The 42,420-nt window shown below is 44.5% G+C and carries 31 protein-coding genes and 1 pseudogene; 14 read left to right on the top strand and 18 right to left on the bottom strand.

Annotated elements, in window-relative coordinates:
• Window positions 1–427 precede the first annotated feature (427 nt).
• The 3 genes from ACBR23_RS14905 to ACBR23_RS14895 all read right to left on the bottom strand — a co-directional run bounded on the left by ACBR23_RS14905 (window position 428) and on the right by ACBR23_RS14895 (window position 7,045).
• Entirely contained in the window at window positions 428–2,215 is a 1,788-nt protein-coding gene (locus tag ACBR23_RS14905) for an ATP-binding protein (RefSeq protein ID WP_371113982.1), read from the bottom strand.
• Window positions 2,216–2,275: 60 nt separating this feature from the next.
• Complete coding sequence (locus ACBR23_RS14900) at window positions 2,276–5,284, bottom strand: MASE1 domain-containing protein (RefSeq protein ID WP_371113983.1); 3,009 nt, start codon at window positions 5,282–5,284, stop codon at window positions 2,276–2,278.
• A gap of 126 nt (window positions 5,285–5,410) precedes the next feature.
• Entirely contained in the window at window positions 5,411–7,045 is a 1,635-nt protein-coding gene (locus ACBR23_RS14895; RefSeq protein ID WP_371113984.1) for a pentapeptide repeat-containing protein, read from the bottom strand.
• Between the two features lie 810 nt (window positions 7,046–7,855).
• Here ACBR23_RS14895 and pheT point away from each other — a divergent pair.
• On the top strand, window positions 7,856–10,303 hold the full coding sequence (gene pheT, locus ACBR23_RS14890) for a phenylalanine--tRNA ligase subunit beta (RefSeq protein WP_371113985.1): 2,448 nt from the start codon (window positions 7,856–7,858) through the stop codon (window positions 10,301–10,303).
• A 289-nt stretch (window positions 10,304–10,592) separates the two neighbouring features.
• Here the strand turns inward: pheT and ACBR23_RS14885 are convergent, their stop codons facing one another.
• Complete coding sequence (locus ACBR23_RS14885; protein ID WP_371119644.1) at window positions 10,593–11,294, bottom strand: Uma2 family endonuclease; 702 nt, start codon at window positions 11,292–11,294, stop codon at window positions 10,593–10,595.
• Window positions 11,295–11,342: 48 nt separating this feature from the next.
• On the opposite strand from ACBR23_RS14885, the gene ACBR23_RS14880 reads away from it, so the two are divergent.
• The 5 genes from ACBR23_RS14880 to ACBR23_RS14860 all read left to right on the top strand — a co-directional run bounded on the left by ACBR23_RS14880 (window position 11,343) and on the right by ACBR23_RS14860 (window position 19,438).
• Entirely contained in the window at window positions 11,343–11,780 is a 438-nt protein-coding gene (locus ACBR23_RS14880; RefSeq protein WP_371113987.1) for a DUF29 family protein, read from the top strand.
• A 22-nt stretch (window positions 11,781–11,802) separates the two neighbouring features.
• Entirely contained in the window at window positions 11,803–12,072 is a 270-nt protein-coding gene (locus tag ACBR23_RS14875) for a YciI family protein (RefSeq protein WP_371113988.1), read from the top strand.
• A 13-nt stretch (window positions 12,073–12,085) separates the two neighbouring features.
• Entirely contained in the window at window positions 12,086–15,130 is a 3,045-nt protein-coding gene (locus ACBR23_RS14870; protein ID WP_371119645.1) for a hypothetical protein, read from the top strand.
• Window positions 15,127–18,792, top strand: coding sequence for a helicase-related protein (locus ACBR23_RS14865; RefSeq protein WP_371119646.1), 3,666 nt, complete (start codon window positions 15,127–15,129; stop codon window positions 18,790–18,792). The genes ACBR23_RS14870 and ACBR23_RS14865 overlap by 4 nt, the downstream gene beginning before the upstream one ends.
• A 187-nt stretch (window positions 18,793–18,979) precedes the next feature.
• Complete coding sequence (locus ACBR23_RS14860) at window positions 18,980–19,438, top strand: peroxiredoxin (RefSeq protein ID WP_371113991.1); 459 nt, start codon at window positions 18,980–18,982, stop codon at window positions 19,436–19,438.
• A gap of 115 nt (window positions 19,439–19,553) precedes the next feature.
• On the opposite strand, the gene hpf is transcribed toward ACBR23_RS14860, so the two are convergent.
• Entirely contained in the window at window positions 19,554–20,207 is a 654-nt protein-coding gene (gene hpf, locus ACBR23_RS14855) for a ribosome hibernation-promoting factor, HPF/YfiA family (RefSeq protein WP_371113992.1), read from the bottom strand.
• A gap of 150 nt (window positions 20,208–20,357) precedes the next feature.
• On the opposite strand from hpf, the gene lipB reads away from it, so the two are divergent.
• From lipB to ACBR23_RS14840, 3 genes are all read left to right on the top strand, one after another.
• A complete protein-coding gene (lipB, locus tag ACBR23_RS14850) occupies window positions 20,358–21,032 on the top strand; it encodes a lipoyl(octanoyl) transferase LipB (RefSeq protein ID WP_341736278.1) in 675 nt (224 codons plus the stop codon).
• A gap of 83 nt (window positions 21,033–21,115) precedes the next feature.
• Window positions 21,116–22,516, top strand: a complete 1,401-nt coding sequence (locus tag ACBR23_RS14845) for an FAD-dependent oxidoreductase (RefSeq protein WP_371119647.1) — start codon at window positions 21,116–21,118, stop codon at window positions 22,514–22,516.
• Window positions 22,517–22,858: 342 nt separating this feature from the next.
• The gene (locus tag ACBR23_RS14840) at window positions 22,859–23,203 is read left to right on the top strand and encodes a hypothetical protein (RefSeq protein ID WP_371119648.1); all 345 of its coding nucleotides are present in this window, start codon (window positions 22,859–22,861) and stop codon (window positions 23,201–23,203) included.
• A gap of 278 nt (window positions 23,204–23,481) precedes the next feature.
• Here the strand turns inward: ACBR23_RS14840 and ACBR23_RS14835 are convergent, their stop codons facing one another.
• From ACBR23_RS14835 to ACBR23_RS14825, 3 genes and pseudogenes are all read right to left on the bottom strand, one after another.
• Window positions 23,482–24,039: a single-stranded DNA-binding protein gene (locus ACBR23_RS14835; protein ID WP_371113993.1), complete on the bottom strand. Its 558-nt coding sequence runs from the start codon at window positions 24,037–24,039 to the stop codon at window positions 23,482–23,484.
• 179 nt (window positions 24,040–24,218) lie between these two features.
• Window positions 24,219–26,762, bottom strand: coding sequence for a mannose-1-phosphate guanyltransferase (locus tag ACBR23_RS14830; RefSeq protein WP_341736280.1), 2,544 nt, complete (start codon window positions 26,760–26,762; stop codon window positions 24,219–24,221).
• A gap of 481 nt (window positions 26,763–27,243) precedes the next feature.
• Window positions 27,244–27,381, bottom strand: a pseudogene (locus ACBR23_RS14825) (helix-turn-helix domain-containing protein); the annotation flags it as partial.
• A gap of 54 nt (window positions 27,382–27,435) precedes the next feature.
• On the opposite strand from ACBR23_RS14825, the gene ACBR23_RS14820 reads away from it, so the two are divergent.
• Complete coding sequence (locus ACBR23_RS14820; RefSeq protein ID WP_371113994.1) at window positions 27,436–27,690, top strand: hypothetical protein; 255 nt, start codon at window positions 27,436–27,438, stop codon at window positions 27,688–27,690.
• 95 nt (window positions 27,691–27,785) lie between these two features.
• Window positions 27,786–28,523 carry a class I SAM-dependent methyltransferase gene (locus ACBR23_RS14815; protein ID WP_371113995.1) on the top strand — a complete coding sequence of 246 codons (738 nt, stop codon included), beginning with the start codon at window positions 27,786–27,788 and terminating at the stop codon, window positions 28,521–28,523.
• 97 nt (window positions 28,524–28,620) lie between these two features.
• Here the strand turns inward: ACBR23_RS14815 and ACBR23_RS14810 are convergent, their stop codons facing one another.
• The 3 genes from ACBR23_RS14810 to ACBR23_RS14800 all read right to left on the bottom strand — a co-directional run bounded on the left by ACBR23_RS14810 (window position 28,621) and on the right by ACBR23_RS14800 (window position 33,574).
• Window positions 28,621–30,336: a hypothetical protein gene (locus ACBR23_RS14810; RefSeq protein WP_371119649.1), complete on the bottom strand. Its 1,716-nt coding sequence runs from the start codon at window positions 30,334–30,336 to the stop codon at window positions 28,621–28,623.
• A gap of 409 nt (window positions 30,337–30,745) precedes the next feature.
• The gene (locus ACBR23_RS14805) at window positions 30,746–31,225 is read right to left on the bottom strand and encodes an NUDIX domain-containing protein (RefSeq protein WP_341736283.1); all 480 of its coding nucleotides are present in this window, start codon (window positions 31,223–31,225) and stop codon (window positions 30,746–30,748) included.
• Window positions 31,226–31,615: 390 nt separating this feature from the next.
• Entirely contained in the window at window positions 31,616–33,574 is a 1,959-nt protein-coding gene (locus ACBR23_RS14800; protein ID WP_341736284.1) for a cation:proton antiporter, read from the bottom strand.
• Window positions 33,575–34,003: 429 nt separating this feature from the next.
• On the opposite strand from ACBR23_RS14800, the gene ACBR23_RS14795 reads away from it, so the two are divergent.
• Complete coding sequence (locus ACBR23_RS14795) at window positions 34,004–34,498, top strand: DUF427 domain-containing protein (protein WP_371113998.1); 495 nt, start codon at window positions 34,004–34,006, stop codon at window positions 34,496–34,498.
• 127 nt (window positions 34,499–34,625) lie between these two features.
• Here ACBR23_RS14795 and ACBR23_RS14790 read toward each other — a convergent pair whose 3' ends face one another.
• On the bottom strand, window positions 34,626–35,291 hold the full coding sequence (locus ACBR23_RS14790) for a class I SAM-dependent methyltransferase (RefSeq protein WP_341736336.1): 666 nt from the start codon (window positions 35,289–35,291) through the stop codon (window positions 34,626–34,628).
• Between the two features lie 5 nt (window positions 35,292–35,296).
• The gene (locus ACBR23_RS14785; RefSeq protein WP_371119650.1) at window positions 35,297–37,291 is read right to left on the bottom strand and encodes a DUF1565 domain-containing protein; all 1,995 of its coding nucleotides are present in this window, start codon (window positions 37,289–37,291) and stop codon (window positions 35,297–35,299) included.
• 154 nt (window positions 37,292–37,445) lie between these two features.
• Between ACBR23_RS14785 and ACBR23_RS14780 the strand changes: the two genes are divergently transcribed.
• Together ACBR23_RS14780 and thiS are read left to right on the top strand one after the other, a co-directional pair.
• Entirely contained in the window at window positions 37,446–38,528 is a 1,083-nt protein-coding gene (locus tag ACBR23_RS14780; protein ID WP_340550759.1) for a thiamine phosphate synthase, read from the top strand.
• Window positions 38,529–38,666: 138 nt separating this feature from the next.
• Window positions 38,667–38,879, top strand: a complete 213-nt coding sequence (gene thiS / locus ACBR23_RS14775; protein ID WP_341736288.1) for a sulfur carrier protein ThiS — start codon at window positions 38,667–38,669, stop codon at window positions 38,877–38,879.
• Window positions 38,880–39,114: 235 nt separating this feature from the next.
• Here thiS and ACBR23_RS14770 read toward each other — a convergent pair whose 3' ends face one another.
• From ACBR23_RS14770 to ACBR23_RS14750, 5 genes are all read right to left on the bottom strand, one after another.
• A complete protein-coding gene (locus tag ACBR23_RS14770) occupies window positions 39,115–39,780 on the bottom strand; it encodes a hypothetical protein (protein WP_371114001.1) in 666 nt (221 codons plus the stop codon).
• A gap of 2 nt (window positions 39,781–39,782) precedes the next feature.
• Window positions 39,783–40,775 carry an ImmA/IrrE family metallo-endopeptidase gene (locus ACBR23_RS14765; RefSeq protein WP_341736290.1) on the bottom strand — a complete coding sequence of 331 codons (993 nt, stop codon included), beginning with the start codon at window positions 40,773–40,775 and terminating at the stop codon, window positions 39,783–39,785.
• Between the two features lie 266 nt (window positions 40,776–41,041).
• Window positions 41,042–41,332 (bottom strand): 50S ribosomal protein L27, encoded by a 291-nt coding sequence (rpmA, locus tag ACBR23_RS14760; protein ID WP_341733420.1) that lies wholly within the window; start codon window positions 41,330–41,332, stop codon window positions 41,042–41,044.
• Window positions 41,333–41,364: 32 nt separating this feature from the next.
• Window positions 41,365–41,757 carry a 50S ribosomal protein L21 gene (gene rplU / locus ACBR23_RS14755; RefSeq protein WP_371119651.1) on the bottom strand — a complete coding sequence of 131 codons (393 nt, stop codon included), beginning with the start codon at window positions 41,755–41,757 and terminating at the stop codon, window positions 41,365–41,367.
• 472 nt (window positions 41,758–42,229) lie between these two features.
• The coding region (locus tag ACBR23_RS14750) for a hypothetical protein (RefSeq protein WP_371119652.1) at window positions 42,230–42,420 on the bottom strand (191 nt) is incomplete at its 5' end.

Here is a 42,420-nt window from a genome sequence, read left to right as displayed (position 1 = left end):
AGCTACAAGCTGGAAAGCACCCGTAGGTGTCATCACCCTCAAAACGTAGTATTCAAGATACTTAGGCTGGCTATTTGTCCAGTTTATGAACTAGCTGTCAAGTCTTGTCCACTGTTTGGTCAATAGCTTTCATCTCTGGGGAAAATCCCAAATTCTCAATCTAGAATCCCAAATCTAAAGCTCTCTCCACCATGGTGGATACACAGGGTTTTCAGGATATTTGAGATAAAATAGATGATTTTTCTAAAGAAAATATGAAGTTGAGAATTATTTTATTTAAAATATTCTTGTTCGGTATTATATCACTATTCGATACCAATGGCAATAGTCCGAAGGCATAAATTTGGTTGATACTGGAAAATTTACCGGAGTGGGTAAAATGTCAGAATGAAATGTAGTGAAGGAAACAAAAATTCCCTTGATAGTCTTAAGCTAGCGACAAAGTAAACCAAAAAATTGCCCCAGCACCCGGAGTGCTAATCACCCCTATTTTCCCGCCATGAGCCCCAATAATTTGCCGACAAAGATAGAGCCCTAAACCTAAACCAACAGATTGTCGGGAGCGTGAGCCTCTAACATAAAGTTCAAAAAGATGTTCGCACTGCTCCGGCGATATTCCCACCCCATCATCTTGAACAACACATAAAATCATCTTCATGGGGGAAGTCAAAAGTGACAATTGGGAATTTAGGGTAAAAATTTGGGAATCATTAATGGCAAATTTATCAGTATCCGATGGCACATCCCCCGGATATTTAGTGAGCTTTGCTCCCTCTATCACCTTAGCTGAAATAGTCACATTTAGCCCAGATAAATTATGTTTTAAAGCGTTAGAAATTAAATTAGAAAAAACCCGCCATAACTGAGTGGGATCGCCATAAACGGCCGGCAAATCATCGGGGACTAAATTTTTAAAATTAGCTTGACTCTCATGAATTAACGGCTCCAAATCTGCGGCTGCATCTTCAATTAGCTGCTTCAAATTTACCCGATCGCAGTGCAAAACTAAACCGCGCAATTCGCTAGCATGAACTTCCAATAAAGAATCGATTAACCGCAATTGCTGCTCGCTACCTTTAATCATCCGCTCCAAAACTGAACGAGGAATTTCTATAGATTTATCAGATTTTTTTTCCCAATTTTTCAAAACCATTAACATTCCTGCAACAGGGTTGCGCAAATCGTGAGAAAGAGCGTGAACAAATAGCCTCAGAGCTGATTGTGCCTGTTTTCGCTGGGTGATATCCTGAATGGAACCTTCATAATAAACCACAGAGCCACTGCTATCTAACACCGCCCTAGCATTCTCAGAAATCCAGACAATGCTCCCATCTGAGCGATAAATTTGAGACTCAAAATCCGACACTCTGCCGTTTTCCTCGATCGCTCGCACAAACTGACTCCTGCGATCGCGATCGAGATACAACTGATGCCCGATATCAGTAAATTTTGCCGTCACCTCCGATGGCGAATCGCACCCATAAATCTTCGCCAAAGCTGGATTAGCAGTAATATAGCGGCCATCGGGAGTGCTTTGAAAAATACCCTCACCAGCATTTTCAAAAATACTGCGATACTTCGCTTCCGCCACCTCTAATTGTTGATAAGCAGATTGCAATTCTCGGCGAGTGCTAAACTCAGTTTTTTGGAGAATTTCGTACCAGTAAACTGACAAGTCACAAATAAAACAAAACCAAAATAAATACAAGTAAAAGCCGCTCATCCGAAACGGAGTATACCGAGCAAAACTCAGGTTTAAAACCAAATTTATCGCGATGTGGCACAACAAAACACCAAGTTGAGAAATCAGGTGCAGAGGCCAACGTACAGGCATGAGCGTAGCCTGGGTCAGAAATGCTAAACTCCAGGTTAAAATCGGCAAGTCTCCGACTCTGGCTAAAGCTAATCCAAGCTGTACAACTACAGTCAAGGACCAGGAAAAACCCAAAAATAGCAAACCAGGGTAACGCTGTCCGATCGCAGTTTTTTGCAAAACCAAGCTGGTGATTAAACCTAACTCTACAGCAAAACTCGTGTACAGGTAAACAGCTTTAAACTCCTGGGGAGCAAAGAGGGCTTCACCGATAAAATAGATAATAATTGTTAAAACAAAAAAAATAGCAATCTGCACAGTAGGGCGTAGCCTGTCTCGAAGAAAGCGATCGCGCCACACCTCATAAACCGTTAGTCCTGGAACTGATTTAGCATTGGCCATTTGTGATTTGTTATTTGTGATTTGTTGTTTGTTAAAGAACCCACCACTAACAAATAACTACTAACTACTGACAACTTCCACAACAGGCAAAGAAAACCAGAAAGTCGAGCCACCTCCAGGAGTGTTTTCCATGCCCATTTCACCGCCGTGAGCTTTGATAATTTGCTTGGAAAGGTACAGTCCCAAACCCAGCCCGGTTAGTTGTCGGTTATTGGGGTCTTGAACGCAGAGTTCAAACAAAGAGTCACACTGTTGTGGGCTGATTCCTACTCCATTATCCACTACAACAGTGCGAACCATTTTTACGGTCGATCGCGGTAATTGGTAGCTCAGATTGCCAATTTCACCTTGATAGCGAGGGAATTGGTAACTGCCATCGCAGTAACTTTTGCTATGTATATCACGATATTTCATGCTGATTTCTAGCGGTTGTGTCGCAGATTCCCCACCTATTTTAAAGATTTGACTTTCAGCATCCGAGGAATATCTCACCTGATCTATACATTTATATAATATACCATTTTGCGCTATTAGATTATTTTTATTACTTTGATTAAGTAGGAAATTATCTACTTCTATCACCTCTAATTTACAATTTATTGTTACTCCGGGAGGATTGTGTTTGATAGCATTAATCAGTAGATTTTCTAAGACCCGCTGTAACTGTTGGACATCGGCAAATACCAGAGGCAAATTCGCAGGTATTTCCTGAATTAAAGTTGCTTGATTTTTAGCCAGCAGCGGTTCTAATTTGGCAATGACTGCGGAAGTTAAAGATGGTAATTGCAGTGGTAAGGTGTTAAGGCAAACACCTTTGACCCCGGTGGCGTGAGCGTCTAGTAGGGCATTAACCATACCCAACTGGTGTTCGCTGCCCTCAACTATCCGCTCCAAAATCGAGCGAGAAATCGGAACAGTTTGTTGAGAGTCAGCAGATGCTTTATTTAGTAAATTTTTCATCAGGATTAACATTCCCATAACAGGGGTGCGGAGATGGTGGGAAACTGCGTGTAAAAACAAGTCTTTGAGTCGATTGCTTTCTTGCAATTCTTGCATTTTTTGTTGTAGTTGTGTGGTGCGTTCCTCCACTTGAAATTCTAGGTTGGTATTGAGGTCTTTTACCTGCTGCAAAAGTTGGGCTTGCTGAAGGGCGATCGCCACTTGGGTAGCAAGTTTTTCTAATAAATCAATCTCAAATTCCTGCCACTGGCGCGGCCCAGAACACTGATTGACTGCCAGGGTTCCGAACAACTCACCGCCCAAGACGATCGGCACATTTAAGGTGGCGCGAATTTGATACTCATTGTAGTATTTGGTAAATCCATCCATGACTTCCACGCTAGCAGTATCGGAGAGTGCTCTGGCGCGGTTGGTGGCATAAAAGGTTTTCAAGTATTCAAAATGGCTCTCGTTAGCCAGCACACAGCCCAAAATAGAACGGTATTCGGTACCGACAGACTCAGCGACAATCTGACCGTAGACTGGCGAATCGGGCATTGTCTCCAGCGCCGATTTTATGCCGATGAAAGCGCGGTCTGCTTTGAAAAATTGCCGCACTTCGGCGACAGTAGTATTGAGAATTTCTTGGAGGTCTAGGGAATGGCGAATCCGCAGTGCCATTTCTGAGAGGAGGCGATCGCGATCGACTGATGCTCGCAAGGCTTTGGTAGCAAGGTAGCGATCGGTAACGTCCTGAACTGTTGCAGAAATCACGTTTGAGTGAATTTCCGACTGTTCGCACACAGTGCGTTCGGAGCCATTGCCAAGCACAATCCGGTAATTAATGCAATAGGATTTTCGATCTAATATGGCTTGGCGCTGCGATCGCGCCACCAATTCTCGGTCTTCTGGGTGTACCGCTTGCAGAAACAACCAGGGCGCGGGTTTGATTGTTCCGGGAGTTAAACCCAAGAGCCGATAAAGTTGGTCGGACCACCGCAATTCGAGGTTGGATGTATGATGTTCGGGCGATTGCTCCCAGTCGTCAGGTGGTTCTAGGGTGGCGCAATCTAAATCCCAATGGCCTAACTGAGCAATACGTTGAGCGTTGGCCAAACTAGCTTCACGATCGCGCAACATGGCTGCTGTGCGGCGCACCTCCACCAGAGCTTGCTCGCGTTCGGCGACGGCGGCGGCTAACATCAAGGCCACAATGGCCATCGTCGCCATAAAAGCCTGTAAAAATAAAACCGGCATCCACGTAAGTCGGTCACTGAGGGTAGCCGAAGAGTTAACTAAAAACGGGCCGCCACCCTGGACAGTTCCCAAAATCGCGATGTAAGAAACGATCGAATAAGCAAAAATCGCTCCCCCAGGACTCCATCGCAGGGCCGCCCAGACTACCAGAGGAAAGGGCAAATATTCTAGGGGATAGATAGCGCTAGCAGCATCTGTTTTTGAACCAAACACCAGCCAGCTAACGCTCACTAGCAGAGTTAGCAAAATCAACGGTTCTGAATAATTAACAATTAAATTTGGTAATCGGTAATTGGTAATTAATTTTTTGCCAACTCTATTCCGTAATAAGTGGGTCAAAGTCAGCAAGACTGGGGTAAATAGCAAAATCCCAATACCATCACCCAGCCACATTGTCCACCAATTTCTCCAAAAATTGCTCCACGGAATCCAACCAAAAATGCAGCCGCTCAGATTGCTGATGGTAGAACCAATCAAAGTAGACCCAATGACAGCGCAGGCTACTAACCCCAGAACATCTCCCAGGCGATCGAGTTTGGTCGAAAAACCCCAGCGCCTGAGCAAAGCCTCACCAAGGAGAGCTTGCAGGGTGACGCTAAAGGCTGAAGAGAGCATGACGATGGAGGGTATACCGACGGCGAAGGTAGAACTCAACAGCAGGGAACCGACGGTAATTCCGGGCCACATCCGCCGTCCTTGGAGTAGGAGTGCGGCGAGGGCGATGCCGGCGGGTGGCCACACCGGGGAAGCATCGGCTTTCACGAATCCGAGCCAGGAGGCTGCGAGTTTTCCAGTCACATAGTAGGTGAGGGCCAGGATGCCACTAAGTGTCAAGAATAATAGGGGTTGAGTGCGACGGTTGAGCATTTTCATGGGGTTAGGTGCGATCGAGTCTGACCTTACTGAATGTTCAATTTAGGTGGCAAACGGGTGATCGGGCTTCCTCCAAGAGAATTACCTGATTAGGGGAATGGTTCATGGTTCATGGGGAATGACTTCTTAAAATCCAAAACCTCGCTTACCATCGGGTTTAATAGTCATCCAATTCGTCTTTGCCATGGCCAATTGTTCTTCACTAACTGTAGCGTTAGTCAGATTCGCCCCCGACAAATTTGCCCCCCGCAAATTCGCCTTGCTCAAATAAGCCCCCGTCAAGTCCGCACCTCGGAAATCAGCCCCTTCAAAATTAGCCGTACTGCAATAAGCTTCAGTCAAATTAGCATCTCGCAAATTCGCCCCGATCAATCTCGCATGACCCAAATTTGCCCCCGACAAATCTGCTGCTTGCAAATTCGTTTTCACCAGCTTTGCCTGATAAAAATTTCCCCCCGCCAACTGCGCTTTTTGTAGTTGCAGACCAGACAGTTCGCTGTCGGCAAAATCGCGCTTGCCTTTAAAATATGCCGATCGCACGCTGTTACTATCCCACTTGGGAGTGACTTTCGGTAACTTTGGCGCTGCTAAATTGCCACTAGAATGTCCCACTGTGCCGAAGGTTCTGCCGGACTCAGCCAGAGTGCGCGAAACTCTCGGCTGCATCCCCGTGTTCCCGGATGGATTTAGGGAACTTCTACCGGCGGGCCCCGGCTTCGATCCCCGATTAATTTTAGTCTTGTTAGTCTTGGAGGAAGGCCAGGAAGAACCCTCATCATTAAATATGGTCGGTTCTTCAACAGTGCCATTATTGCCGTTGAATTGAGTCGCTAAGCCATCGAGAAGGGTTGGGTCTTCAAATTGACCATTCAGAGCTCTGAGGACATCGGCTGCTGATTGGAAGCGGTGTCCCACCATCGGTTTCAGCATTTTTTCCAGAATCCGCGCGAAACTGGCACTGAGGTGAACGTGATGCTGCCACACAATTTCGCCGGTGACTCCATCGAAATCTAAATCTTTGGGCGATTTTGCTGTCAGCAAATACAGACAAGTCATGCCCAAGGCATAGATATCACTGGCAAATACTGGTCGCATTGCCATTTGTTCCGGCGGGGCAAAACTAAAGGTCCCCACGGAAAATTTGGTGTTGGCGCTTTGGTCGGTGGGGTCTAATAATAATGTTTGGCTGACTTGATCTTTGACTGCTCCGAAATCAATTAACACCAAGTGGTTGTCTTGAACTCGGCGAATAATATTCGCGGGTTTTATGTCCCGGTGAATTACTCCTTGGCTGTGGATATATTGCACTACTGGCAGAATTTCCAAGAGAAAATTTTTAACATCTGATTCATTTAAACGACCCGATTGTTTGACTTCTTGTTTTAAAGTCGAGCCTTTAACATACTCTTGAACCAAAAAAAATTGTTGTTCTGCCTCAAAGTAATCTAGCAGCCTGGGTACTTGGGGGTGATCCCCCAGTTTGCCTAGGGTTTTTGCCTCTCGCTTAAATAATTCCCGCGCCATTTCTAGAACTCGTGGCGACGTACTGCTTGGTCGCAGTTGCTTGACTACGCAACTCGGCTGACCGGGCAAAGATATATCTTTGGCCAGAAATGTTGCCCCAAATCCTCCTTGTCCTAACGGTTGAATTACTTGATACCGAGCACGCAGCAGCAATCGCGCACCGCAGGCCTGACACTGAACGATCGAGTCAGGTGGATTTTGAGGATGTGGACAGCCGGGATTTACGCAGTAGCTCATGTTGATTGACAGTGCCTATGTTTTTCTCATCTATTGACATACTCCCTGGCGTAAACGCGCGGGGATTCTTTACGCTTCATCGACTGATGCTACCTTTGATAGTCTTACTCTGTCTCACCGTACATTTAAGGTCGTGCCGATGCCCCATGCCGACCATTTCTATTGGTTTTCGTTGACTATTTTGGTTGAAAATTTGTGCAGTTCGTCTTTGCGAGTATCGGCGAATTAGAATTGCACCTAAGTCTTTTAGGCTGCTATCTTTTCCCTTTTTTTACCATCTCGCTGCTGTGAGTTTTTTCAGTTGATTATCCGGGAAGATAGTTTAAAGGCTTGCTAAAGCTATCCTTTTTTGTTTGACACTCCCCGACATACAGGTACGGGGATTCTGGGTTCAACCAGTCAACTTGCCCGGTAAAGTCTTTCTAAACTTAGGTGCTGTTTGCACTTTTCGATATCTCTAGCATACCTCATTCTCTCGCATGAGAATGTTACTCATCCGCCAAGATCCATCTCCCTTTGGGGAAAATTATCGTTTTTTCTGATAAATCGCTCAAACATCTTGACAATATTTACTAAATATGATATCGAGTCCTGGATTGATTCTGGGGCTAGATAGTTATAACAAATGGTATTCGCCAGAAGGTAGAATGCAGAAGGCATTAGTCATCAGACATCTCCTATAATTATTGTGGAACAGGCATCCTGTCTGTTCAACACTGGCTTTTTGCCAGATGTCTATTAGGTATGCGTCAGAAATTTTGATAATTCCTAGGGACTAATGACTAATAACTAATGACTACTAACTAAACTATGCGTATTTCTCTAAATTGGCTGCGGGAATTGGTGGATGTGGCGATCGCCCCGGAAGAACTAGCCGAAACTCTGACCATGGCAGGATTTGAAGTAGAAGAGATCGAAGACCGACGTACTTGGGCCGACGGCGTGGTTTTGGGTAAAATAGTGGCGATCGAACAACATCCCAATGCAGACAAGTTGAGAGTTTGTCAAGTAGATGTCGGCCAACCAGAAGCTTTAAATATTGTTTGTGGCGCACCCAACGCTAGGGCAGACATTTACGTGCCCGTCGCGGTAGTCGGGACTTTTTTATCTCAGATAGATTTAAAAATTAAACCCGCGAAATTGCGGGGCGTTCCCTCTGCCGGCATGATTTGTTCTCTAGCAGAATTGGGACTATCCAAAGAATCGGCAGGAATTCACATATTTGACTTAGAAAACCCGGAATTGGGCAGTGATATTCGCCCGCTTTTAGGTTTAGATGATGTCATTTTAGACTTGACAGCAACGGCGAATCGTGCTGATGCTTTGAGTATGGTTGGTGTGGCGCGGGAAGTGGCGGCGCTGACAGGGGCAAAGTTGAGAATTCCCGCAGCAGCGGATGTGGCAATTCAGGGGGAAAACAGTCCTAATTTAACAGTAGAAATATTCGAGTCTGAAGGATGCCCGATTTACACGGGGACAACCATTGAAGGAGTTAAAATCGCCCCGTCTCCGGCTTGGTTACAGCAGCGTTTGCAGGCGGCAGGAGTGCGACCAATTAATAATGTAGTTGACGTGACTAATTACATTTTACTGGAATGGGGCCAGCCGCTGCACGCTTTCGATCGCGATCGCCTGCAATCCTTCACCGGCAATCCAGATATCAACATCGGTGTTCGGTTTGCCAAAACAGGCGAATCCTTCAAAACCTTGGACGGACAAAACCGCAATTTGCGATCGCAAAATTTGCTAATTACTGCTAGCGACAAACCCGTAGCTTTGGCTGGTGTCATGGGTGGCGAAGAAACAGAAGTGCACGACGGCACCCAAAACTTAATCTTAGAAGCAGCAATTTTTGACCAAGCCACAATTCGCCGTTCAGCGCGCGCTCAAGGCCTGCGAAGTGAGTCTTCGATCCGCTACGAACGGGGAGTGAATCAAGCAGCCTTGGCGACAGCTTGCAACCGCGCCCTATCCCTAATTTTGGAGTTGGCGGGAGGCGCTGTGACGGTGCAGAAAACTGCCAGTTCTGGTGGGGATGATTTGACTTTTTCGCGATCGCTCCAATTGCGTCTCGATCGCATAAATCTAGTTTTAGGCAAATTAAAAAGAGGCCAAACAGGTGGTTCTGAATATTTGGAACCGCAAGAAGTAAAAAACATTCTCACAGCTTTGGGCTGTGAAGTAGTTCCGGCACAGAAAGAACGGGTATTTGCAGTTGTAGTTCCACCTTACCGCTACCGGGATTTAGAAAGGGAAATTGATTTAATTGAAGAAGTTGCCAGACTTCACGGTTATGACAATTTCTGCGAGACTTTACCCAGCAAAACGGAACCAGGTTATCTGTCACCAGAATACGCGGCAATTCGGAATGTGCGATCGGCTTTTCGGGCGGCCGGTTTGACAGAATTGATGCACTATTCTTTAGTGAAAACTGAGGGAGAAGATCAGGTGGTTTTAGCAAATCCCCTGTTTGTCGAGTATTCAGCTTTACGGACGGAAATGCTGTCGGGTTTGATAGATGCTTTCGCCTACAATTTGGAGCAAGGAAACGGCGCGCTCAACGGTTTTGAAGTCGGCCGCATTTTCTGGAAAGAAGGGGATGCCATGAAGGAAGCAGACGCAGTTGCGGGGATTATTGGAGGCGACCCGACTGTGTGGAAATGGCAACAATCTGGGCGCGATCGCCCTTTGACTTGGTTTGAGGCTAAAGGTATTTTGGAAAGTGCCTTTCAACAATTGGGTTTGGTAGTCGAATATGCGAGTGATTCCTCTAATTCGCGCTTGCATCCAGGGCGCACGGCTGCATTATCCTTAAACGGGAAACCTTTGGGGATTTTTGGACAGTTACACCCGCAATTGCAGCAAGAAAAAGATTTGCCAGAGCAGGTTTATGTGTTTCAATTAGATTTAGCAGTGCTAGTAGCTAATTTGGAGCGATCGCACAATGCCCCTAGCAAATTCACCAGTTATTCGAGTTTCCCCGCTTCTGACAGAGACATTGCATTTTTCGCACCCATTGAAGTTCCCGTTGTCGATATGCAAAGCGCCATGAAAAAAGCCGCCGGTAACTTACTAGATTCGGTGGAATTGTTCGACGAATATCGTGGCGACAACGTGCCGGCGGGCCAACGCAGTTTAGCTTTTAGGTTAGTATATCGTGCAGGCGATCGAACATTAAGCGACACCGATGTCGAACCAGCCCAACAAAAAGTGCGCGATGTTTTAGTCGAGAAATTCGGCGTTAGTTTGAGAAGCTAAAATAGGTCATCAGTCACCAATGAGGCCGCCGGGGAATCAATTCCCCGGCTAATAGCTAAAGTCCTCTAAAGAGGACTAACAGAACTTACACGTTACAAGGTAAATTTGTCATTCTGAGCGAAGTTAAGAATCTCAAATCCTTGCAACAAAGTCGTCGAGATTGCATAAGCCCTAACTAATAAACTATTCAGTCCTCTTGAGAGGACTTCAGCTTTGAGACAGGGGTTTCAACCCCTGTCGGACTGTCGGACTGCGGGGCTGCCGGATTACCGGACTCAGGGAAAGAGCGTTAAACTGTAATTAAAGGCCGCAACATATCTCGCACATCGAAAGAAATATCAGGAAATTGCAGAGGAGAAATACTCGCATCATCCCCAAGAACTGCTATACTTTGATAACCATCCTGACTCGGTTCTCGCAATACGTGAAGTTGGCGATTATTAACATCTAATACCCAATAATCTGCAATTCCTGACTGAGCATAAAGATTTGCTTTAATCCCCAAATCTGTCCTCAGCGTAGTATCAGCAACCTCAATAATCAGATAAATTTCAGAAGGAGTTGGATGATGGTCTTCATAGTAAAGTGGATCTGGTATAACCACAGCAATATCAGGTTCCGGTTCCGAGTAATTATTTAACCGAACAGGATCTTGTAATCGCACCAAAACTCGATTTCCCAAACGATTTTCCAGTAACTTCTCTGTGCGTTTTACTCCTGCACCGTGTGCGGTTCCTTTTGCGGCCATTTTAACTATCTGTCCTCCCAGTAACTCTACTCGTTCATCTTCATCAAGAATCCCAATTTCTGCCATTAGGTGATATTCTTGAACCGTCAACAGGCGAATGTCTAATAAAGTCATAGCTTGCTCCTCTATGAATTTAGTAATATTATAACCCACGGAGGTGGGTTTTGTTTGTGTAGTTTGACCTCGAATTCGGATGACGGGCGCTTCGCCACATCCGAATTTGAGGTCAAAAGCGGTTTCCAACCGCCGGACTTTAGTATAATATATTAAATGATAACAACATAAAATTTTATGGAAGAATTAATGGAATTAAAGGAGTTACTACACCAAGGTAAGGTTACAGAGGCTTTAGTGTTAGTCGCAGAATTAGAAGAAATGAGCAAGTCCGACAAACTTAACAAAATTTTCAGTTATGGTATCATTCTGCTATTACATCTGATTAAAAAAGTTGCTGAAAACCGCACTACTAAGTCTTGGGAAACTTCGATATTTAATTCAGTCAAGCAAATTCAACGCACCAACAAGCGGCATAAAACTAAAGGCACTTATCTCACGGAAGAGGAATTAGTCGAGACTTTGGAGGATGCCTATGAATCTGGGTTGAAGTCGGCGGCTTTAGAAGCTTTTGAAGGAATCTATGATGTTGAAGAAATTGCCAAGATGGTGAACCGAGATGATATTATGAAAATGGCGATCGCATTGATTGTGGATAAACAGCCTGAAATTTAGATTGTTCAAGAGGTTGACAAATATGACTAAATATGTGATGTGGGGAAGTTACTGCGAAGATGTCCTAGAAAAACGTGCTCCGTTTCGAGAGGCTCATTTAGCAGGATTGGCTAAGCAGAAGGAATCGGGAGTGTTAATTGCGATCGGACCTACCAAAGATTTAACCAAAGTTTTTGCAATTTACGAAGCCGAAAACGAGGCGACTGTGCGACAATTGGTTGAAGCCGATCCTTATTGGGTAAATGGGGTTTGGACTGAATACGATGTGAAAGAGTGGATTCAAGCTTTTTGAAGGGGATAACAGGGTGAACATCTTAAGATTGGACGACAGCGATTTAGTTCCAGTGGACTATGGCGATTTGCTGGACAAGATTTTAGAAGTTTTGCGGGGGAAAAATCCGTTTAGTCTTTCGGATGATCGTCGTCGTCTGATTGTCGATATCGATGCCATTGCTGCTGACGTTGCCAAAATAGAAGTGCGGAAACCCTTGGGTTCCTTTGAACGTCAAGCACATTCTGCTACAGTCAATTTTCCCCAGGAAGTTGAGGAGCATTTTGGCGACAGAATCAAGCAGATCAAAGAGTATTTACGACAACACTTAGAATCTAAGTTGCCACAAAATGTTTCAATAGAAAAGTTTGTCACTAGCTTAATTACTCCTTTAAATTCACCATCTTTTCGGGGAAACGGTCAAGAGTTAGGTTTTAAATACGATTTTGGCAAACGCCACCCTTCTTTAGAAAAAGAAAAGCTAACTTTGCAACCCCTCGATTCTGGTAGCCACGCTACTTTAAAGCTACATAAATTGACGATTGCGGTGCGAAATACTGATGTTTTTCAACAACAGCTAAAAGAGGGTTTGGAAAACTACATTAATGAAAAAGCCGATACTAACGACGACAGACAAGAACTTCATCATCGTCTTGATGAGATGGTTAAAAATCAAGACTCAGATTTTCATAAATTGATCCGACTGGTAGACAAAGAAACTCTGGGAAAACTGAATAAAGAAGCAAAAATTACTTATCTGGAGTATCTACTAGAACACATCAGCGCTAGCAGCACAGATACTGTAGGTATCATCTATTTAGAAGACTTGATTCGTCGCCTCAGATTGCTCGAAAAGTATATCAATGACAGCAGTAAAGCCGATGGCGAATACGAAGTGAATTATGCAGAATTCCGATTTAATTACAGAGAAATTTTTGCCAGAGCGGAAGCTTTAGATGCACTGCCAATTATCCCAATTGTAGCAGGTTACTTGGGAGAAAGCACCGACACTCCTCAAAGCGAACGTAAATTTATCTTTGGTCTCAAAATCAAATTTAACAACCCAGTTCAAGCGCGCGGCGGAAAAGAAGCATTTGAATATTATCTGAATCTACTCAATCCAGATAGTGAAGAACACCAAGCAGCAATTGGGGAAGATTCCATAGATTCAATTACCGAAACCTTCGCCCGTAAGGTGTTAAGAATCGCATTACTGTACTATTTTGTGTTTGCTTCTCGCCATAACCCACTAGCACAAAACTACGACGCTGAAGCTGAACTCAATCATCACCCGATCGCAATTTTTGAACAAAGAGTATTACCAGTCCTACAAGGTTCTGATGACGAGGCGAAAAGAGAGCTATTTCGCAACTTCATCGAAGGGTTTAAGAAGTTTAATATTAAGCACAAAATCAGCCATCTTAAAAAAATGCTGAAAGGCTTTCTGGAACGGCAGACAATTTTGCCCAGTCGAACAGAAACAAGACACGTAAACCTCAAAATGGGTCTGTTAGAAGACATTGACAATATTTTGACGACTGGTAAATTTTTCAATGACATTATGGAGCGAAAATACAAGCAGACACTCCATTATATTGCAGTCGAACAGCCTACTGTCAGCGAAACAGCAATCTGTCAGCTACCAGTTAATATTACCATAGAAGATGTCCGCTATTTCCCTACTGATGAACGTCAAACTTTCAGCATGGAATATAATATAGAAGGTGTCGATGTTTTGCCGATACTTTCTGCACCTAAAGCCCAGCGTTCTAGAGACATCTACAAATACCATTTTAATACCAAATTAGTCCTGTTTCCCTATGACGACAGACGACTAGATAGTGGCGAAAAAGGTTTACAACCTGCGGCGGCTTTTGTCTATAAGTTTACCATGTTACTGCTGTCTTATATCTGTATGAGAATACTGCTAGAAAATAAAGCGGAAAACTTATTTATTCCGATGGCGAGACTTCACGAAGGCGTCCATAAACACCCTTCACCGTCAGAAGAATTTATGGCTAACGTTTCCAAAACATTGTCTCACATTTTGAGTGAAAAACACCGCTCAACTTCTCAAGGATTTCGGATTAGAGAAAAAGTTGATGGTTTCCATGTCCGTAACGGTTTGAGTTCCATGTATTCCATCCTTCCTAAAAAGTTTCGCTTCGACAATGTGCAGCTATCTCCAGAGTTGGATAAGTTAGCAATTATTGTCGTCTCCAGTCGGGATAGCGATGCGAAAAGAGGTAATCAAAACCGCTTCCAAAGACAAGCCAGCTTAATCGGAGAAGTTGTCGGAATCAATCAGCTAAACGACAGCACAATTCAAGTCGAAATGCTGAAAACCTTTTCCGAGAATTACAGTGTCAGCCGCCTTTATACTGAACCTGTAATTCTTGAAGATGTCATGAGTCAGCTTTATCAACAAGGATATCGGAATTTTGCATATATTTCCCAAGCACCTTACATGAGTACGCTGCATATTACCAAGACTGAGGAAGATGAGGAAATGTCTTTCATGTCAAAAAAATTGCTCCGAACTTTGAAGGGAGAGCGCCGAGATATCAAAATTTATCCGATGTTTTTTGATAAATACTTTGTCCGCAGTTTTCTAGGCGACAAAGGCAAATCTTTTTACATTCAAGATGCAATGGAACTTGAAAGCTTGTCTGCAAAAGGTAATCAGCAAGCTGTAATGTTTTTCAACTTGTTTAACGGGATTAAAGTCAAGCAGCCGGGAGAAAAAAACTTTTACAACGGTGTGATTTCCTACTCGACGTTATTGCATATATACGATGGGATTCTGGATGACCAAGACCTTCATCAAGGTTTGATTTATGATGGTGAAATCAAAGATACTTTGCTGCATTATCTCACACTCTTCCACTTTTCCAGGTATGAAGCTCGCCACAATATTAGTTTAAAACTTGACCCCTACGAGCGGATTATTGGCGATGATTCTGTTGGTGCTTTATCTATATTTAATCATGCGGGTGGGAATGCAGAATTTAACTCGCTGGCATTTTTGAATAAGGTAAGAGAAGTCTTGAATGTCGGTGATGGAGGTACGCAATCATGATCAGTGCAGATTTTGGACGACTGTTTGAGGTTGGATTCAATATTGGGATTTTGGCATATATTCAAAAGGAAAAGCTAGCTCATAATTTTGGTGATTCCTACCGTTTGGATTTGCAGCAACTCAAATTGCCAAACATGATGGCGGAAATGATTAGAGAAGCTAATCTGCTGGCTAGTTTAAATACTGAAATCGCGGAAAAATGGAGTTTGTTTTTTGTCCAAAAAGGCTTTCTTGGTGGGTTGAATTTTTTTCGGGAGTACGTCAAATCTACTGGCTGGAATTTGCACAGGTTGGAAATTGTCTATTGTCAGTGCAATTTTAGTAATGATAACAGTATCAGAACCTATGAAAGGGATGAGAAAAAAGTATTTAAACAGCTATTATCTCAGTTCAAAACTGCAAAACGTAGTTTATCTGATGATGAAATTAACTCCTACATCCGGCGCTACAACAAGAAAACGGGTGAGTTTTTGCAAGCTGATACTCTGATGTTGTTACAGTATGAGAATGATTTTAGAATTCTGTGCGTTGATTTATCTGCGTTTACTCCTCCGTTGACTTCGGAAAAAGTCGATAATCTCAACGAAATAGAGGTGATGCGGAAATATTTGCTCAGAGAAATTAGCTATTTGCGCTCCAAAAGTGTGTTTTCTAATCTGCGGATGGATACTAGCACTTTGGGTGTGGATTTTTCGGAGGATTTAAAAGGCTATTTCACAGCTTTTAAGTATAAGGATAAGGAAAGCGTTAAGTTGATTCAGGCTGGTAGCTATGCTCACAGTTTCTATGGATTTCTGCAACAAACTGGTATCCTTGGACAAGATGCTGAGGTTTTGTTTAATGTGGTGGGTTATGGCGATCGCAATATTAGCACAATTTCCCTACGCAAGGACAAACTTAAGCTGTTAGCCACCTGTGCCAAAATTTATCAGAATGAACCGAAAGGTAAAGAAATTAGCGACGCTCGTAGCGAAGTTTTAGATGTTATTCAACTTAACGCAGCTCGCAGTTTTAAAGACGGCAAAAAATTGGTCAATTCTCTGTTAAAAATTGGCAAAACTATTGAACCTGTATGTCATTCTGAAAAAATAGACAATTTTGTTAATTCCATTGATATTATATCAGATGAACTGGCAGATAAATTGCAAATTGAGCGTGGCTTGCATTTGAGAAATGCTCATGCTAAATTAATTGTAAAAGCGCTTCAATCTGATGAAACTTATATCTTTTTGACTGGTAATCCGGGAATTGGGAAAACAACTGCGATCGCAAATTTCCTAAAAACACATATCGACGACGGTTTCTTATTCTTATATGTCAGTCCCCGCAAACAAGTAAACTTGGATATTATCGAGAAATTCAAAGATAAGAATACTGGTTTGCTGTGCGACAATCGGCTATTCTGTATTAACACAAACTCCGACATTATTGCCAGCCATTCGGGAAAACGTACAGTCAAGTATAGCTCAAATAGCCGCAGCGAAAACTTTACAGAAAAAACGGTTCATTTTCTTAAAGATAATCCCGAACTTCAGGTAAGAGAAAACTACCAGCGACAAATTGCTAGAAAGAATGAAACCGTAATTGAAGCAGCTAGCCTCAAAACTATGGGAGTGCTAAATAGTATTTGTAATGGGATTTATAGCCTAATCAACTGTAGAACTTCTAACAATATTGTAGCTACGGTTTCTATCCAATCTTTGAGGATGAAAGAAAATCGACAAAGTACCCTTGATTATTTAGAACAGATATTTCAAGATACTTATAACAAACGGGATAAACAAGTCATCCCCGCTAAGATGCAAGAAATATCCAGCCGCATCAAACACATCTTCATTATGATAGATGAAATTACTGGAGATGACGGCGGCGTTGAGTTTTTAGCTGGAATTGCCAAGATGGTTAAAAAGCATGAGTTGCATAAGCCACAACACGGTTTTAATACTAAAATTATTGTAGCAGATGCTTCGATTGTTGACCCCGATGTGATTAAACAACACCTGGAAAATACCTCCCATGAACCGGATAAAATCTATTTTAAAAAGTTAGCTAAAAATTCGGATGCAATTGAACCTTTACAAGTCACTCCTTTTAAATTTAATCATCTAGCCGCAACGGTAATCAATGCCAATTCTTATCCAGCCCGCAGTTTGCAGATAACTTACAAAGTATTTGTAGAAGCTGTTAAATACAATGAAGATGCGTCTTTAAAGGAGAATAATAATTTAGTAAGCCGGGTACAATCTGAAATAATTCAGGATATCAATCAGCGATTGGCGCAACCTGGTGTCGAACAAATTATAGTCTATATTCAAAGCAAGCAAAGATTGGCAGAATTGATTGAGAAAATTCAAAAAGAACGAGAATTTAATCAGTTTACTGATTATCTAGAAATTCATGCGAATATCTCGGAAGAGGAGAAAGCAAAAATACAAGAGTGCAAAGATACAGCTAAAGTAATCTTTATGACAGCATCGGGAAGTCGTGGCTTATCTTTCCCGAAAACTAAGCACATTTTAGTTGATATTGCTCACTTCCAAATTGAGAAAAATCTGATGGAAGTGATACAGGTGATTTATCGGGGGCGCGGCGAAGATAAATATGGTAAAACCCTTGATGGTGAAGACAAAGAATTGCTTTTTTACGTGTCTTATACAGCGGTTTATTACGCTGATGATGCAGATGCAGAACTTTCCTTACAAGAAAGTAAGTTGAGTTTGTTGAATTTACTGCTAATTCTGAAGACTGCGGTGATGACGCGAATTTCGGGATATGGTTATTTAGGTAGGGAAAAGTTTGTGATGATTCCGATTGGCGGTAAGTCGGTTTCCGCAGTGGGAGATACTTTTAGTAACAAGATGGCTTCTCTGATTAAAACGCTAAAGAGCGAAAGCATCCGAGGAAATATGTTGTTAAAGGAGGTTTATACGAGCCTGGAACAGCTTTTGGGGCGTGGGGAGTTTCTTTTGATAAATTCTGATAACTCGCGTCACAAGGGCGATTCTTACCTGGAAATGCGAGATGATTTTAACAAGAAGTTTTTGGAAAAGTGCAATCCTCTTGCAGGTTTGCTGAGTTATGATAATTTAGAGATTGGTCATGTTTGTGGTAGTTTGTTGGTAGTGCCTCTGGCTAATAAAAATTTGCTGGAAAAATACCAGATGCGGCTACGCGAGCAAATTCAGAAATGTGTAGATAATCGGTTGTTGCACAAAATGTATCAAATTAGGGATAGCGAGTCGTCCCCGGAGAATGTACGATCTGCTATAAGAGGAGGTGCGATCGAGCTTTTGCAATTTCTCAACAGCGATGTCGAGAAAACTCAGTATTTTGAACAGCTTAGTCAACAGTTCGATCGCTATTATGCCATACCGCTGTTTGCCTTCGTTAGCGGGGAGGAAATGCAGGAGTATTTTGCTGACAGCGGGCTGGAAGAACCGGAAGACAGGCGGTTTCGGGATATCTTGTCGGCTTATATGCGAGCAATGTATCCTGTAGATAGTGTAATGCCGATCGGACACAATTACAAAGACTTCCCATTTATCGTGTTTAGAAGCTACAGTTTAGAACAAAGTCGAGCCAAGATGTTCACAGATAAGTACCTGTTGAGCTCTAACGAGTTAAATGTGCTCAACTTGATTTTATCAAAAGATCCAAATTAACTCATCTGCGTTAATATGCGGTTGAAAATCCTCTGCCACTAACTAATGTATGTAGCAATCTTAAATTAGTGGTAAATATTTTCACCCCACCCCAACCCTCCCCTTACTAAGGGGAGGGAGTAAGAAATTCACAAATGATTTAGGATTGCTATAATAATCAACAAACGAAAAACTCACTTAAACAAATATGACAGTCAAAGTAGGAGACATCGCACCGGATTTCACCTTAACTTCGCAAACTGGCTCATCAGTCAGCCTCAAAGATTTTCGGGGTCAAAAAAATGTTATCGTTTACTTCTATCCCAAAGACGACACACCCGGATGTACAGCGGAAGCTTGTGCTTTTCGTGATAGTTATGAAGTTTTCAAAGACGCAGGTGCAGAAGTAATTGGGATTAGCGATGATTCCCAGCAGTCTCACCAGAAATTCGCTACTAAATATCAGTTACCTTTTACGTTGTTGAGCGATACTGGTAACAAAGTTCGGCAATTATATGGCGTTCCTGCTACACTATGGATTATGCCCGGTCGAGTAACTTATGTGATTGATAAACAAGGTGTTGTCAAGCATATTTTTGACTCGATGTTGGATTTTAAGGCCCACGTTGCAGAGTCTCTCAAAACTTTGGAAGGTATTAAAAGTTAGATATGATTGGATCGGAATGATTTAACCGCAGAGAGCGCAGAGAACACAGAGGAAGAGAAGAGGTAGAGTAAGACAAAGAGAGGAGTTGAGTCCTCTCTTTGGTGATAGCAATTATCTAACCTTTCGCAGCGCCTGACTTTTCCGGTGCAGCGTTGTGGGCAGTTTTGCCATTTTTACCATTAGTATGACCGTTGGCATTCCGAGGCTGGATTACTCCATAGCCACCGTGACTCTTGCGTTCGTAGAGCACGTTGATTTCGTTAGTTTCGGCATTGCGGAACATATAAAAATCGTGGTCGATAATCTGCAATTGTTCTAAAGCTTCTTGCACAGTCATCGGAGGCATGGCAAAATACTTAGTCCGTACCACCTCGGCTGGAAGTTCGGGAGTGCGATCGCCTATCAAATCCACAACCACAGGAAGTTCATCGACCACAGCCACGGTTTTAGCATTGGTAGTGGTTTTGTTGTCCTGACGTTTTTCCTTAAATTTCCGCAGTTGGCGAGCTATTTTGTCGGCAACTAAATCTATACTGGCATAAAGGCTTTCCGTACTTTCTTCAGCCCGAATTACGCTTCCATTAGCATAAATTGTCACCTCAGCAGTCTGCTTAGGATTAATCCTGGGGTTACGAGCCACCGACAGATGTATGTCCACTTCTGTAGTCAAACTTTGAAAATGGCTAACCGCCTTTTCCACTTTTTGATTGACGTACTCGCGAATCGCATCGGTGATTTCTATATTTTTACCCTGGATAACAAGCTTCATAGAGCTCCCTCCCTTCTCTAACGTGGGTATAGTTTATACAATAGCACTTTGTATTCTACAAAACACTCATCTTGAAAATCTTTTTAATCTGTTGACAATTCTTAATTTTAACTAGGTAAATTTTCAGTAAAAACACTCTTGATTTTTTTCATGATTTTCCCTTCTTTTCCTCAACATCTACATTCTCAATCCTGCTTGCTCCTTGACTGGGGACAAGTACCCTACTCCCAAGCTTGGGAAGCTCAGCAACAACTGGTGCAAGAGCGTCGCGATAATCCAGATTTGCCGGATGTGCTGATTTTGCTGGAACATCCGCCTGTGTACACCTTGGGACAGGGGGCGAAATTGGAATTTCTGAAATTTGACGGCGAAACTGCGCCGGAATTGCACCGAGTCGAGCGAGGCGGTGAGGTGACTTACCATTGTCCAGGTCAGTTGGTGGGCTATCCGATTTTGAATTTGCGCCGTCACCAGCAGGATTTGCACTGGTATTTGCGACAGTTGGAGGAGGTGCTGCTGAGGGTGCTGGCTGTTTTGGGGCTTTCGGGGGCGCGGGTGCCGGGGATGACTGGGGTTTGGGTTGATGGGTGCAAAGTAGCTGCGATCGGGATTAAGGTTAGTCGCTGGATTACTATGCACGGTTTTGCTTTAAATGTTTGCCCGGATTTGGCTGGTTTTGGGCAAATTGTACCTTGCGGGATTCCCGATCGACCTGTGGGGAGTTTGGAGCAGTTTATTCCTGGAATTGAGGTCGATCGCGTTCGGGCGATCGTGGTGGCGGAGTTTGCAGAAGTATTTGGGGTGGAATTTATGCCAGATGTCTAATATATTTAAATCAAAAACCCTCGTCAGTCTCAACTTGAGACACTGAGTTACGCCTTGTTCTTAAGGATGAAAAAATAGAAATCATGGCAAATTGCGCTTTGGGTCGTCATGCGGTAGTCATTGGCGGAAGCATAGCCGGACTCCTAACAGCTAGGGTTTTGACTGATTATTTTGAACAGGTGACAATCATTGAACGAGACCGCTTCCCTCTTCAACCAGAACCTCGCAGGGGCATTCCTCAAGGCACTCAACTTCATCTGTTGCTAAGCCGAGGTCGTCAAATCATCGAAGATTTGTTTCCAGGCTTAGAAGCAGAATTAATCGCTCAAGGAGCCGTAACGCTGGATATGGGAAGCGATGTGAAATGGCTCAACCCTTTTGGCTGGAATACTCGTTTCCCCTCTGGATTTACAGTGCTGTCTTTTAGCCGCCACATTTTGGATTGGTTAATTTACCGTAGATTAGCACGAGTAAGTCACCTTCATTTCCAGGAGGAAGCTTATGTAACTCAACTCATTTCCACTCCTGATGGAACTAGCATTGCAGGAGTGAGATTCCGCCAACGTCAGCAAAACGGAGAGACTCAAGAGCAAACCTTGCTCGCTGATTTTGTGGTGGATGCCAGTGGCTATAGTTCACAAGCCCCCAAATGGTTGAAAGCATTGGGCTATGAGGTGCCAAAGGAAACAGTGATTACAGCGGGCATGGGATATACCGGTCGCACATATGAGATTCCCGCAGGATTTCAATCCGATTGGAAAGCCGTTTATCTGCAAGCCTCTCCACCCGAACGCACTTCGATGGCTGTCCTGTTCCCCATTGAAAATAACTGTTGGATTCTGGGGTTCTGTGGCACTTTACCCCACCGCCCCTCAAAAGATGAAGCTGCCCTTTTGGATGCGATCGATCACTTACCCAGCCCGATGATTTACAACGCTATTAAGCACGCAAAACCTTCTACACCGATTGAAATTTACCATTCTCCAGGCAATCGGTTATGCCACTACGAAACTCTGAAGCGACAGCCCGAACGCTTTGTGGTTTTAGGAGATGCTGTTTGTTCCTTCACACCCATTTATGCTCAAGGCATGACTGTAGTCGCATTGGGAGTCAAGGCCTTAGAGGCGTGCTTGGCAAAAATTGCCCGACAGCCCTCACCTAGCCTCACTGGATTAGCAAAAACATTTCAGAAACAACTGGCAAAAATTAATGCTGAACCTTGGATTACCGCTACGAGTCAAGATGCTAAATACCCTACCATTCAAGGTATCACCAAGGCTCATAGTGTCCCGGAAAAGTTGATGGGATGGTACATGAACCAAGTCATTCATTTAACTGTGCGCGATCCTCAAACTACACTCAGTTTTTTTCAAGTTTTGCATATGCTCAAATCTACTACCACACTATTTCAACCTCGCATTCTGTTGCAGGTATTAAAGCAGGTACTGGCGAATCAATCGAAACCACATCAACCAAAGACGTGATTGATTGCGCTAGGAACCTGGAATATCCTGTATTGGTCAATTCTGCGTAAAAGTTTGCAGTTGAAGCCAAAGGTTTGATATCAAGTTCGGTAGCATCTGAATTATTAAGACCTCTATTTTATCCCTCTGTGTCCTCTGTGTTCTCTGCGGTTAAATCATTCCGATGCAACCAGAAACGATATAACTGAGAGAATTAGCGATCTAATACCGGATCGGGGGCTTCTCTAACCTGAGACAGAAGCAAGACAGATGTAGAAATACGTCCTAAGAGTTTTGCGATCGCCCTTAGTGTTAGGTAGGATTCTTGTTAGTTAATCGCACTCCTCTCAGGAGAAAAAATTTATGGCAGATATGTCCGGTCAAGACCCCTCGGAAATTAAAATGGCGACGGTTGATGAAGAACAAAAAGGCGCCACGTTTAGCGGTACGGTCATCCTTGCTATCGATGTCGAGGGTGGGGAAGTCGTTTTCTTCAGAGACTTTTTGATTGAAGATTATCAAGGCGAACTGACCGCTTATCTCGCAACAGATGGCAATATATCGAAAAGCATTGATTTAGGCGAACTTAAGCATAAAAGCCACACCTTTAAGCTGCCAATTCCGCTGGGGACAGATACATCACCCTACAATACAGTCGTGCTGCGCGACGAAAAAAGCAAGAAAAAAGTTCTGACTATCAAGCTGTAAAAATTGTATATCTACCAGTAGACTCTATAGGTCTGGATTAAGGGATATCCGTTTCGCTACCGCAGTCTAACCTGGGTGCATCCCAATGTTGGAGGGGCTCTCGCATTACGGCAGATAGTTTATTGGTTATAAGCAGAGACTTACTGCCGTAATGCTTCTCCCCTACGGATATATTTGCAAAAATGGGATGCTCCTTCTAACCTGAAGTCCGATCGCCCTTAAATTAAAATGCGTCACTGGATCTATCGGCCGATAGATCCAGTGACGCACTTTATTTCTTAAAACGGAATTGGATCGTAATCGGGATTGTCAGCTTCGTTAGAGGAACCCGACGAGCGATCGGACTCAGAATTTGGAGACTGATGGGAGTTCCAATCAGAGCTAGAAGTGCGATTAGCAGGTCCAGGAGCGTTGCTAGAACTGCGGTTTCGCGAGCCTAAAGGTACCACATTGCTAGGCACGGTCTGAGGCGCGCTGTCACGAATTTGAGCTGGTTCCGGGGCGGTTCTAGGGGCGAGATCCGAGTTCATCGCATTCGCACCGAGACTGTAAATTTTTTGAGCTGTCAGTTCGGCTCGCTTTTCTTTGATACCATCTCTTTCCATTGTGTTCATGTTGAGTCGGCCTTCAATAATCACGCGATCGCCTTCATGATATTTTTCATGGATTTCCACGGCAAAATTTCCCCATCCTATCACCTTCAAACGTTCGGGCGGATCTTCAGGTTTTGGACCTGGAAACTCCACTAGCATTTCAGCGATCTGAAGTTGATTTTCAGCAGTAAAACGGAGTTGTGGTTCTTGAATTATTTCCACCAACAAAATGCAGCTATTCATAACTTAATTGGGAATTGGGAATTGGGAATTGGGAATTGGGGATTGGGCATTGGGAATTGGGCATTGGGCATTGGGCATTGGGAATTGACTTTCAAGTAAAAAGGTAAAACTTAAAATAACGCATTTTATCTTTTCACTTTTGCATTACCAATTCCCAATTACCAATTCCCCCTTACCAATTACCCATTACCAAATTTATCTTTGCGAACAGCCGCCTCAGTTTGGCTAACAAAATCCTGAACTAGGCTGCGGTACTCCTTCAAAGTTTCAGATACCCAATCTCGGTCTTCACTGTTAGCAAAAATATGGACTGTCGGTTCGCTAGCATCGGGCAAAACTAATACCCAATTGTCATCGCTGGAGTTAAATATTTTCACTCCATCTACTAATTCTAAACTATCTGGGGAATGAGTTTCTACTAAATATCGCATCAGAGAACCCTTGACAGTCCAAGGACAGCGGACGCTGTAACTACGATGAGTGACGCGAGGAAGTTCTGCCTTAATCTGTCCTAGCGATCGCTCCTGAATCGTCATCATTTCTATCACTTTAGCAATACAGAACATTCCGTCAAATCCAGGATGCAATTGGGGGAAAATAAAACCCATATTTCCACTGCCACCCAAAACCACGTTGGGATTCCTGTTAGCAGCTTCCATCAAAGCAGTGGGATTCGCTTTAGTGCGGATTACTTTACTTTGATAGCGACGGGCGATCGCCTCTACCGCAGAAGAAGCATTGACCGGTACTACCACTGTACCTTTTGGATGCGAAGTCAGCATCAAATTTACCATCAACGCCGTCAACATTTCCCCACGAATCGCTATCCCAGACTCATCTACCAAAATTAACTGTTCGCCATTGGCCGAAACCTGCACCCCAAAATTAGCACTGAGTGCTTTCACCACCCGACCGAGTTGGTCAAGCAAATATTCCCGTTCGCCATTGCTCAGAGAACTTTGTTTAAGACTGGCATTAAGTACCACCGCATCGCAACCAAATTTGGCGAGCATTTGTGGCAAAATTGCCCCCGAAACTGCATAGACGTAATCGATAACTACCTTAGAATTACTGTAGCGAATGGCTTCTACATTCATTTGCCGCTCAAAGGTGCGGGAGTAAACCTCCAGAGATTGGTTAAAGTACGACATCTCCCCAATTTCCGGAATCAGAGCCCGCCGTAAATCTTCTTTAAAGTAAGCGCCCTCGATTTTCTTCTCCGCCGCTTTGGTAATATTGATACCTTTGGTATCGAAAAATTCAATTAAAATGTGGTCCGATCGATCGGGCGAAATCCGAACGTGAATCCCACCAGCTACTGACAGAGTACAGGAAACCGTGCGCGCGATCGGAATTGCTGTGGATTCCAAATTGACCACACTAATTCCCACCGACATTAAACCAGCAATCAAAGACCTCGAAACCATCCGGGAAATGCTCCGCTGATCCCTAGACACCGATACCGAAGAACCTGGTTTCAAAGTAGAACCATAAGCAGCGCCCAATTTCACCGCAAATTCCGGGGTAATATCTACATTGGCTAGTCCTTGAACCCCCCGTTGACCAAATAAATTCCGCTTAGCTTGTTCTCCCCAAATTAAATTGCTATTTAACAAAGCGCCGGATTCAATATTTTTACTAGGCCAGACGCGAACGCTCGGTCCCACTTGGGCTTCTTCTCCGACTATGGACATGGAACCGACCACAGCCCCTTCTAATACGTGAGCCCGCCTGTCTACGCGAGTGCTCCTGCAAATCACACAGGCCCTGAGATGAGCATCTTCGCCGATAATTGCTCCGTTCCACACGATGGGACGCTTGAGGTTGGCATCGGCCCCCACAGTTACGTTATCTCCAATCACCGAACCGGCTTCGATTTTGACTCTAGCTCCGATGCGACAATTGTTGCCGATCATCGCGGGTACTTCCACGATCGCACTATCGTCAATAAAAGTATTCTGACCTACCCACAATCCCGATCGCACTTGGTCGTAGTAGCTCAAATCCAATTTCACCTTTCCCCGCAGCGCGTCATACTGAGCTTCCCGGTAGACATCTAACTGGCCGACATCGCACCAGTAACCCTCAGCGATGTAACCGTACATCGGCTCACCTTTTTCTAGCAACAGCGGAAACAAGTCTTTCGAGAAATCAGATTCCACATCCAGCGGCAGGTAATCCAAGACTTCCGGCTCTAAAATGTAAGTGCCGGTATTCACAGTATCGGAGAAAATTTCGCTACTAGAAGGTTTTTCCAGAAAGCGATTGATCCGGTGATTTTCGTCAGTAATCACCACTCCGAATTCCATGGGGTTGGGAACGCGAGTTAAAATTAACGTAGCTTTGGATTTCTGGCTGCGGTGAAATTGCACAGCAGCCGTCAAGTCTAAATCTGTGATACTATCGCCACTAATCACGATAAAAGTGCGATCGAGCAATTCGGCAATATTTTTGACACACCCTGCGGTACCCAGGGGCTGGTCTTCTTCCACAGCGTAAGTCATTTGTACGCCAAATTCACTGCCGTCTCCAAAGTATTCGCGCATGACATCAGGAAGATAGTGCAGCGTCGCAATAATTTCCCTAATCTGATGTCTTTTTAGCAAATTGATAATGTGTTGTGCGATCGGGCGATTAAGAATAGGCACCATCGGTTTTGGCAAATCGCACGTCAGAGGTCTGAGCCTCGTTCCCGACCCCCCAGCCATCAGCACTGCACGCATAAAATCCTCCTTGCTTAAAAAGCACTCCTAGTCATTTTTAACTCAAAAATCTCAAACTTAAAATTGTTTGGTCAGCCCTCAGCTATCACGTCTTAATTAATTATCCGTGAGTCTGCTACATAAGATTGACATCAACTTGATTTCTGTACGGATATTGGAAACTTTAGCGTGTACCTTCCCCAGCCTTTTAACCCCTTTGGTAGGATTATATAACATTTAACCTTTTCACGAGCTTTTAAAACCTCCCTCATTACAGTATTCAACCAGTTAGAGGTCAGCCGTACTGTACCAGAAGCTTTACAAAAAGCTATGAGTTGTTTGTGAATTGTAAATCAAACAATTTGGCAACTTAGTAGTATTATATACTCATTAAAATTTTTAATTATTATTTTGATAATTGATGATCGATCGGATTTTTTTGATATCTACAAGATAGAAGCGCCTAGGAGGAATTCGAGTTCCGGGTTCTGATTCCAAAGAGTCAATATAGCTGAAATATCGTTGTAGCCACTCGTTGCTTGTCTTTGTACCAAGCCTCTGTCGGAACTCTCCAGCCACCGTTGTAGACCAGGCGAGTACAGCCTATCATCGGGGCGATCGAGGTTTCTGGTTCGGGAGTCCGATAGAATCGCTACTTAAAGGCTGGTTAACTCATATACCGATCTCGTGAGATGTGTTAAATTGTGGAAAAGCCGTCCTCACAGGACGGGGTTTCAAACCCATTTTGTTGATGAGTAACTTAATTAGCTTGGCATTACTGATCGCTTACGGTGCAGGTATTTGGAAATTTTGGAAGGGTTTCGATCGCACTAACTTCGACAGAAGTTTTTCCAATCGCCTGAAGCTAGCCCTGCTATGGCCAGCATTAATTTTTAATAAGCCCTATCGCCAAAACTTTACAAAGGCCCTCAAAGCCTCCAAAAGGTGAGAGACAGCCCGACATGAAGGTAGGGGGAATCTAATTCATGATTAATCGCGACCTTTGTATCGCGACAAATCTCTATCCAAGAGTGTAATTCAAGAATGTCTAAAAAGTCCGATCGCCTTGCCACCAGTCCAGAGCCAACTTGGTTTGCTAAGGACAAATCAGATAGCTGGCAACCTTTACTCTCGCCAGTTGCTTCCCGGTTCGATCACGAATACCGAGGAGAACCCTTCCCTTTCCCCGAAGAAGTCGAAGCCATGCCGATTTTTCGGGAATCCATCGCCGGCACCCTCCAAGCCAAAACAGTTTCTCCCTTTTGGCAAATTGCCAAACCCCAAAAAAATCAGCGCTGTTTAGACATTGGCTGCGGAGTCAGCTTTCTAATCTACCCTTGGCGCGATTGGGAAGCCTTTTTTTACGGCCAAGAAATCAGCAGCGCCGCACGAGACGCCTTAAACGCCCGCGGTCCTCAACTCAATTCTAAACTATTTAAAGGCGTAGAACTTGCCCCCGCTCATCGCCTAAATTACGAAGAGGATCAATTCGATTTGTGCATCGCCACCGGCTTTAGTTGCTATTTTCCCAAAGATTATTGGGCTATTGTCATGGGAGAAGTTAAGCGAGTATTAAAGCCGGGAGGTCACTTCGTGTTTGATGTCCTCAACCCTAATGCTCCCTTAGCAGAAGATTGGGCAATTTTGGAAACCTATCGAGCAGGGGAAGTATTTTTAGAAGGAATTGAAGATTGGGAAAAACTGATTAAAACTGCCGGTGCAAAGATAGTAAAAAAACAAAGTGGCGATTTATTTCAAATGTATAAAGTGCAATACAATTGAGCCATTACAGGAGGCAAATGCCGATCGGTAATAGTCAAAAAAAGCGATTGCCATCACCCATGTTTAGGATGAGAAACTAACCATCCCCGCCCCGCAACTAAGGAGAAGCAGCAGGAGATGGAGATGCTGTCGGCGACGCTTCCGTAGTCGGCGACGGTGCAGCCCCAGGAGAAGCAGCAGGAGAAGCAGCAGGAGAAGCAGCAGGAGATGGAGATGCTGTCGGCGACGCTTCCGTAGTCGGAGAAACAACAGGTTTAGGAGTCGGTGACTCTGTAGGCACTGGCTGCGGTTCAGGAATCGGTGACTCTGTAGGCAATGGCTCAGGTTCAGGTAACACTAAGTCTCTAGCCCCTGGTTTCAGTTGAGAAGAAGGAGAGGGAGATGCCGATGGCTTCGCTTCTGGTTTAGGTTGAGCTGAAGGCGATGGTTTAGCCGTTGACTGGGGTTGAGGTAAAGGCGATGGCTTGACTCCTGGTTTGGGTTTGCTGGAGTCCCGTGGAGGCTTCTCAAACTGCGGCTTCACTCCCCCTGGACTAGGGGGCGCGGCTGTGGGATCTGGGGAGGGCAATGGTCCCGTTGCTGGGGTTGCCGAGGGAGTTACAGGAATACCGCTGCAAACCTTTTCATCATATTTAAATGCCACAGCCAATTGATAAAGCTTGTGCGTGCTGGCTGGTGGAAGTATGAATTGAGGATTAATAATTGCAAATTTAGCAGCATCGTCGAGAATATTGGAACCCGTCAGGGCAATGGTTTGAGGTTCTGCCCTCAGCAGCCCTTGGGGGTTGACAACTGCACCAAATACTGCTTTCCCTTCCAGTTTTTGCGAACAAGCTGTTTTGGGATAAGGGACATTCACAAGCGTCGGTCCAGTCATTTCCAAGTCAGGATAAGCTTTTTTGAATCTTTCAAACAAGGCAATATATGTAGTTGCAGCAGCCAGATTTCTGTCGGAATCCTTGGATGAGTTTTGTCCGGGATTTCCCTGCTGTTCTAGCTGTTTTTGTTGCTGCTCAAATTGTTGCCTCCTAGCTCTTTCTTCAGGACTTTCTGTGACTTGATTTTCTTGATTTGGATCTTGTTGAGTCGATTGTGGTGAGTTGCCAGACTCCGAATTTGTACCTCTAATGGGGAATTGCGGGGTGTATACTACAGCTCCATCTGGAAACAGTGGCAGTCTACCCTGAGCATTTCGCAATTTTTCTAGAGACTCCCCTTCATCCACCTGGCTTCCGGGAGGCTGGGGGGTTTGCGTGTCCGATGGTGGTGGAGGCGGGGTAATCGGAGAGAAATTACCGAGGGATGGGGGGGGGATGAGATTGCTGGGAGGCTGTGGCGGGATGGCTACGGGGGTTTGAGGAGCGGGATTTTTGATGGTGGGAGATGGAGCTTTCGGAGGTATGGGGGGAGTTAAGGAAGGGAGAGGAGATGGAGGCGCAGGGGCAAAGAATCCCGGAGGTGGCATTCCCGGTGGGAGGGCTGGTAAGTTAATGGGGTTCGAGGCTGGCGGTAAGGGCGGGGTGATGTTGCGTGGTAGGGGAACTGGTGCGACGAGCGAAAATGGTGGTTTCGCATTGGATGCGAGTGGGGGTATGCTTTGGGGCAGTCGTCCTACCTCTGCTGGAGTTAGCTCCACGAACCCAACCGAACCGGGCAAGTTTTTTGATGAATTGCCACCATAAATTAGATTTGAGATCCGAGGCGCGTTAACTCCGAGCACTCCATGAAGACCTATAGAAGCTAGGGCTGCCCACCAAAATGGCTGGCGCAGCGGTTCTGAGAGGGTATTGACTAGGGAGAAAGAGTCATTCATGACAACTGGGAATTGGTTATGGGTTATGGGTTATGGTTTAACGCTATTTTTTTATGGGAGCAGGTAAAAAATAAAAATTTAGGAATTCAAAACCGTAATTATAGCACTATTACACTCAAAGCTACTCGATCGCCAGCCGCTGCTAGCCAACCGACCGCTTCCATACCTATTAATTGCTCCATTAATTGATTAAACAGCCGTTAGGGTGGCGATCGACCGCCGTTGCCAATTTGGTTACCAGAAATTTGGGTCTAAAGCCCCGTCCTTAAAGCTTGGGGAGATTAACACCTAAGATACAGGTGGCTAAAGAGCTTTGCTGTATGAGCATTATTCCTGAATTTCCCCCCAACGGGGGAGGTTCTTCTTCCTTCCCCGCTTGGGGCAGGTTCTTCTTCCTTCTGCCTTCTTCCTACCACCGATATCGATGAGTCTTAAAAGGTGCCCCCTCAATACTGAGCAAATCAATGGGATAAATGGGAGCACCACTGGCCATATATTGAAAAATTTCCCGAACTTCCTCTCCCCGCAGAGACAACTGGTCTAATTCCTTCAGAGAATACCAGCCAGCGCACAAAGTATATTCGTCCGGCTTGCTCTTGGGAGGCGTTTTGTCTTCGGGACGAGCCACAAAAATCACCCTCAAGCGGACATTCCCTCTAGGCATGACTGTATGCTCTACCCGGAGAATGCCCTCAATAATCACAGAAACGCCCGCTTCCTCGACCGTGTTACGCATAGCGGCCTCGAACAATGTCTCTCCTTGTTCCACTCGTCCTGCCGGGAGATACCACTGCTGATCGTACTTGCGCTCTTGTACCAATAGAAAACGGTTTTCTAAGTGAACGACAACTAGGGTAAAATACCAGGTAGAAATAGGCTCGCGAGCCATAGCAGTAGATGTTCCCCAAGCAAAAGGTTTAACCAGCCACACATAAATGAGGCACTGTTAGCAAACAAATTAGCAGCGTGACATACTCCCACATCAAATCTGAGTACAGATTATGATGTGGGCTTCTTAACAGCCCGATGAAGGCTAAATGGTTCTTCCGCAAGGGTTTTTGAACTCAAGAGGTTAATCTTAGCACTTTAGCAACAATTTTTATCTCAAATCTAAAATTGAGACAGTACCACGGAGGCTGGGGGAAGTTGAGCTTTCGCCCCTCTTACCAGGCAAGTGCTAGGGTTTACGGAACTGATGAGATCGGGTTGCACTACGGGGGTCCGTAATTGCCGGAGACCAAAAGCCCGAAACAATTCAACACCATCCCTTGATTTAGGACTATTTAGAAACTGGTGGTTGTAAAATTTCCGTTGGTTTCTCCACGATACCTGGCTCTACAATCGAATCTAAAACCGGAGAAGGAATCGGCACTTCTTCCACTACCGGATGCTTTTCCAAAGTTAACCGAGACTGAGATGAACCAGACAATCTTTTTAACAATTTCGGTGTAGGATCGTGTAACAAATAAATTATTCGATCGCCTCCTTGCCAAATCTGCCCCGCCGACACTACTTGCAAATATCCCTGTCTTTCCAATAACAGCGGCACTAACTCGCCGGCCCGAATTAGAGCCTGCAAGTGATCTAACTGAAACTGCAATCCAGTAGTTTTTAACTCCGTTTCTCCCAATTTTACCTCTTTGTCGTTCAAATATTCGTTCCAATCCTTCAAGGACAAATCGGACACGAAGGCTTGATTTATTTTGGGATTATTTACAGCACTGTTAGCTTGCGGATCTTTGGGGAAAATTGCCAAAACCCTTGGTGGTGCAAACTCTTCTGCTGCTCTTTGAGCTAACACTAAGTTTACCTCACCGTTGTTGGTCATTGCCAAAAAAGTTCCCATAGATTCCAGTCCGGCGGCTTCCAAAACACTGTGATCCAGAGCACTGCTCAAAAAAACTCGTAAACCTTCCCGTTCTGCCTGTTGACAAGCTTCCGGGTTAGTGTCTATAATTGCTACAGATTCGCCGCGTTCTTGAAATAACCGAGCAATCAATCTACTCAAAGAATTTGACCCAACAATGGCAGCACCGGTCGCGGATTTCGAGGTGACTCCTAAGATTTGAGCCATAGCTCCGGCGGTTAGTCCTTGTAGGAAAACTGTCATCATAATTGTCAGAAATACCAAGGCTTTAATGGAGTCGCCGCCGTTGATTCCCCGCTGGGTTAGCAAAATGGCAAATAAAGATGCGATCGAAGCTGAGACAATTCCCCTAGGCGCTACCCAACAAGCAAATAATTTTTGTCGCCAATTCAGCCCACTGTTGAGGGTGCACAGCCAAATGTTAATCGGTCGCACCACCCACATTAATGCTAAAACTGTGAACACACTCCCCCAACCGAGCGCAACTACACTAGCGAGGGATAAATCTGCCGCCAGCAACACGAACAGCACCGAAATAGCAAGGACTGTGAGTTGACCTTTAAACCTCCTCAGCAGCCTTTCTTCGGGAACAGAAGCTGCTCTGAGGACAATACCGGAGAGTACCGTTGCCATTAATCCCGATTCGCTGCGCAGTTCCTCTGCTAATCCGAAGAATCCCCATAAGCCGGCTAATACTACTAGGTTTTTGAGGTCTTCTGACAGAAAATTCGATCGCTTGAGAATGAATCCTAGCAGCCAACCTCCCGCCACTCCGACGACAGCACCTACTCCCAGCCGCACGATTAAATCTCGGAACAAAACTAGCAAGTCTGCATTGCCGTTTAAAATAATATTCAGTACCAATACTGCCAGAATTGCCCCGACAGGATCGATTAAAACTCCTTCGGCTTCCAGCAAAGCGGCGACTTGTTTATCAACAGAAACCTGTTTGAGCAAAGGGCCGATGACCGTCGGACCAGTGACAACTACTAGAGAAGCATATAAAAAGGCGATCGGCCAAGGAAATTCACCCAGCCAGTGGGCCGCCATTCCGCCGCCGATGAGGGTAATTAAAGTGCCTACTGTAACTAAATTGCGGATACTGCCGGAAATTCGACCCAAATCTCGCAATTCCAAATTCAAGCCGCCTTCAAACAAAATTAATGCTACAGAAAGGGATACCATAACTTCCAAACCACTGCCGAGGAGATTTGGGTGTAGCAGTCCCAGACAGTCTGGCCCTGCTAAAATACCGAACAACAGCAAAAAGACGATCGCTGGAACTTTTAAGTAAGCTGCCAGAACTTGAGCGCTAATGCCACAGGTGACGGTCATGACCATCAACAGGGTGATGTTAAAGGGGATTTCCATAGATGTAATTGTTGGAGGCTGCCCGCTCAGTTTTCAAAGTGCGATCGCGGGTGACTTGAGTACAGGTGCTATAGGTTGGCACTCATACAAACTCTACAGGAGCATGAATTTTCGGTTTTAGTTAAAGATGGTTGATAGTCGCTATAACCTTATCAGATAATTCTCAAGGTGTCAAAGATGGTAGTTCCCCCTAGCCTTGGCCCAAGACTCAACACACAAGGTAAAATATTTATTTTTCCTAACAGACGAATGCTTTGAGAATTCTGCATCCTGGGAAATTTTTGTTAAAAAAGCTTGATGGTTTGTAGTTAAGCTACCACAGTGGTGAAGAGAATTTTTATCTACTATAATTTTTATCTTGTATTTTTTAAGTATTATAAATATGATGTTAAGTAGAAAAATTGTGGTTTTATTAGGGAGAGTGTGGCAGTGAACATCGATCGAATTAAACCAGGTCCCGGTCAAGAATCAGTTTGGGATTACCCACGGCCGCCTCGTCTGGAGGAATCGACCAAACACGTAAAGATAATTTTTAATGGTGTCACCCTTGCCGACACCCACCGCGCTCAAAGGGTATTAGAGACAAGTCACCCTCCTTTTTACTATATCTCTCCCGAAGATATAGAAATGCAATATTTGCAAAAAACTTCGCGGGGTTCTTGGTGCGAGTGGAAAGGACAAGCAGGCTATTACACAGTGAAGGTGGGAGAAAAGGAAGCCGTGAATGCTGCTTGGTTTTATCCAAATCCCACCAATATCTTTGAGGCTATTAAGGATTATGTGGCTTTTTATCCAGGTTTGATGGATGCTTGTTATGTGGATGGAGAATTAGTGCAAGCTCAAGAAGGCGTTTTTTATGGTGGCTGGATTACTAAAGATATTGTCGGCCCGTTTAAAGGAGGGCCTGGAACTTGGGGATGGTAAACAAGTTGAGTCAATTACCCACCACCAAGCGGATTACCGCTAGGGTGGAGGTTTGTTTCTAGACTGCACCGCAATTGCGATCGCCCTTGTACCATCTTAGCTTTCAAAAATTGCAGCAAATCCCAGTCTATTCAGACTCGCACCAAGCACGTTCAGCAGTCCAGTGTCTGTCTGACGATTCATAAATTCTCAAGCCATCCAAACCCGCAGTTTTTATGATAGTCTGAATTTCATCCAGAGTAAAAGCCGCCTGTAGGGAATCTCTGAATAACTGCTTTTGATGCGCGTTGCAATCTCCCGCATACATCTCTACTAAATTATCCCTGATTGCTGGTGTTTCCGGCCGCAATAAATCCCGCAAAAATATTGCTCCTTTTGGTTTCAACACCCGCTGGACTTCCTGAAAAAATGGCAAGGGATCTGGCAAATGATGGATAATGCTATTGGAAATCACCATGTCAAAATAATTGTCAGGATAGGGCATTGCCTTGGCATCAATTAATTCAAGACTAATTTGCGATCGCACTCCAGCCTTTTCCACATTTTCACCCCCGACTTTCAGCATATTCGCCGACAAATCGATGCCAGTCAAATGCCACTGGGGACGTATTGCACAAAGAGCAATGGGAATTCTCGCCGTACCAGTCCCCGCATCCAAAACGTTTCCAAAAACCGGCCCCAAGGCGGCCGCACCCATCGCAAAAGCAGAATTAACCTCAGTAAAGTCCATCGAATCGTATTCGATGGCCTCTTCCCAGGAATCCATAACCTCCGGTTCCAAAACTCGCTGCATCCAATTCATTCTTTTATCTCTTCAATCCTGGCATTCAAACCATTAGCAGTGAGCATTTGTAATAACTCCTCAGCTTTTTCCTGTTCCCGAAAAGCACCTGCTTGCATGACGGCGCGCCCGTTAGAAAAAGTACGAAAAGCATCGGGAACCAGAGATTGCATCCTGGCTCTATCGCTCTGACTCTGAGCATCAACTACCACCCGATACCGAAAACCCAAAGCTAACGCTCGATCGAATGATGGCGCATTTTCCCCAGAATTAGCCACAGAATTAGGCAAAGAATTAGGCAAAGAATTACCTCCTAAAGCAGCGGGTACATAGCCACCCCTTCCCAGAGGAATGTTGCGACTCGGAACTGGTAATTTACCATCAGCAGGAACCGGAATCGCACTATCCAAGTTAGGTGGTAAAATTGGCGACGGCACAGCAATTTCTGCAACGGATCGAGAGTTGGGAGCTGGGACTGGAATGGCGATCGCCGAAGGAGAGGCACTTGGGGGAGCCAACAGAGGCGACAACCGAGTTTGACCCGATGCCGATCGATTTTGGGCAGGACTCGCTGACAGCGGGGACAGAGGCCTCTGGGGCGATCTTTGAGTTCTCGGAGTTAAGGGAGCTGTGGTATAAACAGGTAAAGAGCTATCTGGCCCACCGCTTCTGGGAGGTTGAGCAACGAACCCCAAATCATGGCCACCAATGGATAGAGGAGAGTTGAAAGTTCCCGCCACCTGAACTTGACCAGTCGTGCGGTTGCTCAACAATTGATTGCCGTAAGCTTGAATTAATTGACCTTTGGCAGCATTATTCACATCATGCTGGCCGTTGTTGCGAATCACATTCCCTCCCGGTTCCGTCATAGTTCCTAAATCGGGGAGAGCACGGGCGATCGCCACAATGCCATCACGCTGATTCCTCTCGATATAATTATTGCGGAGCACCGGTGTCGCCTCAGCTTGTACCACCACACCATCCTTGTTACGAGTAATCTGATTCCCGATTAACAAAGGAGAAGCTTTTTCCGCTACATTCACCCCAAATCCAGTGTTTTCAAAGACATTATCTCGAACTTCCGGCTGGGAAGTGCCATAAATCGTCATCCCATTAGCTCCATTTTTCGAGAACAGATTCCCGGTAATCATCGGGCGAGAATTACCCACCACTGAAATTCCGTCGTGAGTGCTCCCCAAAAAAGTATTATTAACCACCGTGGGAGAGCTCGATTCGATCCACAAAGCATAACCCCGATAGTTGGGATTCGTCACTGTCACCCCGCTGAGTCTGGCTCCCGATGCGCCTAAAATCGTGATATTTTGACCAGCCGAAGTGGGGCTCAGAAAGTCTCCTCCGCCTTTGATGACAATATTTTGACCGCGAGTGTTGGGGTTTCCTTGAACAATCACGTTAGGCTGGAGTATCAGCGGAAATTGTTCGCCGGTTTGGGCGCTGTAGGTACCGGGCGCTAGCAAAATTGCTGTGTTGGGCGGGGCGACGCTTAAGGCGTAGGTAAGGGTTTTGAATGGATCTCGATCGCTCCCATTACCTGTTGTGTCGCTTCCACCGGATGAGCTGACGTACAGGATGTTGATTTCTGGCTGCTGCGCCTGAGCTATTATCTGCACTATTGGGGTTTCGGTGGCGATCGCAGATTGTTGAGTTTTGAACAATGAGACACTAGCAAACAGCAGCAACAGGCAAGAACTTAAGGCTTTGCTTGGCGATCGCCTTCCTGTATACCTAAGATCTTGCAGCTTTTTCAGGAACAGGCAAGATGCCTGTTCCAAAAACAGCAATTTTTGGTGTGGGCTGGGTATCTTGCTCGTCCCGGAAAGGCTGATTGAGAAGGGTTCTAGATGTGAGTTGTACCCGCTCTGTTTTGAGTAAATGAGCATAAAAAAACACAACCTGTCTGTGAGCCGAGTTTCGCCCATGCGATCGAAGTTTAATGGCAGCGTGCTGCTGGGGTTTTTCTGGGTTAATCTGTGATTTTCTGCTAACCTCACGGCTCTCCTCCGAAGTGTGGTATGCAGTTTAACGATTCCACTATCCTCAAGTTTGATCTATTATGCTTTGTTTTCTTCAAATTCAATAAAACTTAAAAATTAGTGGGAAAATGTAGCAGCTTGACTGCTGGATTAACGATCGAGGTGGTTCTATATGACGCAAAAACCAAACAGAACTTTACCGGCACAGCCCGCTCTGTGCCGGATTTTAGATGCAAATTTAGATCGCGCCCGCGAAGGATTGAGAATTATTGAAGAATGGTGCCGATTTGGTCTCAATAGCGCCGATTTAGCTGGCGAGTGCAAGCAACTGCGTCAGGAATTGGCTTTTTGGCACACCGCAGAATTACGCAGCGCTAGGGATACGCCGGCAGATCCGGGTACGGAACTGACTCATCCGCAGGAAGAACAGCGCTCTGGACTTCAGCAGCTATTGGAGGCGAATTTCTGCCGGGTGGAAGAAGCGCTACGGGTACTTGAAGAGTATGGCAAAGTTTACGATCCGAATATGGGCAAGGCTTTTAAGCAGATGCGCTATCGGGTTTATACTCTCGAAAGCGATTTGCTGGCTTATGGGCGCTACCAGCAGTTATTGCGATCGCAGTTATATCTGGTAACTTCGGGGAGAGACAATTTGTTGGGCGTGGTGGAAGCTGCTTTGCAAGGTGGACTGACTTTGGTACAGTACCGCGACAAAACCTCAGACGATGCGGTGAAATTGGATAATGTGCGGAAGCTTTGCGAACTGTGTCACCGCTATGATGCTTTGTTAATTGTGAACGATCGCGTCGATTTGGCGATCGCAGCGGATGCCGACGGTGTACACTTAGGACAGCAAGATCTACCTGTAGCTGAAGCGCGCAAGTTGCTAGGGCCTGGACGGACGATCGGGCGATCGACCACAAACGCCCAGGAAATGCAGCGAGCCATTGAAGAAGGAGCCGACTATATTGGAGTTGGCCCAGTCTACTCCACTCCCACTAAACCCGATAAACAGGCTGCCGGTTTAGATTATGTGCGGTATGCTGCTGCTAAGTCACCAATTCCTTGGTTTGCGATCGGCGGAATAGACATCAACAACCTCGACGAAGTATTAAATGCCGGAGCTTCTAGAGTAGCAGTTGTGCGATCGATCATGGAAGCCGAACAACCAACTTTAGTCACACAGTTTTTCATCTCGCAGCTAATTCGGATGCAGAAGCTCAAAACTCACAAACTTATAACTAATAGGTCGTAAGATTAAATGAACCACGAGGCACGCGAACGCGAAACAAGAACCCCCCCACCCCCCCAAGGGGGAAAGAAGGAAATGCAGTTCTTCCTTCGTGTTCTTCGCGTCTTCGCGGTTCGTTCAAATAATTAAATTAATAAACAAATGACCAATCAAATTGCTCTCCAAGTCAACGGAGAAACCCGTAATTGTGCCACCAAAACACCATTGCCAGAATTATTAAAACAACTAAGTTTAAATCCACGATTAGTAGCTGTGGAGTACAACGGCGAAATTCTGCACAAACAATTTTGGGAAACCACAGAAATGCAAGAAGGCGACATCTTAGAAATTGTGACCATTGTCGGAGGAGGTTAGCCACCATTGGTGTCAACTTAAGCTGTCAGCCCGCCAAGTCCGTTAGTCATTCATCAAGTCCGCCAGGGGTTGAAACCCCTGTCTAATAGCGAAAGTCCTCTCAAAGAGGACTGAAGAGAAGAATCTCAACTCATTAGTCCTCTTTTAGAGGACTTTAGCTTTGAGACAGGGGTTTAAACCCCTGTCGGACTATCGGTTTGACGTTAAGTTGACACCAATGGTTAGCCACACATTACTACTTGTAAGGATTGAGTAGATTACCAGCCTCCTGCCGACACTCCTCAATATAACTTTTTAAAGTAGGTAGGGAGTTCTCAGATGTTGAATTAAGCCCAGAACCAAAAACATTCTTAATTGCTTTATCACATTCTCTAACAAGAACAATCAGATCCCGAATAGTCTCAAAACCATCGGCTTCAATATTTTTGAGAACAAGTTGCTCTAAGCACCATAATCGATGATTTAGAGATTGTTGAATGATAGGTAAGCTAACATTGGCTAAGGCTTTAATGAATCTTTTATCTCCACTAAAAATCTGAGCGGATTTATTATTTTGAATAAATTTGATAGCACAACTTGTGAGCATTGCCTCACCTGGATCAATATTCTCAATACTGGATAACTGGATAAAAATTTCTTGGTCAATCTCCGATTCCAGTATGTTCGGTAGAGTCTTAGTAAGGTAAAGAACTTGTTTATAATTAATCACAGGATCTTCTGTTTTTCGACTTCGACCTCCTTCAAATTTTTTCCAATCGTTTTCAAATTTATATTTTGCCGTCTCTAGGATATTAACTTGCCCATAACTAGCATAAAATAATTGAATGGTCTTATCGAATAGCTGAAATGTAGCAAGCTTTTTGATGATGTCATTATCAATACAATAGATACAAGTAGACAAAGCTATTCTCCTAAAATTCTGTCTAAGTAATCAGCATTGTCATCACTTAATTCATCCCAATTTAGATGCTGCTGTAAAAAATTGTTAATAATTTTTTGTCCTTCTTTATCATCATCAATCAAATTTAGACATCTTCTAGACAATCCAAAATATGTCTTGTTATGCCAACCATAATTTAAAGCCAATGCACATGGATCAATAGTTAAGTCATTTTTACTACGTTGAATAATTTTATTCTTTAGCTGTACTGCATTATAAAAATTTTGATTGCCGAGGAAATTATCAAAACTGTTGACTAGCAATTTAACTGCAAACTGATTACTATCTATTTCTTCTTGATCATCAGAGTCTTGCTTAATATCATCATCAATCAAAATACCTTCTTCAATATGACCAAGGGCTAGATGACCCAGTTCATGGGCAAGATGGAAGGCTAACAATGCCGGATTAGTATGACTACTACTTAAAACAATCACGGGATAATCACCTTGCCATTGGATCATGCCTGTAATTTTGCGTTGCTTCTTAGGGTAATTATTGAAATAAATAACAACAATACCATGTTGCCAGCAGTAATGAATCAAGCTGTATAAATTAACTTGAGGATGTTTGGCAACAATCTCTGAACGGACTTGATCCGGGTCAGATGGAATCGGTTTAAATTCTAGCTTTATAGCATTAGCAACAACTTCCGCCACCCGTGAAGCAAGTTGATGGGCGACATCAGGTAAGTCTGTTTGACTCTGTTGATGATACTTGAATTTTGTGTGAGGTAATGGTTGAAACTGAGGCTTTTGATTCTCGGCTAAAAGACTTTTGAGGTCTAGGCGCAGATGTTGGGCAATATGACCAGCCCCCTGTAGGACGGCGACGGGCTGATTGTCTAGTTCTTCATTCCACCAACTAGGCAAAACTTTGTCTCGAACGAACTGTTTAGGAAAACCTATCGCCAAGAGTTTCCTATAAAGAACAGACATTGATAATGTTTGTGTCATTGGCTTACCCTCCCTAGGAAAATTAGCGTAAAATTGTTATAAGCTAATTACCGAGAATATAAGAATATAACTATTAGATTTTTTATAGAGTGTCAATTTCTATTATACCATGTCTTCAAATGTAATCGGTATATTGAGATAGAAAATCAGGAGGCAGAGCCTCTAGAAATGCGTTCCTAGGCATAGCCTAGGAACGAGGAATCAGGAGGCAGAGCCTCTAGAAATGCGTTCCCAGGCAGAGCCTAGGAACGAGGAAACTATCCAAATTAAACTGCTACAGCTTCAGCCGCAGGCGCTGCTACAACCACAGGATAAATGCTAACTTTCTTGCGAGTTTTGCCCTTTCTTTCAAAAGTCACCACACCATCAATCATGGCAAACAGAGTATCATCTCTGCCAATACCAACATTATTACCAGGGTGAACTTTCGTGCCGCGTTGACGAATCAAAATGTTGCCAGCTTTGACAACTTGACCGCCGTACTTTTTGACACCAAGACGCTGAGAATTAGAGTCGCGTCCGTTACGTGTACTACCTGTACCTTTCTTATGGGCCATGATTTCCTCAACTTTAAATTACTGACTATTTTTTATTCTGAATCACTTTCGCCGGTTTGGGGAGTTTCCACAACAGCTTGAGTTAAGTCTCTCGCGGCCAAAACAACACCATTGACGCTGATGGAGTCAATCATAAAGCGAGTTGTTTCTTGACGGTGCCCTTTTTTCTTCCGAGTTTTCTTTTTCGGCTTCATCTTATAGACGAGGACTTTGCGGCCCCGGAAATGCCGCAGAACAGTTCCTTCTACTGTGGCATTTTCTACTAGAGGTTGGCCGATGTGAACATCGTCTTCGTGCTGGATCAGAAATACTTTGTCGATGGTGACTTTGGATTCAGCTTCGACGTGAAGCAGTTCGATGTCGTAGAAGCGGCCTGGTTCTACCCGAAATTGTTTGCCGCCGGTTTCAATAATTGCGTAAGTCATGGGATGGTGGTTGAGATTGCCGTACAGGTAGCTGATGAGTCATTGGTCATTGGTCTTTAGTCCTTAGTTACGAACTTTTGGCTGTGGACTTTTGACGGCTGACGGTTTTTCAGCTTTTGGAATGTCTTAACCTGATCCGAGCCGGATTTAGACAGACAGTCTACGATTATAGACGATTTGGGTATTTTTGTCAAGTGAGTCGGCGGTTGAAACCGCGTCTACAAAAACGAAGTCCGCCTCCGCGGACTAAGTATTTGCTAACTGGTTCCCAGGCTCTGCCTGGGAATCAACGTCTAGAGGCTCCGCCTCGTTTGCTGCTTGCTGCTTAACTGGTTCCCAGGCTCTGCCTGGGAATCAACGTCTAGAGGCTCCGCCTCGCTTGCTGCTTGCTGCTTGCTAACAGAAAATCTAACTGGTTCCCAGGCTCTGCCTGGGAATCAATGTCTAGAGGCTCCGCCTCGCTTGCTGCTTGCTAACAGAAAATTGGAGGCAGAGCCTCTGGATCTGCGTTCCCAGGCAGAGCCTGGGAACGAGTAGAACGAGTAGAACGAGTAGAACGAGTAGAACGAGTAGAACGAGTAGAACGAGTAGAACGAGTAGAACGAGTAGAACGAGTAGAACGAGTAGAACGAGTAGAACGAGTAGAACGAGTAGAACGAGTAG

It is taken from the genome of Microcoleus sp. (assembly GCF_041354475.1).
Lineage (GTDB): Bacteria > Cyanobacteriota > Cyanobacteriia > Cyanobacteriales > Microcoleaceae > Microcoleus.
Note: the sequence above shows the minus strand (reverse complement) of the source record. Positions and strands in the feature narration are given on the sequence as shown.

Excerpts from the sequence above, each read along its gene's own strand:
- ACBR23_RS14905 (WP_371113982.1), bottom strand. The coding sequence starts at position 2,215 with ATGGCCAATGCTAAATCAGTTCCAGGACTAACGGTTTATGAGGTGTGG.
- ACBR23_RS14900 (WP_371113983.1), bottom strand. The coding sequence starts at position 5,284 with ATGAAAATGCTCAACCGTCGCACTCAACCCCTATTATTCTTGACACTT.
- ACBR23_RS14895 (WP_371113984.1), bottom strand. The coding sequence starts at position 7,045 with ATGAGCTACTGCGTAAATCCCGGCTGTCCACATCCTCAAAATCCACCT.
- pheT (WP_371113985.1), top strand. The coding sequence starts at position 7,856 with ATGCGTATTTCTCTAAATTGGCTGCGGGAATTGGTGGATGTGGCGATC.
- ACBR23_RS14880 (WP_371113987.1), top strand. The coding sequence starts at position 11,343 with ATGGAAGAATTAATGGAATTAAAGGAGTTACTACACCAAGGTAAGGTT.
- ACBR23_RS14875 (WP_371113988.1), top strand. The coding sequence starts at position 11,803 with ATGACTAAATATGTGATGTGGGGAAGTTACTGCGAAGATGTCCTAGAA.
- ACBR23_RS14865 (WP_371119646.1), top strand. The coding sequence starts at position 15,127 with ATGATCAGTGCAGATTTTGGACGACTGTTTGAGGTTGGATTCAATATT.
- ACBR23_RS14860 (WP_371113991.1), top strand. The coding sequence starts at position 18,980 with ATGACAGTCAAAGTAGGAGACATCGCACCGGATTTCACCTTAACTTCG.
- hpf (WP_371113992.1), bottom strand. The coding sequence starts at position 20,207 with ATGAAGCTTGTTATCCAGGGTAAAAATATAGAAATCACCGATGCGATT.
- lipB (WP_341736278.1), top strand. The coding sequence starts at position 20,358 with ATGATTTTCCCTTCTTTTCCTCAACATCTACATTCTCAATCCTGCTTG.
- ACBR23_RS14845 (WP_371119647.1), top strand. The coding sequence starts at position 21,116 with ATGGCAAATTGCGCTTTGGGTCGTCATGCGGTAGTCATTGGCGGAAGC.
- ACBR23_RS14840 (WP_371119648.1), top strand. The coding sequence starts at position 22,859 with ATGGCAGATATGTCCGGTCAAGACCCCTCGGAAATTAAAATGGCGACG.
- ACBR23_RS14835 (WP_371113993.1), bottom strand. The coding sequence starts at position 24,039 with ATGAATAGCTGCATTTTGTTGGTGGAAATAATTCAAGAACCACAACTC.
- ACBR23_RS14830 (WP_341736280.1), bottom strand. The coding sequence starts at position 26,762 with ATGCGTGCAGTGCTGATGGCTGGGGGGTCGGGAACGAGGCTCAGACCT.
- ACBR23_RS14815 (WP_371113995.1), top strand. The coding sequence starts at position 27,786 with ATGTCTAAAAAGTCCGATCGCCTTGCCACCAGTCCAGAGCCAACTTGG.
- ACBR23_RS14810 (WP_371119649.1), bottom strand. The coding sequence starts at position 30,336 with ATGAATGACTCTTTCTCCCTAGTCAATACCCTCTCAGAACCGCTGCGC.
- ACBR23_RS14805 (WP_341736283.1), bottom strand. The coding sequence starts at position 31,225 with ATGGCTCGCGAGCCTATTTCTACCTGGTATTTTACCCTAGTTGTCGTT.
- ACBR23_RS14800 (WP_341736284.1), bottom strand. The coding sequence starts at position 33,574 with ATGGAAATCCCCTTTAACATCACCCTGTTGATGGTCATGACCGTCACC.
- ACBR23_RS14790 (WP_341736336.1), bottom strand. The coding sequence starts at position 35,291 with ATGCAGCGAGTTTTGGAACCGGAGGTTATGGATTCCTGGGAAGAGGCC.
- ACBR23_RS14780 (WP_340550759.1), top strand. The coding sequence starts at position 37,446 with ATGACGCAAAAACCAAACAGAACTTTACCGGCACAGCCCGCTCTGTGC.
- thiS (WP_341736288.1), top strand. The coding sequence starts at position 38,667 with ATGACCAATCAAATTGCTCTCCAAGTCAACGGAGAAACCCGTAATTGT.
- ACBR23_RS14765 (WP_341736290.1), bottom strand. The coding sequence starts at position 40,775 with ATGACACAAACATTATCAATGTCTGTTCTTTATAGGAAACTCTTGGCG.
- rpmA (WP_341733420.1), bottom strand. The coding sequence starts at position 41,332 with ATGGCCCATAAGAAAGGTACAGGTAGTACACGTAACGGACGCGACTCT.
- rplU (WP_371119651.1), bottom strand. The coding sequence starts at position 41,757 with ATGACTTACGCAATTATTGAAACCGGCGGCAAACAATTTCGGGTAGAA.